Source organism: Roseovarius sp. A-2, from assembly GCF_002072155.1.
GTDB lineage: Bacteria > Pseudomonadota > Alphaproteobacteria > Rhodobacterales > Rhodobacteraceae > Roseovarius.
Window position 1 is genome coordinate 168,264 of sequence record NZ_BDIY01000002.1, and the last position, 55,951, is coordinate 224,214.

Here is a 55,951-nt window from a genome sequence, read left to right on the forward strand (position 1 = left end):
CGCCAAGAAAGACCGCTTCATCCCGGTAGCCGATGGGGGTGAAGCGGTCATCACCTATCAGGATTTTGTGCAGGCGGTAGATTTCGGTTTGATTAAGAGGCCGCTTACCAGCTTCTAATACCGCGCGTCCCCAGCGCTCCAGCCGATTAATCGGAGGGCGCTCGCCTTCAATCTCAAAACTGGCGCGGCTGTCTGCCAACAAAAGGAAATTGGCAGCGCGCGCGACAACCTGCGCTCCTGTTTTCCCAATTGTCTCTTGTGCAGTGCTTGAAAGATCACGAGCTATGAACTCTTCTAGCTTTTCTGTTCGACGTATGACCGGGCACAGCTCGCTATTGCCGAGCAGGTTGTCCCGTACGCGGTGACGTGTTGATAGCGTGCCTTTGGTGGTAAAATACTGTTTTGGTTCCAGGGCGTCGACGGCGGTGAGCTTTGGAGCATCGTCCAGATCAAGCCTGTTTCTGGTCAGGAACTCATAAAAAAACCAGATTCGCCGCGCGAGTGCGCCTGTAGGGGTTGCCGCTACAATCTCCGTGATGGCCGTTGCGGGCACGGCTTCAAAGACACGCTTTAGCACAAGTAGGTCAATGTCTTCATGGCGAAGCGCGAAGGTCAGGTGTCCTTCTAGCGTTGCATCTGGAAGGTAACGCTTGTCAAAAACCACCCAAGGTCCTTCGCGTCGGCGTGTGCCACGAACATGGCGTTCTGAAATACACGAAAGTCGCCTGACCGGAGCCGATACGCCGAGCCCATGCGTCAGTGCAGACCACCCAGCTAGCGACGCGGCCTCGGGGAGAGGCTCGTCTTTGATGAAACGCGGTGTGAGGTCTCTTAGCTCCATTGGTCGAAAACACCTTACTCTTGTCGATTACAGCCCCGAAACACATCGAGATGTCGAAAACTAAGGTACGCTAAAGCGCGTCGAAAATCAAATACTGATGTCGATAATCTGTACGTTTTAACGCACACCGTCGAAAATCATTATACGAGTCGTCCCGCTTTGCATGCGGTTTGAACTCCGGCACCAGCACGCATGGCTATTGCCTGCAACGTGCGCAAATCATGCAAATCGACATGCCCGTTCTCGCGCATGTTCAGCAAGTGGGTGGCGTGCTTAGCGACATTATCGCGTTGCGAACCTTTCAGAATCATCGCGGACCTCCTTTCGACAAACTGCCAAGCGCCTGCAGGAGGCCGCCATTAGACAGCAGCGCGAAGAACGCTTGCAGGAACTGCTCAAAGTTCGCCAGCAAATCGCCAATTACATGATGATGAAGCAAGGGGTTCACAGGCGCGGAGTTGGGTTTCCCACTCGTGCAGCGTATCGAAGAGAGAGTTCCAGGTTTCTCCCTTCAGCTGCACCATCGGGCAGTTTTTGCCGTGAAGTTCCACCAAGACATGGACGTATAGGGTCGATCATTCCGTGACCGACGGTCGCGGACGCTTCGCTTGCTCAAGCCTTGAGGAAATCGTCGATCAGATCATCGGCAACCGCTGCCTGGCGCTCGATTTGCGCTACATGGATGCGCTGGCCGAGGCGCTGGTGCGCCTTGGCGGGCGGGACTGGACGGCGACGATGACAATCTCGCTGTTCTGCTCGCCCGAACGGCTGGATGATCCGGGCCGCACCATCTGGGCCGAGTTCTGTGGCCGGATATCTTCGGAAACAAAAACGATCACCGCATCAGGCACTGCAATGCAAGACCTGCCAAGCCCGTTAGTCGAGCGTCGCGTCGAAGGTGATCACCACGCGGTCGCCGCCGCTGGCCGCCTCGGTCGCAATCTTGGCGTTCATAATATTCTGGCCGGAAAACTCAATCGCCGTTTCCTCGAGATCGGCCTGTTGCGGACGGATGTTATAGCCGTCGCTCTCAAGTGCGTCGGACCAGTCCGCGAAGAGGTCGTTCACATTGGCAGCGGTGCTGAAGGAAAACATCCGAATGCTCGACCCGATTGCCCGGTCCATCTGCACCTCGGCGTCATCGGGCAGCGTCAGCACCTCGGGCACCCAGGATTGCGGCATCTCGTCGGCATAGACGATTACCGTCGCGAAGAGCGACAGCACAAGGCCGAGAACCATATCCCTGACATGCCCGCCTAACCGACGAAACGACAGGCCGTCCATGACGGGGTGGGGCGGGGCCGCGGCGCAGACTGCGCCGATCTGGCTGGATGCAGTGATCATGGGATCAAACCTAACGTGCGTGCCGGGATGTTCAACGCGGTTTTGTGGGGTATCACCGCGTGCGTGCGGATATCCGCGAGCCTCCATTTCATAGGCAATGATCCGCATCGGCATATTTCTGCGCCCCCGATTTGCGTTGAGAGACATGGCACCTAGGTTGGCTGTCGCAAGCAACCATGACGGAGAAGATTGAAATGCCCAATGCCAAGATGTTCACCACGGCCCTCACGGCGCTGACCATCGCCGTTGCACCTGTCGCCACGCTGCCTGCCATGGCACAACAAAGCACCGCACAGGCCGAGATTTCGGACACAGAGCTCGATGCCTTTGTCGTCGCCTTCGAGGATGTCATCGCCATCGAACAGGAGTACGGCACCCGGCTGCAAGATGTCACGGATGAGGCGGAGAAACAGGCGCTCATCAATGAAGCGCAGGCCGAGATCACGCAGGCCGTCGAAGAGGCCCCCGATATCGAAGTCGACCGCTATGTCGAAATTCTGGAGATCGCCCAGGCCGATCCCGATCTTCAGGCCAAGTTGACCTCCAGGCTCCAAAACTAGCCTCGTCAAGGCTGGTGGCATGGCGCAGCCGCAGGACCTTCCCCCTGCGGCTGCGTTTATTCGGGTTCGATCAGGTCTTTGCCCTCGTCCTCGATACCGAACCGCGCGACCGGATGGTGCCTGACGCGGTAAGCAGCGCCGACGTCGGTCCGGTCACTCCCGGTCAGCCAGTCGTCGCGCTCTGCACTATCCAGGATCACCGGCATGCGGTCATGGACCGGCGTGACGGTGTCATTCGCTGCACGCGTAAGGATCGCGCAGGTGCGCAGATCGTTCCAGATCGACAGGAGCCCTGCAAACCAAAGCGTCTCCTCGTTGCCGGCGCTGGCGAAGAAATGCGGTTGCTTGGGGCTCTTGGCTCCGGTCCATTCATAATAGCCACCCGCCGGGATCAGGCAGCGGCCATAACGCCACGCGCCGCGAAAACTGGGCTTGGTCGCGGCCTCCTCGATCCGCGCGTTGATCGTGCTCGCGCGCCAGTCCTTTAAATCGCCCTTGTGCCAACTTGGGATCAGGCCCCATCGGGCGCAGGTCAGCTCCTGTCCCAGCAGAACATAGACCTCCTGCGTCGGCTTGATGTTGAACCGTCGCGGGAAGGGCGTGATCCTGAGATCGGCGAACTCGAATTCGGTGCCGCGCAGGTTGGGGTCAATGAAACGTCCACACATGGGTGGAAGGTGGCAACATCCCTGCTGATTCGACAAGTACGCACCACCCACCGGCTCAGATGCGCGACAGCCGCCAGGTGGGAAACAGACCGGCCTGCCGGAAATAGGCGCAGGTGTCCTCGCCGGAAAACAGCCCGTCCCGCTCGACCAGCACCGTCCGCCAGTCGAGGGCCGCAGCCCCCAGGATATCGGTGTGCAGCGTGTCGCCGCACATCACGATCCGCTCAGGCGCTATGCCGGGCAGCGACGCCTCGATCATGTCATAGACGGCGCGAAACGGCTTGCCGAAGAAACGGATGTCGGGAATGCCGCGATCGGCGAGGAGATGCCCGAAATAGCCCGGCTCCAGCGAAAAGCCGTGTTCGCGCGGGGCGACCAGATCCGCATTGGCGATGACCAGCGGTCTGGGCCGGGCGAGCAACGATGCCTCCAGTAGCGCCTGCCGCTCCAGCGACCAGACTTCGGTCGACAGGAACAGAAATCCCTCGACCTGATCATAGCTTGCGGGATCGTCGACGAGGCGGCGCGTCGGGGCGGGAATGTCCGACAGATCGTCCTGTGGTGCGGCGATGCAGCCCCACAGGCGCTGCTCCAGATGGGACAGCGTCGCGTCGCGACTGGTGATGATCTCGTGGTCGCGCACTCCCATTTCCAGCTTGCAAAACTTGGCGACGGCCCCGGCATGGGTGTAGCTGGCGGCATTGGACAGGATGCGGATCTGGTGGCCGTTTGCACGCAGCTCTCGCAGGCGCTGCGCAGCACCGGGAATGCCCGCCTCGCCGATATTCAGAACCCCGTAGGCGTCGAAGACAAAGGCATCGGCCTGCGCGGCGATGTCATGCAGCGAGGCGATCTGCGCCGTCGCATCCGGGGTGCTGGCCGGGGGCAGGCGATGGCGCACGGCCTCGTATCGGTCGAATATGGTTGCGACAGTATCCATCAGCCCGGCGAATCCCTACCCATGTCGAATTGCGGTTGCCGCAGGCCCGGATACTGCATCCGGGCTGGGGAGAACTTACAGTGCGGACAAAAAAATAAAAGTAAAAACAACAATACGACATTTCACGTCAGCGTCATAATTGTCGGTTAACACTGATTCAACGGTCGGAATATCCAATAAAAGCGGTAGATTCCTGGGTTGCCGGGTCTCTGCCGCAAGGATAAAGCACGACAAAACCACGTAAAAAAATGTTGCTTTGTTGCAATTCATGCTCAACACTCGGGCAAAATGATGGAACCGGACATGGCGTCGAAGAAAACCAGACGGCACGATCTCATTCAGCAAGTCGTGCAGGAGCAGGGCGGGGTGAGCGTCGGCGCGCTGGCCGAAATGTTCGGCGTCTCGATGCAGACCATCCGGCGCGATCTCGACATCCTGTGCGATGGCGAGAACCTGCACCGCTCGCATGGGCGGATCGAGCTTGCCGAGGGGCACCGCAACACGCCCTTCGATCAGCGGGCGGGCACCAACCTGGTGGGTAAGCGCGCGATTGCCAGTACGGCGGCGGGGCTCATTCCCGATGGTGCGACGCTCTTCATTTCGATCGGTTCGACGGCGCTCAGCGTGGCGCGGGCGCTGCATCGGCGCAAGGAATTGACCGTCGTCACCAACAACCTCAGCGTGGCGATGGCGCTGAGCGAGGAGATCTCCAACCGGATCATCCTGCCGGGCGGAGAGATCCGCCTGCCGGATCGCGATTTCGTCGGCGAGGAGGTGGTCGAGTTCTTCGGGCGCTACCGCGCGGAATACGCGATCTTCGGAACTGCCGGGATCGGGGGGGAGGGCGAGTTGCTGGAATTCCACCAAGCCGAGGTGCGCGCCACCTACCGGATGTGGCGCAATGCGCAAACCTCCATTCTGGTCATCGACCGAAGCAAGTTCGGGCGTCTCGCCCCCGCCGTGGGCGGCATGATCACGCAGATTGACCACGTGATCTGCGACCGTCCGCCCGCCGCGCCGTTTTCCCACCTGGTCGAGCAACTCGGTGAGCGGATCACCTTTGCAGAGGAGGCAGACTGATGTCGGAGGCGTTCGTCGAGGTGCAGACTGTCGCCAAGCGCTGGAACGGGCAGCTTGGCGTCGAGCAGGTCTCGCTGTCGATTCCGCGCGGGGCGTTCGTGGCGCTGCTCGGGCCGTCGGGATGCGGCAAGTCGACCACGCTGCGCCTGTTGTCGGGGCTGGAACTGCCCGACGAGGGGCGGATCATGATCGACGGGCGGGACGTGACCACCGCCGCGCCATCCGAACGCAACCTGTCGATGGTGTTCCAGTCCTACGCGCTCTTTCCGCATCTGAGCGTGGCCGAGAACGTGGTCTTTGGCCTGAAAGTGCGCAAGGTCAAGGCCGCCGAGCGGCGCGAGAAACTGCACCGCGCGCTCGAGATCACCGGGCTTTTGGGCTATGAGGCGCGCAAGCCGGGCGAGTTGTCGGGCGGGCAGCGGCAGCGCGTGGCGCTGGCGCGCGCCATCGTGGCGAACCAGCCGCTGTGCCTGATGGACGAGCCGCTTTCCAATCTCGACGCCAAGCTGCGCGCCTCGGTGCGCAAGGATATCAAGAAGTTGCAGGTCGATCTGGGGATCACGGTGATCTACGTGACCCATGACCAGACCGAGGCCATGAGCATGGCCGACATGGTGGTTCTGATGAAGGACGGGCGCATTCAGCAGACCGGCGCGCCAGAAGATCTATATTACCGCTCTGCCAATACATTCGTAGCCGAATTCGTGGGCGCGCCGCCGATGGCGTTGCTCGAAGGTGCGGCGATCCCCGGCTATGAGAGTGCCAGCACCATCGGCCTGCGCGCCGAAAGCCTGCACCTGGCCGAGCCCGGCAAGGGGCGGCTGACATGCCGGGTGTCGGAATGTGAGTTCCTCGGCTCAGAGACCTTTGTGGGGCTGACGCACCCGGCAGCGACCGGGCTGACCATCTCGATGCCGGGATTGCGCAATATCCCGGCAGGCGAGGAGCTTGAGATAGATTTTGCCGATGACGATCTGCATTTCTTCGACGCCGGGGGAAACAGGATGCGGCATCCGAATGGCGCGACAGTCTGACGTCGCGTTGGAAAGACCATGTTTCATTCAAGGGAGAGAACTATGAACACGATTAGAAAGATAAGTCTGGCAAGCGCCGTGGCGGCACTGACCGCCGCACCGGTGGCCGCGGAAACCGAACTGACGATGTATTACCCGATTGCAGTGGGCGGTGCGCTGACCGAGGTGGTCGATGGCATCGTCGCCAGGTTCGAGGAGGCCAACCCCGAAATCAAGGTCAACGCGATCTATTCGGGCAATTACGACGACACCCGCGTGCGCGCGCTGTCGGCTATCGCGTCGGGCGAGCCTGCGCAATTGGCGGTGATGTTCTCGATCGACGCCTATGACCTGATCGAGCAGCAGCGCATCGTCGCCTTCGAGGATATCGAGGGCGTGGACGAGGCCTGGCTCGACAGCTTTTATCCCGCGCTGATGGCCAATAGCCGGATTGAGGGCAAGACCTGGGGCATCCCGTTCCAGCGCTCGACCATCGTGGCCTATTACAACAAGGACATGTTCCGCGACGCGGGCCTCGACCCCGAAGCGCCCCCCGCCACCTGGGACGAGATGGTGAGCATGGGCAAGGCGCTGACCGGGGGCGACACCTACGGGTTGATGATCCCCTCGACCGGCTATCCCTACTGGATGTTCCAGGCGCTGGCGATCCAGAACGGCAAGGAGCTGATGTCCGACGACGGGCTCGAGACCTATTTCGACGACCCGGCGGTTGTCGAGACGCTGGACTTCTGGAAGTCGCTCTCGACCGAGCACGGCATTATGCCCGAGGGCACGGTCGAATGGGGCACGCTGCGCCAGGCGTTCCTGGAGGGGCAGACCGCGATGATGTGGCATTCCACCGGCAACCTCACGGCGGTCAAGAACAGCGCCGGGTTTGATTTCGGCGTGGCCGAACTGCCCGCGAACGAGCGGCCCGGCTCGCCCACCGGCGGCGGCAATTTCTATGTCTTCGAGGACACCACCGACGAGGAACGCGCCGCCGCGCTCAAGCTGATCGAGTTCATGACAGCCCCCGAGCAGGCCGCCGAATGGTCGATCTCCACCGGCTATATGGGCGTGTCACCCGCCGCCTATGAAACCGGGGCGTTGCAGGCCTACACGAAAGAGTTTCCGCCCGCGCTGGTGGCGCGCAACCAGCTTGAAAACGCCGTCGCCGAGTTCTCGACCTTCGAGACGGCGCGCGTGCGTGACGGGCTCAACAACGCCATTCAGGCGGCGCTGACCGGCAGCCAATCGCCCGCCGATGCGCTGGCCGAGGCACAGGCCGCCGCCGAGCGGCTGTTGAAGGACTACCGGTAATCCTCCACCGCTAGCCCGCTTTACCGGTGCCGGGCAATCGCCCGGCACCGGTTTATGACAGGAAAAGGCCAAAGATGGCGACCCATGTGAATATCGAGCGCCGCAGACAGGCAATTTACGGCTGGCTCCTGCTGTCGCCGGCGGCAATTCTGCTGACGGCCTTTGCCTTTTACCCCTCGATGGCGACGCTCTGGACCAGCCTGTTCAGCCGGGGCACGCGGCGCAAAGCCAGCGAATTCGTGGGCACCGGGAACTATGCCGACCTTTTCGCCGACCCGACCTTCTGGAAGGTGGCCACCAACAACCTGATCTACGCCGGCGCGACGATCCCGATTTCCATCGCCATCGCGCTGGGCATGGCGCTATGGGCGAATTCCAGGATCCCGGCGCGCGGCTTCGTGCGCACCGCCTATTTCACGCCCACCGTGCTGCCGATGATCGCCGCCGCGAACCTGTGGCTCTTCTTCTACACGCCGGGGCTGGGGGTGCTGGACCAGATCGGCGCGCTGTTTGGCTTGCCGTCGGTCAACTGGCTGGGCCAGCCCGAAACCGCGCTCTGGGCGGTGATCATCGTGACGATCTGGAAAGAGGCCGGGTTCTTCATGATTTTCTACCTCGCCGCCCTCCAGACCATTCCAGAAGACCTCAAGGAAGCCGCCGATATCGAGGGGGCGAGCCGCTTTACCTATACCCGCCGGATCGTGCTGCCGCTCCTGATGCCGACCACGCTCTTCATCATGGTCAACGCGCTGATCAACTCGGTCAAGCTGATCGACCACCTCTTCATTCTTACCAAGGGCGGGCCGAACGACGCCTCGAAACTGATCCTCTATTACGTCTGGGAGATGGCCTTTGCGTTCTTCGACGCACCGCAGGCGGCGGCGATGACGATCCTGATCCTACTGGTGCTGGGCATCGTGGCAGGCGTCAAGTTCACCATCCTCGACAAGCGGACCCATTACCAATGAGCGGCGTCACGCGACATATCGAGACGTCCGGCGCGCTGCTGCTGGCGGTGATCTGGATCTCGCCGCTGGTCTTCGCCTTCTGGGCGGCGTTTCACACGACCTCGGACGCGGTGAATTTCAACATCGTGGCCCCCTGGACGCTGGAGAATGTCCGCACCGCCTGGGCCGGTGCGCCGTGGCTCAAGTATTTTCTCAACACCTTCCTTCTGGTCACCGTCATCCTTATCGGCCAATTCATCGTCACGACGCTAGCGGGTTTTGCCTTTGCGCAGGTGCGCTTTCCTGGGCGGGATGTAGTGTTCATCCTCGTGCTGATGCAGCTTTTCATCCTGCCCGAGGTGCTGATTGTCGAGAATTACGTGATGGTCTCGCGGCTGGGCCTCTTTGACACGATCCTCGGGGTGGGCATGCCCTACATGGCCTCGGCCTTTGGCATTTTCTTGATGCGGCAGGCATTCAAGGGTGTGCCGATCGAGCTGCACGAGGCCGCGCGCGTCGAGGGCTGCGGCTGGTTCGGCATCCTGTGGCGGGTCTATGTGCCCCTCGCGCGGCCCACATATCTGGCTTATGGGCTGGTCTCGGTCTCGACCCACTGGAACAACTTCCTCTGGCCGCTGATCGTCACCAACTCTCCCGACACGCGGCCGCTTACTGTGGGGCTGTCGATCTTTGCCGCGCCTGAGAACGGCGTCGATATCAGCGTGATCTCGGCGGCGACGATCATGTCTGTGGCACCCCTGCTGATCGCCTTTCTGGTCTTTCAACGGCAATTCGTGCAGGCCTTCCTGCGCACTGGGATCAAGTGACCGTGGCGTGGCTGCTGCATATCTCTGACCTTCACGCGGTCGCACCGGGGCAGCTGGTCTCCGGGCGGCTCGATACCGGCCATCTGCTGCACGAGGTCATTACCACGCTGCGCGCGCGGATGCAGGCCATCGGCCCCATCGACGCGGTGCTTGTGACCGGCGATATCAGCGATGACGGCAGCGCCGAAAGCTACGCCATCGCCCGGCAGGAGCTGGAGCGGCTGGGCGTCCGGCTGCTCGTGATCCCGGGCAACCATGACCGCCGCGAGCCGTTTCGCGCGGCGTTCTCCGACCTGCCAGAGATTGCGCCGCGCGGATTGATCGACTGGGTGGCGGATATCGGCGACACACGTGTCGTCGGGCTTGACACATTGGTCGAGGGGCAGGGCGGGGGCGCGCTGCGCGATGAGAGCCTTTCACATTTGCGCGAGGCGCTGGCCGGGTCAGGCGACAGGCAGGTCATCGTGGCGCTGCACCATCCGCCATTGCGGACGGGTATTCGCTTCATGGATGCAATCGGCCTTGCAAATCCCGACGCGCTGCGGGACGGTCTGGATCGGCACGGCGTGCCGGTTCGGATCTTGGCAGGGCATGTGCATGGTGTATATCATGGCCTGCTCGGGCGGCATCCGGTCGTGACGGCACCTGCCTGTTGCAGCGCATTCGCGTTCGACCGGCGTGCGGATGCAGCGGCAGGCTTCATGACCGGGCCCACCGGATGCGCCCTGATCGACACGGCCCCTGGCGGGGTCTGGACCGAACTGCCCTTCGCGCATGGCGAGGGTCCGTTCACCTTCTGAAAACTCGCCGCTACGCGTCGGCACCTGCGAAACCCTTGGGAGCCTTATGGAAAGTACACCCGTTCTCTTTGTCGTCAACATGGCCGCTGCGGCGGCGCTGCTGATCTGGGCGGTCCGGCTGGTGCGCACCGGGTTTGAACGGGCGCTCGGCGCCAAGCTGCGGCTCTGGCTGCGCCGCTCGACCTCGAACCGCCTCGCGGCGGCGGGGTCGGGCGCAGCGACGGCGATATTGATGCAAAGCTCGACTGCCGTGGCGGTGCTGATGGCGGGGTTCGTGTCCACTGGCGCGATCGGCAGCGTGGCGGGGCTCGCGATCATGCTGGGCGCGGATCTCGGTTCGGCCATCGTCGCCCTCGTGCTGAATTCGAAACTGGCCATCGTAACCCCGCTTCTGCTTCTGGCGGGGGTGATGATCTTCCTGCGCAGCTCGGCCCGGCGCGTGCGGCAGGCGGGCCGGATCCTGATCGGGCTGTCGCTGATCTTCCTGTCGCTTGATCTCATCCGCCAGGCCAGCCAGCCGCTGACCAACCTCGCAGGCGCCGAGGCGGCGATGCGCTATCTCGCGGGGGATGCGATTTTTGCCTTCGTGCTGGCGGCGCTTTTTGCCTGGCTGGTGCATTCCAGCGTCGCCGCCGTGCTGCTCTTCGCCACTTTGGCCGCGCAGGGGCTTTTGCCGCTCGAGGCGACGGTGTCGATGGTGCTCGGGGCCAATCTCGGCGGCTCGGTGATCGCCGTGATCCTGACACTCAAGGCCGAAACCGCCGTGCGCCGCGTGGTCTGGTGCAATCTGCTGTTGCGCGGCGGCGGTGCGGCGGTGGTGCTGTCGCTGCTGGTCAACTACGGCCTGCCGACCCCGGGGCTTGACCTGGGTGCCGGACAACAGGCGCTCTATCTGCATCTTGCGTTCAATCTCGTGCTGCTTGTGATCGGCCTGCCGCTGGTCGGCCCGCTGATGCGCATCGCCGGGATGCTGGTGCCGGATGCCCCGCAGAGGCAGACCGACGGAGCCTCGCGCAGCGCGCTCGACCCGACTGTCCAGGATCAGCCCAGACGCGCCTTTGCGTGCGCGCAGCGCGAGCTTATTGAGATGGGCCACCGGATCGAGATCATGCTGCGAGAGGCGATCGGCCTGTTTGATCACTACGACGAGGAAACGGCGGGAAAGCAACGCGCCGAGTTGCGGAACTTGACGCAGATGTCGCTCGATATCAGGACCTACCTGTCGCGCGTGCACAGCAATGATCCGCAGGAGGACACCGGCAATCGCGCCTTCGAGCTGTCGGGCATCGCCGTCAATCTCGAGGCCGGAGCAGACGTGATCGCCCGCAAGATGGTGGACCTCGCACAGGTCAAGGACAGCGAGAACCTGCAATTCTCAAGCGATGGCTGGCGCGAATTGTCGGATTTCCACGACGTGGTGCTGCGCAATGTGCAGCACGGAATCTCGGTGCTGATGTCCGAGGATATCGGCCTCGCGCGCGAGCTGGTCGAGCAGAAGGAACGGGTCCGCGACCTGGAGCAGAGTCTGCAACGCACGCATCTCAAACGGCTGCGCAAAGGCAAGGCCGAGACATTCGCCACGAGCGCCATTCATCTCGACCTGCTCCGCGCGCTCAAGATGCTGAACACGTCCTTCGCGATGATCGCCTACCCCGTGCTGGAGGATCGCGGCGAATTGCTCGAAAGCCGCCTCGCGACATCCTGAGATGATCGCGTCGCACGGCGCGGTGCCTTGGCGTCAAGTATCGTGAAAACTGGTCGGGCTGAGAGGATTCGAACCTCCGACCCCCTGCTCCCGAAGCAGGTGCGCTACCAGGCTGCGCTACAGCCCGACCGTGCCCGTGCGATTATACCGCGTGACACGGCTTTGCAAGGGGGAACGCGACATCTTTGCAAGGTTGCCGGGCCGATAGGTCAGGGGCGGCTCTGACTGACCCGCGCGGCTCCATGTCACCTTGCCTTGTACCGTCCCGTTTGCATCCTGTCCGAGAACACAGGGGCCAGTGATGACGCAGGTGTTGACCGCCAAGGGCGGGGTCGGGTTGTTCCTGCCGGGCGTGGAAATCATGACCGCCGTTTCGCTGATCACCATCGGCGTGGTTGGCTTTAATACTGGCACCACGGTGATCGGGCTGCCGGCCGTGCCGGGACGGATGACCAGACCGTGCTGGTGCTCTTTCATACCGTCTTCAACCTGTTCGGCGTGGCGATCTTTCTGCCGCTCTCCGCGCGCACCGACGCGCTGCGCTGGCTTGGCCGGGTGGCCGATCACGCGGCGCGGCTCAGTGGTTACGCCGAGAAAGCGAAACGCATCGACTGAGCGGCAGGCGCCGCCCGCGCGGCGTTTTCGCTTTACACTCCGCCGGGCTCTGGCAATGAAAGGGCCATGAGATACGCCTTGCCCCTTGCCCGGCCCGGTCAGGTCATCGGCCTTCTGGGCGGGTCGTTCGATCCGCCCCATGCCGGCCACCTGCATATCAGCCGCGAGGCGCTACGCCGCTTTGCGCTGGACCGGCTGTGGTGGCTCGTGAGCCCCGGCAACCCGCTCAAGCCGCATGGGCCCGCACCCTTGGCCGAGCGCATGGCGGCGGCACGCGCGATGGTGAACCATCCGCGCATGGCGGTCACTGATGTCGAAGCGCAGGCCGGAACACGTTATACCGCGCAGACGCTGATTGCCCTGCGCCACGCCGTGCCGGGGGTGCGCTTCGTGTGGCTGATGGGGGCCGATAACCTGGCGCAGTTTCATCGCTGGCAGGATTGGCAGAGCATCATCGAGAGCGTGCCGGTGGGCGTGCTGGCCCGCCCCGGTCAGCGGATTTCGGCGCGCGTGTCGCCTGCTGCGCGGATCTATCGCCACGCCTGCCTGCCCGCCCGTGCAAGCCGCCTTCTGGGGCGGGCGACGGCCCCGGCCTGGTGTTTCGTCAACGTGCCGATGATGGATATCTCCTCGACCGCGCTGCGCGCCCGGCGCGGCAAACATGCAGGGCGGGAAACGTGATACAGCGTGCGCCGAATCGTGATTGCACCGCGCGGCCTGCTGCGTTTAACTCGGCGCCATGAAACACGCAGTCTCCAGACGTCTGTTCCTTGGCGCGGCGCTCTCGGGCGTGGCGGGGGCGGCCCTTGGCGGGGCGCCCGCCATCTCGCTGCGCCCGGTGGCGCGGCCCGGCGGCGGCGCGGCGCGGCTGGCCCCGAGCGCGGAGGCGCTGATCGCCGATGCGCAACTGTCGGGCCAGGTGGGCTATGCCGTGGCGGATGCCGCGAGCGGGCTGGTGCTGGAAGAGGGCGACAGCGCCACCGGCCTGCCGCCCGCCAGCGTCACCAAGGCGGTGACGGCGCTTTATGCGCTGGACGTGCTGGGCGCGGACTATCGGTTCGAAACCCGGCTCTTCGCCACCGGCGTGCTGGAGGGGGGCGCGCTCAAGGGCGATCTGATCCTTGCGGGGGGTGGCGATCCGACACTCGACACAGACGCGCTCGCCTCGCTTGCCGCCGGGCTGAAAAAGGCCGGTGTTCGCGAAATACGCGGTCAGTTTCGCGTCTGGGGCGGGGCGGTGCCCTTCAAGCGCACAATCGACGACGGCCAGCCAGAGCATGTCGGCTACAACCCCGCGATCTCGGGTCTGAACCTCAATTACAACCGGGTGCATTTCGAGTGGAAGCGCGCGGGCGGAAAATATACCGTCTCGATGGATGCGCGCAGCGCACGCTACCGCCCCGACGTGACCGTGGCGCGCATGCAGATCGCCGATCGCAGCATGCCGGTCTATACCTATCGCGATGCGGACGGACGCGACGACTGGACGGTAGCGCGCGGTGCGTTGGGCAATGGCGGTGCGCGCTGGCTACCGGTGCGCAAACCCGAGCTTTATGCGGCGGAGGTCTTTACAACCCTCGCGCGCTCGCACGGCATCGACCTTGGCAAGCCCGCGATGCAGGACGGCGCGCCGCAGGGCGGGGTGATCGTCACCCATCACAGCGCGCCGCTGCGTGATATCCTGCGCGAGATGCTGAAATATTCCACCAACCTCACCGCCGAGATGGTGGGGCTGACGGCCACGGCGCAGCTCAAGGGACGCGCCGTGCCGCTGGAGCGCTCGGCGCAGGCGATGAATGACTGGGCGGCGCAACGCCTAGGGATGACCGGGGCCGCGCTGCGCGATCATTCGGGGCTGAACGACCGCTCGCGGCTGTCGGCGGCGGCGATGGCCAGCGGGCTGGCGCGCGCGCATCACGCGGGGCTCTTGCGGCCGCTCCTGCGGGAGCACCGGATGCGTGACGCCGAGGGGCGTCCGACCCACAGTCACCCGGTCAAGGTCGTGGCCAAGACCGGCACGCTCTATTTCGTCAGCAGCCTCGCGGGCTATATGCGCACGCCGCAGGGGGCCGACCTGGCCTTTGCCATCTTCACCGCGAGCGACAGCCTGCGCAGCCGGATCGACCCCAAGCGCGACGAGCGCCCGCCCGGCGCGCGCGGCTGGAACCGGCGCTCCAAGCGGTTGCAACAGGCCCTGATCGAACGCTGGAGCGCGGTTTACGGCGGGTGACGCCGGGGTTTGCGACCTGACAAAGTTGGCCTGAAGCTGTCGTTGACCTCTAGAACCAATGCGCGGCTCATCTCGTTGATACGAAAGGCCGGCTCCAGGCCCATCAATTCACCGCCCACCGCGCGCCTTACCCTCCCTTCCCAAACACCGGCACCCGCCCGGCCATGTTGGCGGCGATCTGCTCCATCTGGTCGGGCTGGCCGATAAGCGCCGCCTGTTCGCGGCTCTCCTCCATCAGCACGGCGTCCTGTGCCGCGCCGCTCTCGGCCACGGCAATCAGCCGCTTGGCGGCGCGAATGGCGGACGGACTGCGCCCCGCGATCTCTTGCGCCAGATCATGCGCGGCACCCAGCGGGTCTTCGGACACCTCGGTCACAAGTCCCCACGCCTCGGCCTGCGCGGCGGGAATTGGCCTGGCGGTATAGGTCAGTCGCCGGATCACGTCGGACCGGGTGAGCCGCGGCAAGAGCGCCATGCCACCCATATCGGGGATGAGGCCCCATTTCATTTCCATGATCGCCAGTTGCGCCTCCGGTGCCGCAATCCGGATATCGGCCCCGAGCGCAAGCTGGAACCCCGCACCATAGACCGCACCCTGCAGCGCCTCGATCACCGGAACGGGCAGGCGGCGCCAGACCATCGCCACCTCCTGAAAGAGGTTGGTATCGCCATGGCTGCGCGGCATGATCAGCGCCTCGGGGTCGCCCCGGGCCAGTGTCGCAAAGCTCATCACATCGAGACCCGCACAAAACGAATGCCCCTCACCCGACAGGACAACGGCGCGGATATCAGCCTCAGCCAGCGCATGACCGGCGGCGACGATTGCCTCGGCCATCTCGGGATCGACGGCGTTGCGCTTGTCTGGGCGGGTCAGGGTGACATGGGCGATGTGATCGGTGATCTCGGTGCTGACACGGGGCATGGGTGGTCCTCCTTGGCCCCATGAAACACGCGCGATGCGGCGCAGGCCAGCGGAACGTCGCGGCAGACCCTTGCAGCGCCGCGCTGCATCCCGTTAACTGCCCCCATGACTGGACCCCGTTATACCCCCCTTGTCGACAGCCTGCCCGCCAACGTGCCCTTCGTCGGCCCCGAGGAACAGGAGCGCGCGCGCGGTGCGCCCTTCGCCGCGCGGCTGGGCGCGAACGAGAGCCTTTTTGGCCCCTCGCCCAAGGCGCTGGCCGCGATTCGCGCCGAGGCGGAGGAGGTCTGGAAATACGGCGATCCGACCAGCCATTCCTTGCGCGCGGCCCTCGCGGATCACATGGGTGTGGCGCTGGAGCATGTGCTGGTGGGCGAAGGGATCGACGGTCTGCTGGGCAATCTCGTGCGCCTGCTTGTCGCGCCCGGCGATGCGGTCGTCACCTCGGACGGGGCCTATCCCACCTTCAACTACCATGTCGCGGGCTTTGGCGGGGCGCTGCACAGGGTGCCTTACCGCGACGATCACGAGGATCTGGCGGCGCTGATCGCTCGCGCGCGCGAGGTCGATGCCAAGCTCATCTACTACGCCAATCCCGACAACCCGATGGGCACATGGGCGCATGGACGGGACGTGCTCGCCGCGCTCGACGACCTGCCGCCGGGCTGCCTGCTCTGTCTTGACGAGGCCTATGTCGAATTCGCCCCCGAGGGCACGGCGGCAGAGATCGCCGCAGACGATCCCCGCGTGATCCGCATGCGCACCTTTTCCAAGGCGCACGGCATGGCGGGCGCGCGCATCGGCTACGCGGTGGCGGCGGCCCCCCTGATCAAGAGCTTCGACAAGATCCGCAACCATTTCGGCATGAACCGGATGGCGCAGGCGGGGGCGCTTGCGGCGCTGCACGATACCGACTGGCTGGCGCATGTGCAGGCCGAGGTGGCCCGGTCGCGCGACGAAATTGCGCGCATCGCCCGCGACAACGGGCTGGCACCTATCCCCTCGGCCACCAATTTCGTCGCCGTTGATTGCGGGCGCGACGGCGATTTCGCGCGCGCCGTTCTGGCGGCGCTGGTGGCGCGGGGTGTGTTTGTGCGGATGCCTTTTGTCATCCCGCAGGATCGCTGCATCCGCATCAGCTGCGGACGCGCCGACGATCTGTCGGTGCTGGCCGAGGCGCTACCCGAGGCCCTGCGCGAGGCGCGCGGATAACGGCGCATCGTGGCTTGGGCGTGAAAATTTCACCTGACAGGGGCGATTCTTGCGATACACTTCGCCCATGCGACGCGGAAACCTGAAAGCGGCCCCGAATTACACCAATGCCGCCCTCGTGATGGGGGCGGTCAATCTGCTATGGGTCTTCATGGTGATCTGGGCGACGCTCGGGTTTTTGGCGGTGCTGGTGACCGGCTTTGTCCTCGACAAGCTGATACAGTGGTGTGCGCGCCGACGCGCAGGGGATACCGCGGGCGGCTGACAGCGCGCCGCCCGTGGCCGGGATATCCCGGTCTCAGAGGCTCGCGTCGAGCGCCGCGAGGATGGCATCGCCCATTTCGCTGGTCGAGACCGGCGTGACACCTTCCTCGCCCAGCAGATCGGCGGTGCGCAGACCGTCGGCGAGCACCTGTTCCACCGCCTTTTCCACGCGGGCCGCATCCTCGCCCATATCGAACGAATAACGCAGCGCCATGGCAAAGCTGAGGATGCAGGCGATCGGGTTGGCCTTGCCCTGGCCCGCGATATCGGGCGCGCTGCCGTGCACCGGCTCATATAGTGCCTTGGGCCGGCCATTGGCCATCGGCGCCCCGAGGCTGGCCGAGGGCAGCATGCCCAAGCTGCCGGTCAGCATCGCTGCGGCGTCCGACAGCATGTCGCCAAAGAGGTTGTCTGTCACAATCACGTCGAACTGCTTGGGCCAGCGGCAGAGCTGCATCGCCCCCGCATCGGCATACATGTGGCTGAGCTCGACATCGGAATACTCCGCCTGATGCACCTCGGTCACCACCTCGCGCCAGAGCACGCCCGATTCCATCACATTGGCCTTTTCCATCGAGCAGACGCGGTTCGACCGCTTGCGTGCTAGCTCGAAGGCCGAGCGGGCGACGCGGGCAATCTCGCTCTCGGTATAGCGCTGCGTGTTGATGCCGACACGCTCGTTGCCCTCGCGGATGATGCCGCGCGGCTCGCCGAAATAGATGCCCGAGGTCAGCTCGCGCACGATCATGATATCGAGCCCGGCGACCACGTCGCGCTTGAGCGAGGAAAAATCCGCCAGCGCGTCAAAGCATTGCGCGGGCCGCAGGTTGGCGAAGAGATCCATCTCCTTGCGCAGGCGCAACAACCCGCGCTCGGGCTTCACGCTGAAGTCGAGATTGTCGTATTTGGGCCCGCCCACGGCCCCGAGCAGCACGGCATCGACCTCCTGCGCGCGGGCCATCGTGTCATCGTGCAGCGGCGCGCCATGCGCGTCATAGGCGGCCCCCCCGACCAGATCCTCGCTCACGTCAAAGGCGACGCCGCGTTTGTCGCCGAACCAGCCGATGATTTTGGTCACCTCGGCCATGACTTCGGGGCCGATCCCGTCACCGGGAAGGATGAGAAGCGAGGGGTTGCTCATGGGGCTTGTGTCCTTGGTTGTGGCATCATGTCGTTCCCGATGGCGTATAGCCAAGCCATGCCGGGGTCAAGAAAGCCGGACCGCCAAATCGTCCGGTTCATTGCTCTTGAGCCGCGCGCCGGTCTGGCGCAGTCTGATGGTCATGCAAACCACGTTCACCATCACCACGCAGGGGCAGGGGCTTTACGAGATCACCGACCGGGTGGCGGATTGGGTCGCGGGCGACGGCCTCCTGACGCTGTTCATCCGCCACACATCGGCCAGCCTGCTCATTCAGGAAAACGCCGATCCCGAGGTGCAGACCGACCTGCACGCGTTTTTCACCCGCCTCGTGCCGCCGACCACCGATCCGTCGATGGCCTATCTGACCCATACCTATGAAGGCCCCGACGACATGCCCGGCCATATCAAGGCGGCACTCCTGCCGGTAAGTCTCAGCATCCCGGTCGAGGATGGCGGCCTAAGGCTCGGCACTTGGCAGGGCATATACCTCTTCGAGCACCGATCTGCTCCGCATGTCCGCGAGGTGGCGGCGCATCTCGGCTAGGCTTGCCCGTGTCCCAGCTCATTGTGTCGGCATCAGGAAAATTTCCTGCACCGAGGCGCGCTCGGGCGCGCTCAGCGCGTGCATCACCGCATGTGCCACATCCTCGGGCTTCAACTTGTCGGGCTTGGGGCTGTCAAAGAACGGCGTGTCGACCATGCCCGGCGCGACTACCGTGCAGCGCCCGCCCCACTCGCGCATCTCCTCGGCCATGTTCCCGGCAAGGCCGTGCACGAACCATTTCGAGGCGCCGTAGATCGAGCCCTTGATATGCCGCTTGCCCGCCGCCGAGCCGGTCAGGATCAGATGTCCCTTGCTCTCCCGCAGCGCGCGGTAGCTGGCCTTCATGGTCCACAAGAGTCCCATCACGTTGATTTCCATCATGCTGCGCCATTCCTCGGGGTCGCCCTCGGCCACGCCGGGGGTGTCGAGCCCGCGCCCGGCATTGGCAAAAACGGCATTGATCTGTCCGAACCGCCCTTGCGCCTCGCGCACCGCGTGCTCCAGATCGGCCATCTGTGTCACGTCACCGGGCAGGGCGAGGGCGCGCGCCTCTCCCAGTTCCGCGACCAGCGCCTCCAGCTCGTCGCGGCGGCGCGCGAACAGCGCCACGTTCCAGCCTGCATCGGCGGCGGCGCGTGCGGTCTCGGCCCCGATCCCGCTCGACGCCCCGGTGATAAACAGCGTCTTGGCCGTCATGTGATCTCCTTTCCATTCGGGTTCCCCCTCATCTAGGGCCTCTACCGGCCTGTTTCAAAGCCACTTCAGCCGCCTATCTAGCGGTGCGATTTCCCCCCTACCCAAAACCTTGCGGCTGTCCTATAGTGACTGTGGATAACTGGGCCTCAGACCCATGATCCAAGAGGCAGAGACAAAGAAGGGGGACGGCCCATGCGCTGCCCGTTTTGCGGAAACATCGACACACAGGTCAAGGATTCACGCCCGGCAGAGGATCACGTCTCGATCCGGCGCAGGCGGTTCTGCCCGGCCTGCGCCGGGCGGTTCACCACCTACGAGCGGGTCCAGCTGCGTGACCTCGTGGTCGTGAAATCGAACGGACGGCGCGAGGATTTCGACCGCGACAAGCTGGAACGCTCGATCCGCATCGCGCTTCAGAAACGCCCGATCGAGCCCGAGCGCGTGGAGCAGATGATCTCCGGCATCGTGCGTCGATTGGAGAGCATGGGCGAAACCGACATTCCCTCCAAGACAGTGGGCGAGATCGTGATGGAAAGCCTCGCCCGCATCGACACCGTGGCCTATGTGCGCTTTGCCAGTGTCTACAAGAACTTCCAGGAAGCCGATGATTTCGACCGCTTCGTAAGCGAGTTGCGCCCCGACGAGGCGGCGGCAACCCCAGACCCCGACGCGTGACGGGACGGGACGACCGTTTCATGCGCCTGGCTCTGTCGCTCGGGCGGCGGGGCATGGGGCAATGTGCGCCCAATCCGGCGGTCGGCTGCGTCATCGTGCAGGGCGACCGCATCGTTGGCCGCGGCTGGACCGCACCGGGCGGGCGGCCGCATGCCGAAACGCAGGCGCTTGAACAGGCAGGCGCGGCGGCACAAGGGGCCACCGCCTATGTCACGCTGGAGCCCTGCGCGCATCACGGCAAAACCCCGCCCTGCGCCGAGGCGCTGATCGCGGCCGGCGTGGCGCGCGTCGTGGCCTCGTTCGACGACAATGACACGCGGGTGGCGGGGCGCGGTTTCGCCATGCTGCGTGCCGCCGGAATAGACGTCACGACCGGCGTCATGGCCGAAGAGGCCGCGCGCGATCTTTCAGGCTCGCTGATGCGCAACGCGACCGGGCGCCCCCTCGTGACGCTGAAACTCGCCTCCAGCCTCGACGGGCGCATCGCCACCGCCACCGGTCACAGCCAGTGGATCACCGGGACGCAGGCGCGCCGCATGGTCCACGCGATGCGCGCGCGCCATGACGCGGTGATGGTGGGTGCAGGCACCGCGCGCGCCGATGATCCCACGCTCACCGTGCGCGACATGGGCGCGCGCAGGCAACCGGTGCGCGTGGTGGTCTCACGCAGGCTCGACCTGCCGCTGATGTCCAATCTCGCGCGCACGGCGGGCGACGTGCCGCTCTGGCTTTGCCACGGCACCGAGGTCGACCAGGCCATCGCCGAGGCGTGGCGCGGCGTGGGCGCGCGGCTCTTGCCCTGCGACGTTGTGGCAGGCCAGGTCGATCCCGGCGCGGTCCTGCGGGCACTCGGGCAGGCGGGACTCACCCGGGTGTTCTGCGAAGGCGGCGGCGCGCTCGCCGCCTCGCTTCTGGGGGCAGGGCTGGTCGATGAATTCGTCGGTTTCACTGCCGGGCTCGCCATCGGAGCCGAGGGGCTGCCGGGCATTGGCGCGCTGGGCCTCGCGCGGCTCGAAGAGGCGGGCCGCTTCACCTTGGTCGAAACGCGCCAGGTGGGCGGCGACGTGATGCATCGCTGGCGTCGCATCTGAGTATTTTTGCCATAAAGAAACTCATGTCTTCTTTATGGTCCAAATACTCTCGCCGAAGGCGTTACGACACTTGCCCCCTCACGCCGGTTGGCGCGGTCGCGCCCGTGCCGCCATGACGTCACGCCCCAATGTGAGCGTATAGGCCTCCAGTTCCGACAGCGCGGCCTGTGCCACGTCGGCCTCGTGACGCTCCAGCGCGTCGGCGATGCGGGTGTGAAAGCCGACGATCGCCTCGCGCGACCGCGCAGTGAAGGTGATCATGTTCATCAGCGGCTGCATCGCCTCGACCGCACCGGCAAGCTGGTAGGACAGCACTGGATTGTCCGCGCTGTCCACCAAGGCCCGGTGAAACGTGACATCCGAGGCGCAGAAGCTCTCATCCGTCAGCCCCGGCTGCCCCTGCCGGTGAATCTCCGCCCGCATCGTGGCCAATGTGTCGGGCGTGCGGCGCGCGGCGGCCAGCGGCGTGCAGGCACGCTCCAGCGCATAGCGCGCCTCGCAGGCCACATCAAAGCTGACCCTGTTCATGCTCAGCAGCAGCGTCGAGGTGGTGATGTGCTGACCATACGCCTCGGGGTAATTCAGCCGGTTGACAAAGGCCCCGCCGAACGCGCCCCGCGCCGTGCGAATGAGCGATTGCGCCGCCAGCCGCTTCAATGCCTCGCGCACCGTCGGGCGCGACACCGCGAAGTGATCGGCCAGTTCCGCCTCGGACGGCAGGCGCTCGTCGACGATCAGCCGCCCGGCCATGATCTCCTCGCGGATGGCCTCGGCGATCTGGGCCGAAAGGTCGGCCTTGTTGTCAGGATCAATTTTCATTTGTCTTACATTTAAATGTCTGACAATTTAAACGCAAGAGATGAGTCGTGAGGGAGAGCGCGATGATCGCGACACAGGTCAGACGGATGGGCGGCGGGCACTGGCTGGTGCTGTTTGGCCTCATTCTGGGGGCCTGGGGGCTGCTCTATGCCATGGCCTTGCCGCAGGATTTGCGGGACGGCGCGGTGATCTACGGGGCTGATTTCCTGCAAAGCCTGTGCATCGTCACGCCGGATGCTGCCGGATTTGGCCGCATCGTGCTGATGTGGGCGTTGATGTCGGCAGCGATGATGGCCCCCACCGCGTTGCCCGCATTCGCCACCTACGAGGAGTTGAGCCATACTGGAGAAACGCGGTTTGGCGCGCTTTTGGCGGGCTATCTGGCGGTCTGGCTGGGCTTTTCGGTGCTGGCGGCGGGCGCGCAGATGGCGCTCTTTCGGGCGGGGCTGCTGACCGCCTTCGGTGATAGCCGGTCAGGGCTTTTGTCGGCGGCGCTGCTGGCGCTGGCTGGACTATATCAGTTCAGCCCCGCCAAGGACGCATGCCTTTTGAGGTGCCGCCGCCCGCTGGCCTTCTTCATGCAATATTGGGACGAGGGCGCGTGGCGCAACGGCACCCGCCTTGGGCTGGTCTGCCTTGGCTGCTGCTGGGCGCTGATGCTGCTGGCTTTCGTAGGCGGGGTGATGAACCTTGCCTTCATGGGGTTGGCCACGGTGATCATGGTTCTGGAAAAACTGCCCGACCTGGGCCGGTATCTCACCCGCCCCTTGGGCGTCGTGCTGCTGGCGGCATCGGTCTGGGTCTTGGTCGCGACAATTTGAGAGAGGAGGCCACGATATGGCATTGGACAACGCAAGCGTGGGCACGGTGCCCTGGACGATCAAGGGGGAACTGATCCTCAACTGCAACTGCACGGTGTTCTGTCCCTGCGTGGTGTCCTTGGGCAAGCACGCGCCCACTGAGGGGTACTGCCAGGCATGGTCGGGCGTGCGCATCGACGAGGGGGCCTATGGCAACGAGGACCTCAGCGGGCTCAACGTGGGCCTGATGCTGGAAATCCCCGGCCTGATGGCACGCGGCAACTGGAAGGCCGCCGCCTATATCGACGAGCGCGCCAGCGACGACGCCTATGAGGGGCTGGTCAACATATTCTCGGGCAAGGCGCGTGGCACGACAGGCCTCTTCGGGGTGCTGGTCAGCGAATTTCTGGGCGCTGAGCGCGCGCCGGTCATCTTCGAGACCGAAGGCAAGGCCCGCCGCCTGATGGTCGGCAAGAAAATCCAGGGCGAGGTGGTGCCGGTCGAGGGCCACAAGGGCGAGGATATCGTCGTCACCAACACTGAATACTGGATGGGCCCCGACATCACCGTCGCCACCGCCACCAAGGGCCGCGTGCGCGCCTTTGGCCGGGTCTGGGATTTCGACGGGCGCAGCGCGGAAATCTGCCAGATTGACTGGAAAGGCCCGCGCTGATGATGCTGACGGCGGATTATGTCGCGCTCATGGCGCGCTATAATGCGTGGCAGAATGCGCAGATCACCCGCGCCATCGACGGGGTGAGCCTCAAGGTCTTGACCGAGGATCACGGGGCGCATTTCTCGTCGGTCCTCGGCACGCTCAACCACATCCTCTGGGCCGACCGCATGTGGCTGCACCGGTTTGGCGTGGAGGAGAGCCGCCCCGAGGGCGGGATCAAAGAGAGCACCACGCTGACCCCCACCGGCGCGGCGTGGAGCGCCGAGCGGTTCACCACCGATGGCCGGATCAAGGCCTGGGCAAACCGCGTGCACAGCATTGACCTCACCGGCGACCTGACGTTCTACTCGGGCGCGCTCGGGGCCGAGATAACCACACCCATGGCCACCTGCGTCGCCCATTTCTTCAACCACCAGACCCATCACCGGGGGCAGGTCCACGCGATGCTGACCCGCGCGCACCTGCCCGCCCCGGTCACCGATATCGTCTTCATGCCCGAGGAGGCACAATGAACGCACCCTTGCTGTCCCTGTCGCGCCGGTTGCGCCGCACGCCCTTTTCAGACGGGGTCGAGGCGGCGGGGGTCAAGGCCTATACGGTCTACAACCATATGCTGCTGCCGACGGTCTTTCGCTCCGTCGAGGAGGATTACCGCCACCTCAAGCAGGCGGTGCAGGTCTGGGACGTGGCCTGCGAACGGCAGGTCGAATTGCGCGGCCCCGACGCGGGCCGTCTGATGCAGATGCTGACGCCGCGCGACCTGCGCGGCATGACGCCGGGGCAGTGCTATTACGTGCCCATCGTGGATGAGACCGGCGGTATGCTCAACGATCCGGTGGCAGTGAAATTGGCCGAGGATCGCTGGTGGATCTCGATCGCCGACTCGGACCTGCTCTACTGGGTGCGGGCCACCGCGCATGGCTGGCGGCTGGATGTGCTGGTCGATGAGCCGGATGTCTCGCCGCTGGCCATTCAGGGCCCGCGCGCCGATGATCTGATGGCGGCGGTCTTTGGCGACGCGGTGCGCGACATCCGCTTTTTCCGCTTCGGCGTGTTCGACTTTCAGGGCCGCGACATGGTGATCGCGCGCTCGGGCTATTCCAAGCAGGGGGGCTTTGAGATTTATGTCGAGGGCTCTGACCTCGCCATGCCGCTCTGGCACGCGCTGATGGAGGCTGGAAAGGGCATGGACGTGCATGCCGGTTGCCCCAACCTGATCGAGCGGATCGAGGGCGGCCTCTTGAGCTACGGCAACGACATGACCGACGACAACACGCCGCATGAATGCGGGCTGGGCCGGTTCTGCAACACCCATACGGCGATCGGGTGCATCGGGCGCGACGCGCTGCTGAGGGTGGCCAAGGAAGGCCCGGTGCAGCAGATCTGCGCCATCGTCATCGAGGGTGGCGCCGTGCCGCCCTGTGTTGAGTGGTGGCCGGTCCTGTCGGAAAAGGGCCGCCGCGTCGGCCGGGTCAGTTCTGCCGCATGGTCGCCGGATTTTGACGCCAACGTGGCCATCGGCATGGTCCGCATGACCCATTGGGACGCTGGCACGGAATTGCGGATCAGCGCGCCCGACGGCGAGCGGCGCGGGGTGGTGCAAGAGGGGTTCTGGGCCTGAGCGGTCCTTGAGCGTGGGGCGAGGGGCCAGCCCCTCGCGCTCCCCGGGATATTTCTGGCAAGATGAAGCAGGGGGCTGGTCCTGCGATTGAGAAGGAGAGCGATATGTTCAACGCATTGGTTGTCGAGAAGGACGAGGAGAGCGGCAAGACCTCCGCCGCGGTCAAGCAGATCACGGTCGATGACCTGCCCCACGGCGAGGTGCTGGTCGCGGTCGACTATTCCACGGTGAATTACAAGGATGGGCTGTGCATCGGGCCGGGCGGCGGGCTGGTGCGGAACTACCCGCATGTGCCGGGCATTGATTTCGCCGGGACCGTCGAGGACAGCAGCGACGACCGCTACAGCCCCGGTGATAAGGTGGTGCTCACCGGCTGGCGCGTCGGCGAGGCGCATTGGGGCGGCTATGCGCAAAAGGCGCGGGTCAAGGCCGACTGGCTGGTGCCGCTGCCCGAGGGGCTGGATACGCGTCAGGCGATGGCCGTGGGCACCGCAGGCTTTACCGCGATGCTGGCGGTGATGGCGCTGGAGGATCACGGGCTGGCACCCGGCCACGGCCCGGTGCTGGTGACTGGGGCGGCGGGCGGTGTCGGCTCGGTCGCGACCGCGATTCTTGCGCATCTGGGTCATGAGGTGGCCGCCGTCACCGGCCGCCCCGAGCAAGAAGAGTATCTGCGCGGCCTTGGTGCCACGCAGATCGTCGCGCGCGAGGATCTGACCGACGTGACGCGCAAGCCGCTCGAGGCCGAGCAATGGGCGGGCTGCGTCGATGCGGTGGCGGGCGCGATGCTGGGCCGGGTGCTCAAGCAGATGAAATACGGCACGTCCGTGGCCGCCATCGGCCTTGCCGGGGGCGCGGGTATCGAGGGCGCGCTGATCACCCCCTTCATCCTGCGCGGCGTGAACCTCTTGGGCATCGACAGCGTGATGCAACCCTACGAGAACCGCCTCCGTGCCTGGGAGCGGATCGCGCGCGATCTGCCGATGGACAAGCTCGAGGCGATGGTGCAGCCCGCCTGCCTCGGCGATCTACCCGACCTCGGCCGCAACATCCTCAAGGGTCAGGTCAAGGGCCGCGTCGTGGTCGACGTCAACACCTGAGCCTTGCCAAGTTGCGCGCCCCCCGCTAGCCATGGCAATAGCGGGGGGCGGCGACATGGACTGCGATCAGGGGATCACCATCCGATATGCGCGTGAGGGCGATTTTGCGGTGCTCTGGCCGATCCTGCGCGGCGTCATCAAGGCAGGCGAAACCTACACGATAGAGCCGGGCCTCACCCGCGAGGCGGTGCGCGAGATGTGGATGCAGACCCCGCGCGCCACCTATGTGGCCGGGATCGCGGGCGAGATCCTGGGCACTTATTACATCAAGACCAATCAGCCCGGTGGCGGCGCGCATGTCTGCAACGCGGGCTTCATGGTGAGCGAGGCGGCACGCGGGCAGGGCCTGGCCCGGGCGATGTGCCTGCACGCGCAGACGCAGGCCCGCGCCATGGGCTATCTCGCGATGCAGTTCAATTTCGTGGTCGAGACCAATACCGGGGCCATCAGGCTCTGGGAAGATATGGGCTTCGAGACCGTGGGCCGCCTGCCGCGCGCCTTTCGGCATCCCGCAGCAGGGCTGGTCGATGCGCGGATCATGTACAAATGGCTCGGGGACTGAGTCTGCTTGCGCATTGATCGCTGGCGCGAAACCCGGACCTGTGGCAGAGTGCCGCGCATGACGCGCGTTTCATTCGGTCTTTTTTCAAGATTGATTTTGGTTATCGCCCTCGGCGCGGCGATGGCGGCGGTGGGCTTTGCCCATCGCGATCTGACCGGGGATACAGGCCGCAGTGTCAATCCCGAATACCTCGCCTATCTCGCGGCGGGCGGCAGCGCCGATGACCTCTGCGCGCAAGGTGCCCATGGCGGCGGCATCGATCACGACAGCGCCACCACCCGATGCGAGGCGTGCCGCCTCGTGGCCTCGGTCCTGCTGCCGGGGCAGGCGGCTCTGCCCGAGCCATGGAGCGCGCCGCGTGCGGCGCGCGTCACGCGCGCCCCGGAATGGCATCTGGCACTGGCCTGCGCCCATGCCCGGCCCAATCCGCGCGCCCCGCCGCGCGCCTGATTTCCCTGAAATTCGTCTCTTTTACCGCTTTCCCCCGGCATCGGGGGCCTCTGATGGAGCCTTTCCATGACGTCGATCGACCCGACCCAATCCCCCGCGCAGGCGCGCAGCGGGGTGAACCCGTTCTATTTCGCCGCCTGGCGCTGGCATTTCTACGCCGGTCTTTTCGTGATCCCGTTCTTCTGCGTCCTCGCCGTCACCGGCATGCTGATGCTGTGGATTTCCTGGGTTGACGGCCGCGACGGCGAGCACACGCCGGTGATCCCGCAAGAGGCCGCACTGGCCGTCTCCGAGCAGGCCCAGGCGGCCACCGCCGCCATCCCCGGCGGCACGCTCAAGCAATATGTGGCCCCGCGCAGCAGTGATCTCGCCGCGATCTTCCGCGTCGATCTGGACGGCGAGGCCAACATGGTCGTCGTCGATCCTTACAGGGCCGAGGTGCTGGAGATCTTCCCGCGCCGCACCGGCTGGTACGATTTCGCCGATGGCATCCACAGCAACCTGATGCTGGGCGTGACTGGCGACCGGATGCTGGAAATCGCGGCCTCGCTCGGCATGGTGCTCATTGCCACCGGCCTTTACATGTGGTGGCCGCGCGAGGCGGGATGGCGCGCCGCACTGATTCCCACCTTTGGCCGAGGTCGCGCGCTCTGGCGCTCCCTGCACGGCGTCCTTGGTTTCTGGATATCCATCGTGCTGGCATTCTTCCTCGTCTCCGGCCTCGCCTGGGCGGGCATCTGGGGCGAGAAGATGGTCCAGGCCTGGAGCCAGTTCCCGGCCGCGAAATGGGATAACGTGCCGCTCTCGGACGATATTCACGCCAGCATGAACCATGACCGCAAGGAGGTGCCCTGGGCGCTGGAACAGACACCGATGCCCGCCTCGGGTAGCCATGCAGGCCATGCCGGCGTCGATGCCGAGGGCGGAACGGCGGTGGATATCGACACGCTCGACGCGCTCGCGCGCGAGATCGGGTTCGACGCGCGCTACCAGCTCAACCTGCCGAACGGCGAGGTCGGCGTCTGGACCATCAACCGCGATTCCATGAACACCGACGATACCGACCCCACCAGCGACCGCACCGTGCATGTCGACCAGTATACCGGCAATATCCTCGCCGATGTGCGCTATGTCGACTATTCGCTCGCGGGCAAGGCGATGGCGGTGGGCATCGCGCTGCACATGGGCACGCTGGGGCTGTGGAGCGTGCTGGCCAACACCGTCTTTTGCCTTACGGTGCTGTTTCTCTGCGTGTCCTCGGTGGTGATGTGGTGGAAGCGCCGCCCGGTAGGGGCGGGTGGGCGTCTGGCCGCACCGCCGCTGCCGCGCGACATGCCGATGTGGCAGGGCGCGGTGCTGGTCGGGCTGGCGGTCTCGCTGGCCTTCCCGCTGGCCGGGCTCACGCTGATCACGGTGCTGGCGCTCGACGTGACCGTGCTGCAACGCCTGCCCGCGCTGCGCCGTCTGGTCAGTTGATCCCAGCCCCCGTTGCGGGGGCCTTCAAATTGAGCATTGCAAAACCCCGTCCCGAAAAGGGCGGGGTTTCATCGTTCTGGCGGGATTGGGTGGGACTGTCCGGGAAATATGGGAAATCATGGGCCGGAACTGCGCCGCCTTGATGACTCTGCGCGAAAAACGAATCAATTCGACGTGAATCACGGCCTTCCGCACCACCAAAAGCCCGTTGATTTGCCGCGTTTGGGCCTGGGATCACGGGATCAGGGCGCGAATTATGAAAAATCTTTGGAAATCATGGGAATTCAAAGAAATTAAGGTGAGTGCACATATATGGTGTCATGATTGCTTTATATGACTATATGAGCCACATATAAGTTTGACTTTGGCACAGGATGTTGTTTTTCAGAGGCCGGCAAAGCAACATCCTGTGCCTGTCAGTGCAAAAAAACATTGCTATGGGAGGATTTCCCATAGTATCAATAAACCACGATGAGGACGGGAACAAAGAGGGGCAGCAAGACCCCGAAAAACTCTCAAGTCAGGTTTCATACAGGCACCCGCTTTCATCGAACAAAGAGATCCGGCGCGCGGGCGAGCAGACATCCCCCCAGGTGGCGCGCGCAGTCGGACACCCCGCTCAAGCGGGACGAGGGCGGTGGGTTGATCAGTGGCAGCAGATCAACCCGCCGTTTCGTGTTTGAGGGGGCAGGTTTTCAACCGGGGGCGTAACAAGGGGACCAACGGGACAGTGGGCCGGATATTCAGGGGCGAGAGCCTCCACAAGGTGGATGGAAAGGGCAGGGTATCGATCCCGGCCCTCTATCGCCGTGTGATCGAGGCCTCAGACCCGAACTGGACCGACGGCCTCAACCCCGAACTGATCATCGTCTATGGCGACCACCGCCGCAGTTTCCTCGAATGCTACACCGTTGAGGCGATGCAGGAGGTGGACGACAAGATAGCCGCCTTGCCGCGCGGCTCGCAGGCACGCAAGCATCTCCAACGGCTCTTTCACGGTCAGAGCTATCCCACTTCGGTGGACGAAACCGGGCGGCTGGTGCTGCCCGCCAAGCTGCGCCGCAAGATCGAGCTTGAGGGAGAGGCGTTCTTCATCGCCGCAGGTGACACCTTCCAGATCTGGAAGCCCGAAACCTACGAGTCCGAGGAGCTTTCCAAGACCGAGGAATGGCTCGACGAGTTCCCCGAGGATTTCGACCCGCTGATCCTGCTCGACAACCCGGACGGAGCGTAAACCATGGCCGCTGCCGCCGCCACATCCCCCGACGCCCCGCATATCCCGGTTCTGCTGCGCCCGCTTCTGGCGGCGGTGGCCCCGGTCACCGGCACCTGGCTTGATGGCACGCTCGGCGCGGGCGGCTATGCGCGCGGGCTGCTCGACGCCGGGGCGGCGCAGGTCATCGGTGTCGACCGCGATCCGCTGGCGCTCGATCTCGCAGGCGACTGGGGCGCGGAGTATGGCGACCGGCTGCGCCTCGTGCAGGGCAATTTCGCGCAGATGGACGATTACGCCACCGATCTCGATGGCGTCGTGCTCGATCTCGGCGTGTCGTCCATGCAGCTTGACGAGGCCGCGCGCGGTTTTTCCTTCATGCGCGATGGCCCGCTCGACATGCGGATGAGCCAATCCGGCCCCACCGCCGCCGATCTGGTCAACGAGACGCCGGAGGCCGAGCTTGCCAATATCATTTTTCTCTACGGCGAGGAGCGCGCCAGCCGCCGCATCGCCAAATCCATCGTGCGATCCCGCGAGGACGCCCCCATCGACACCACGCTGCAACTCGCCGGGATCGTCGAGCGCTGCCTGCCGCGCCCCAAACCGGGCCAGACCCACCCCGCGACCCGCACCTTTCAGGCGATCCGCATCGCGGTCAACGATGAATACGGCGCCCTGATCGAGGGGTTGGAGGCCGCAGAGCGCGCCCTGAAACCCGGCGGGCAACTGGCGGTCGTAACCTTTCATTCCATCGAGGATCGGATGGTCAAACGCTTTTTGCAGATCCGCGCAGGCGCCACCGGCGGCGGCAGTCGCCACGCCCCCAGGGCCGAACAGCCCGACCCGCAATTCACCCTCAAATCGCGCAAGGCCATCGTGGCGGATGCGCAGGAACTGGATGAAAACCCGCGCGCACGCAGCGCCAAGCTGCGCGTCGCAACGCGCACCGAGGCCCCGGCAGGCCACGTTGATCGCAGTACCATCGGAATGCCGATGCTCAAGGGGGGCAGATGATGCGCAGCCTGCTTTATGTCCTGACGGCGCTTGCCGTGATCGGCCTCGCCTTCTGGGCCTACCGCGAGAATTACCGCACGCAGGAGGCGCAGGCCGAGGCGCAGCGTCTCCAGCAGGCCATCGGCGACGCCCGCGCCCGGCTGCGCGTGCTCAACGCCGAATGGGCCTATCTCAACCGCCCCGACCGGCTGATGGATCTGGTCGAACTGAACTATGACAGGCTCGGCCTTCTGCCGCTCCAGCCCTATCAGTTCGGGCGGATTGATCAGGTCGCCTTTCCCGCGCCGCCCGCATTGCCGATCACCAACCCCGTCGAAGTCTCGAACCCGGAGCAACAGCCATGATCCGCACGCCCCTGCGTCCGCTCGCCCGTATCCTGGAGGCCCGCAGCCGTGGCGAGAACCCCGACGCCATCGAGCGCGAGAACATCCGTCTGCGCCACGAGGAAATGCGCGACCGCGCCCGCCGCCGTGCCGAAGGGCGGCTTCTGGTGCTGGCGGTGTTCTTCTTCTGCGCCTTCAGCGTCGTGGGCGGACGTATGGCGGTGCTGGCACAGTCCGAACCGGGCGAACCGCGCACCAGCGTTGCGGGCACCTCGATTCTCGCACAGCGCGCCGATATCGTTGATCGCAAGGGCCGGATTCTGGCCACCAATTTCGACACCCACAGCCTTTATGCCCAGCCCGAAGACATGATCGACCCCGTCCATGCCGCCGACAAGCTGGTGGAAATTTTTCCCGATCTCGACCATGCGCGCCTGATTCGTGATTTCACCGGCACGCGCAAGTTCCTCTGGATCAAGAAGAAAATCAGCCCCGAGCAACAGCAGGCCGTGCATGATATCGGCGAGCCGGGCTTGCTCTTTGGCCCGCGCGAGATGCGGCTCTATCCCAACGGCCCGCTTGCCGCGCATGTGCTGGGCGGTGCCAGCTTCGGGCGCGAGGGTGTGCATGCCGCCGAGGTCGTGGGCGTCGCAGGCATCGAGAAATATTTCGACCAGCGCCTGCGCGATCCCGCCCGTGCGCATGAGCCGCTCACGCTGTCGCTCGATCTCAGCGTGCAGGCGGCGATGGAGCGGGTCTTGCATGGCGGCATGAAGATCATGAATGCCAAGGGGGCTGCGGGCATCCTGATGGAGGTCGATACCGGCGAGGTCGTGGCCGTCGCCTCCTTGCCCGATTTCGACCCCAATGATCGCCCCTCGCTGCCCACCTCCGGTAACCCCGATGATAGCCCGCTGTTCAACCGCGCGGTGCAAGGCGTGTATGAACTGGGCTCGGTGTTCAAGGTCTTTGCCGTCGCACAGGCGCTGGAACTGGGCCTCGTCACACCCGACACGATGATCAACACCAAAAGCCCGATGCAATGGGGCAAGTTCCGCATCCGCGATTTCCGCAACTATGGCCCGGAGTTGAGCGTCACCAAGGTGATCGTCAAATCCTCCAATGTCGGCACCGCCCGCATCGCGATGGACATCGGTGCCGCGCGTCAGCGCGATTTTCTGGGTAAACTTGGTTTCATGCAGGCCTCGCCGCTGGAAATCACCGAGGCCTCGGGCAGCAAGCCCCTGTTGCCCGCCAACTGGTCGGAACTGTCGACCATGACAATCTCCTACGGCCATGGCCTTTCGACCAGCCCGATGCATCTGGCCGCCGCCTATGCGACCATCGCCAATGGCGGCCGACGCGTGACACCGACGCTGGTGCATGGCGCGGCACCCACCCCCGGCGAGCGCGTCATCTCCGAAGCGACCGCAGACGCCATGCGCCAGATGATGCGCAAGGTCGTCAGCGAGGGCACCGCCAGCCTCGGCGAGGTGGCAGGCTATGCCGTGGGCGGCAAGACCGGTACCGCCGACAAGCCCAAGGCGCGCGGCGGCGGCTATTACGACGACAAGGTGATTGGCACCTTTGCCAGCATCTTCCCGGCGCATGATCCGAAATACGTGCTCATTGTCACGCTGGACGAGCCGGTCGAGACCTCGGGCGAAGAGCCGCGTCGCACCGCGGGTTGGACCGCCGTGCCGGTTGCCGCCGAAATCATCCGTCGTGTCGCCCCGCTCATGGGGCTGCGACCCGAGATTGAACCCGCAGACCTTGCTGCTATAAGGCAGGCATCCAACTGAACCGGGCAAGCGGGGCGCGAGACGTGGCGGGGCAGATCAGATCATTGGCAGAGCTTGGCCTGACCGCCATGGCGGGCCGCAATGCGCAGGTCACCGGCCTCGCCGTTGACAGCCGCGCGGTGCGCAAGGGCATGCTCTTCGCTGCGCTGCCGGGGGTGCGTGCGCATGGGGCCGAGTATATCGCCAAGGCCCTCGCGCAGGGGGCAGGCGCGATCCTGACCGACGCCAAGGGCGCGCGCCTCGCGCACGAGGCTTTGGCCGCAAGCGATGCCGCCCTCGTCATCGCCGAAGACCCGCGCCAGACGCTGGCCTTTGCCGCTGCCCTCTGGTTTGGCGCGCAGCCCGAGGTGATGGTTGCCGTCACCGGCACCAACGGCAAGACCTCCGTGGCCAGTTTCACCCGCCAGATCTGGGAACTGATGGGGCTCGACGCGGTCAATCTCGGCACCACCGGCGTCGAGGGCGCGCTCAGCCTGCCAATGACCCACACCACGCCGGAGCCGATCACCCTGCACCGGCTGCTCGCCGACTGTGCCGAGGCCGGTGTCGATCACGCAGCGATGGAGGCCTCCTCGCATGGGCTGGCGCAGAAGCGGCTCGACGGGGTGCGCCTGGCGGCGGCGGGCTTTACCAACATCACGCAGGACCACCTGGATTATCACCCTGATTTCGATGCCTATTTCGACGCCAAGGCGGGGCTCTTCTCCCGCGTCCTCTCCGAGGATGGGGTGGCTGTCATCAATATCGACGATCCGCGCGGCACCGGCATGGCCGAGATCGCCACTGAGCGCGGGCAGGACCTGATCACCGTCGGGCGCAGGCCCGGTGCCGATCTGCATCTGGTCGCACAGCGCTTCGACGCGACGGGGCAGGTGCTCCGCTTTGACTGGGAGGACAGCACCCATCAGGTGCGGCTCGACCTGATCGGCGGGTTTCAGGCGGAGAACGTGCTGCTCGCGGCGGGCCTCGTGATCGGCACGGGCGAAGACCCCGAGCGCGTCTTTGCCACCCTGCCCGAAATGCGCACCGTGCGCGGGCGCATGCAGCTTGCCGCCACCCGCGAAAACGGCGCGGCGGTTTTCGTCGATTACGCCCATACCCCCGATGCCGTGGCCACTGCCCTCAAGGCGATGCGCCCGCATGTCATGGGCAGGCTCTGTGCCATCGTTGGCGCGGGCGGCGACCGTGACAGGGGCAAGCGACCCCTGATGGGGCAGGCGGCGACCGAATTCGCCGACCGCGTGATCGTGACCGATGACAACCCCCGCTCCGAGGATCCGGCCAGCATCCGGCAGGCGGTGCTGCTGGGTTGTCCCGGCGCGCAAGAGGTCGGCGACCGCGCCGAGGCGATCCTGCGCGCGGTCGACGCACTCGGCCCCGGCGATGCGCTGCTGATCTGCGGCAAGGGCCACGAGACCGGCCAGATCGTCGGCGACGACGTGCTGCCGTTTGACGATGCCGAACAGGCCAGTCTCGCGGTCTCGGTGCTCGACAGGGGCCGGGTATGACGCTCTGGACCGCCTCCGACGCGGCACGGGCGACCGGCGGGCGCACGACCGGGGATTGGCGCGCGACCGGCGTCTCCATCGACACCCGCACCTTGCAGCCGGGCGATCTTTTCGTTGCACTCAGGGATGTGCGCGACGGTCATGATTTCGTCGCACAGGCTCTGGAACAGGGCGCGGCGGCGGCTCTGGTCACCCATATCCCCGTGGGCGTGGCCGGGGATGCCCCGCTCCTCATCGTGAGGGACGTGCAGGCCGCGCTCGAGGCGCTTGGCCGCGCCGGACGCGCCCGCATGCAGGGCCGCGTCATCGCCGTCACCGGCTCGGTCGGCAAGACCTCGACCAAGGAAATGCTGCGCGACGTTCTGGGGGGGCAGGGCAAGACCCATGCCGCCGAGGCCAGCTACAACAACCACTGGGGTGTACCGCTGACGCTGGCCCGCATGCCTGCGGACACCGACTTTGCCGTGATCGAGATCGGCATGAACCACCCCGGCGAGATCGCACCGCTCGCCCGCATGGCCCGCCCGCACGTGGCGCTGATCACCACCATTGCCCCCGCGCATCTCGAGGCGTTCGAAAATATCGACGGCATCGCCCACGAAAAGGCCGGCATCTTCGAGGGGTTGGAGCCGGATGGCGTGGCCATCCTCAACGCCGATGTCGCCACCGCCCCGATCCTGCGCGACGCGGCGCAGCGGCATGCCGGGCGCGTCATCTCCTTCGGCTGGTCGCGCACCGCGCATCACCGCCTGCTGTCGGTCGATCTGCACGAGGCCTCGACCGTCGCCCGCGCCCGTGCCTGGCGCACGCCGCTCCTTTACAAGATTGCGGTCCCGGGGCGGCATTTCGCGCTCGCTGCTCTTGCGGTGCTGGCGGTGGTGCGGGTGCTGCGGCTCGATCGCGCGCTGGCGATGACACGGCTTGCACGCTGGTCGCCCCCCGCCGGGCGCGGCACCCGCGAGCGGCTGGTGCTCGACACCGGCGCCGACGGGATGAGCATCGACCTCATCGACGACGCCTTCAACGCCAACCCTGCCTCGATGGAGGCCGCGCTCGATGTGTTGGCGGCCAGCCACCCGCGCGACGATGTCGGCCGCGTCGCCCGTGGCCGCCGGATCGCCGTGCTCGGCGACATGCTGGAACTGGGCGAGACCGAAGCCGCGCTGCACGCCGCCCTCGCCGCCCTGCCTGCGATGCAGGCGGTCCACGAGGTGCATTGCGTCGGCCCCCGCATGCGCGCCCTCTACGAGGCGCTGCCACGCGACAAGCGTGGCCGCCGCGTCGACCGCGCCGAGGATCTGGCGGCAGAGGCGCACCGGCTGGTCGATGCCGGGGATGTGGTTCTGGTCAAGGGCTCCAAGGGGAGCCGGGTAAGCCTGGTCGCCGCCGCCCTGCGGCGGGCGGGGCGCAAGATGGAAGAGGATGTGGCGTAATGCTCTATTGGCTGACGATCTGGTCGGATGGGGGCGATTTCTTCAACCTTTTCCGCTACATCACTTTCCGCGCGGGCGGGGCCTTCATGACCGCGCTGATCTTCGGCTTCCTCTTCGGGCCGCCGCTGATCCTGTCGCTGCGCCGCCGTCAGGGCAAGGGCCAGCCGATTCGCAGCGACGGGCCCGAGACGCATCTGGCCAAGGCCGGCACCCCCACCATGGGCGGGCTCTTGATTGTGGGCGCGCTGCTCACCTCGACGCTTCTTTGGGCGCGGCTCGATAATCCGTATGTGTGGTTGGTGCTCTTTGTCACGCTCGCCTTCGGCCTGATCGGCTTTGCCGACGATTACGCCAAGGTCTCCAAGGGCAACGTCAAGGGCGTGCCGGGCCGCGTGCGGCTGGCTTTGGGCTTTCTCATCGCGCTGCTGGCGGCGGGCTGGGCCAGCTGGCACCACCCGGCGGAACTGCAACTGCAACTGGCGCTTCCAGTATTCAAGGACGTTCTGGTCAATCTCGGGTTCCTTTTCATCCCGTTTGCCATGTTCGTTATCGTCGGCGCGGCCAATGCGGTCAATCTCACTGACGGGCTGGATGGTCTCGCGATCATGCCGGTGATGATCGCCTCGGGCGCGCTCGGGGTCATCGCCTACACGGTGGGGCGGACCGATTTCACCGAGTATCTCGGCCTGCATTACGTGCCCGGCACCGGCGAGATCCTGATCTTCGTGGCGGGCCTCGTGGGCGGCGGCCTCGGCTTTTTGTGGTACAACGCGCCGCCCGCCGCGGTCTTCATGGGCGACACCGGTTCATTGGCCCTCGGTGGCGCGCTCGGCGCGATTGCCGTGGCCACCAAGCACGAGCTTGTGCTGGGCATCGTCGGCGGCCTCTTCGTGGCCGAGGCGCTCTCGGTGATCGTGCAGGTGATCTATTTCAAACGCACCGGCAAGCGGGTGTTCCTGATGGCCCCGATCCACCACCACTACGAGAAAAAGGGCTGGGCCGAACCGCAGATAGTGATCCGCTTCTGGATCATCGCGCTGATCCTGGCGATGATTGGCCTCGCGACGCTGAAACTGCGCTAGGGGCCCCGTCATTCTCGGGCCTGACCCGAGGATCTCCCCGCCAACAGATCCTCCGGTCAAGCCGGAGGATGCACGCCTGCACTCATCCCGCCGCGCGCCCCGCGCAACCTCTCGTTAACCCGCTTGCGCGCGCCGCCGCGCCGGGGCACTCTCGCGCGGCGTAAACGGCAGGAAGGAAACGGCGCGATGATCAGGGTGCAGGGCATGGCCGGGCTGCGCGTGGCGGTGCTGGGACTGGGGCGTTCGGGCCTCTCGGCGGCGCGTGCGCTGATTGCAGGCGGGGCCGAGGTGTTGGTCTGGGACGACAACCCGCCCGCCCGCGACGCCGCTCTCGTCGCAGGCCTCACCGTCACCGATCTTCGCCGCGCGGGGGCCTTCGACGACGTGGCGCGCCTGATCGTCAGCCCCGGCATCCCGCATCTCTACCCGTCCCCCAACAAGGTGATCGTAGTCGCGCAAGAGGCGGGCGTGCCTGTGGATAACGATATCGGGCTCTTCTTCCGCTCGCTCGCCACGCCGGACTGGAACAGTTTCGACCAGACGCCCAAGGTCATTGCCGTGACCGGAAGCAATGGAAAATCAACCACATCCGCCCTCATTCACCATGTTCTGTCCGAGGCGGGCAAGCCCGTGCAGCTGGCCGGCAATATCGGGCGCGGCGTGCTTGATATCGACCCGCCGGGCGATGGCGGCGTGGTGGTGCTGGAGCTTTCCAGCTACCAGACCGACCTTGCCCGTGCGCTGACACCGGACGTGGCGGTGTTCACCAACCTCTCGCCCGATCACCTTGACCGGCATGCCGGTCTGGGCGGCTATTTCGCGGCCAAGCGGCGGCTGTTTTCAGAGGGCGGGCCGGACCGCGCGGTGATCGGTGTCGATGAGGACGAGGGGCGCTATCTGGCGGGGCAGCTGAGCGAGGGGCCAGGCGACGACCGGGTGATCCGGATCTCGGTCGCACGCAAGCTCACCGGGGTCGGCTGGATGGTCTTCGCGCGAAAGGGCTATCTCAGCGAATACCGCAAGGGCAAGCAGGTCGCCTCGATAGACCTGCGCACGGTGCCCGGCCTGCCGGGCCGTCACAACCACCAGAACGCCTGCGCCGCCTATGCCGCCTGCCGTACCCTAGGGCTGGCCCCCCGTGTGATCGAAGCCGCCTTCCACAGCTTCGCAGGCCTGCCGCATCGCAGCCAGACCGTCGCCGAAAAGAACGGCGTGCGCATCGTCAACGACAGCAAGGCCACCAATGTCGACGCCGCCCTGCAGGCGCTTCTGGCCTTCGACAACATCCGCTGGATCTGCGGCGGGCTGGAGAAGGAAGGCGGGCTGTCCGGGCTGGCGCCCGGCCTGCAGAACGTGCGCAAAGCCTATGTGATCGGGCGCGAGGCGGCGCAATTCGCGCTCGGGCTGGAAGGCGTGGAGGTGGAGATCTGCACCACCATGGCCCGCGCCGTGGACTGCGCTATGACCGAGGCGGAACCGGGCGAGGTGGTGCTGCTTGCCCCTGCCGCTGCCAGCTTCGATCAATACGACAATTTCGAACAGCGTGGTGAAGATTTCATATCGGAGGTCCGCGCCCGGCTGTGACCGTAAATCATGAGTATTTTTGCCAGAAAGAAGCAGGAATCGAGGGCTTCTTTATGGTCCAAATACTCGTTCCCGACCCTTCAGCGCCGCGCTGCGATGGCCTGTCCTGCGGCCCAGCCCGACGACCACGCCCATTGGAAATTGTAGCCGCCGAGCCAGCCGGTCACGTCGACCGCCTCGCCGATGGCATAAAGGCCCGGCAGGTGCTGCGATTCCATGGTTTTCGAGGACAGCCCGCCAGTGTCGATCCCGCCAAGCGTGACTTCGGCGGTGCGGTAGCCCTCGGTGCCGGTGGGTTTCAGTGTCCAGCCGCGTAATGTATCCGTGATCTCGGCCAGCCTTGCGTCGGACTGATCCGCCAGATTTCCTGAAAGACCGAGTACCGGGGCAAGATGGCCGACCAGCTTGGCGGGCAGGTGGTGGCCGAGTTCCGTGGTCAGGTTGCGGCGGCCCTGGCTCTGGCGTTGCGCGCGCAGCGCCTCATAGAGCCGCGCCCCGGGGTCGAGATCGAGGGTGATCGCCGCGCCCTCGCGCCAGAAGGACGAGATTTGCAGGATCGCCGGGCCCGACAGGCCCCGATGGGTAAAAAGCGCGGCCTCTTCGAACGCGGTGCCGTTGCAGGCGGCGCGCACCGGCAGGGCGGTGCCCGCGAGGGGCGCGAAGGGCGCCTCGGAAAAGGTGAAGGGCACCAGCGCCGGGCGGGTCTCGGTCAGGGCGTGGCCAAAGCGTTGCGCGATGTCACAGGCCATCCCGGTGGCCCCCATCTTGGGGATCGACTTGCCCCCCGTGGCAAGCACGAGGTTGCGTGGACTGAGTGTCACGCGCGTGCCCTCACGCTCCAGTACCGCGTGAAAGCGGTTACCGTCATGGGAAAGGTCCACCAGCCGCGTCGAAAGCCACAGATCGGCCCCTGCGCCATGCACCTCCTCGACCAGCATGGTGACGATCTGGGTGGCCTTTTCGTCGCAGAACAGCTGGCCAAGCGTCTTTTCATGCCAGGCGATGCCGTGACGCGTCACGAGATCGATGAAATCCCATTGCGTATAGCGCGACAGGGCCGACTTGCAGAAATGCCGATTGGTCGACAGGAAATTCTCGGGCCCTGCATGCAGGTTGGTGAAGTTGCAGCGCCCTCCGCCGGAGATGCGGATTTTCTCGCCGGGCGCGCGGGCATGGTCGATCACCAGCGTGCCTGGCCCGGCCTGCGCCGCGCACATCAGCCCGGCCGCGCCCGCGCCGAGGATGAGGGTGTCGAAGGCCTGTGTCATCGCCGCGCCTGAAACGCGAAAACCCGCCGAAAGGCAAGGGGGATAGTTCTGGCGTCAGTCCGGAAAAATCGCTAGAGTGCAAGTCAGACCCCGAAAAGGGGCGCAATATGCATGAGGCGGCAGGCAGATGACGGAAATGGTCTATGGGGCAGTGCCCCAAAGGGACGCTGAGCCCATCTTTCCCAAATGGTGGCGCACGATCGACAAGTGGTCGTTTTCCTGTGTGCTGATACTCTTTGGCATCGGGATATTGCTGGCCCTTGCAGCCTCGCCGCCGCTGGCCGAAAAGAACGGGCTGACGCCGTTCCATTACGTGCAGCGGCAGGCGTTCTTCGGGGTGCTGGCGCTCATGGCGATGGTGCTGACCTCGATGATGCGACCAGACCTCGTGCGGCGGCTGGCGGTCATGGGGTTTCTCGCGGCCTTCGTGGCGCTGATCCTTTTGCCGGTCTTCGGCACCGATTTCGGCAAGGGGGCGATGCGCTGGTACAGCCTCGGCTTTGCCAGCGTGCAGCCGTCGGAGTTTCTCAAACCCGCCTTTGTGGTGGTGGCCGCGTGGATGATGTCCGCAAGCCAGCAGATCAACGGGCCTCCGGGCCTGAGCTGGTCATTTCTGCTGGCCACGGTGATCCTCGCCTTTCTCGCCATGCAGCCCGATTTCGGGCAGGCGGCGCTGGTCCTGTTCGGCTGGGGCGTGATGTATTTCGTGGCCGGTGCGCCGATTACGCTGCTTCTGGTGATGGCCGGGGGCGTGGTACTCGTGGGCAGTTTCGCCTATTCCAATTCCGAGCATTTCGCGCGCCGGATCGACGGTTTTCTCAGCCCTGAGTTGGACCCCACGACGCAGCTTGGCTTTGCCACCAACGCGATCCGCGAGGGCGGCTTCTTCGGCGTCGGCGTGGGCGAGGGGCAGGTGAAGTGGAGCCTGCCGGACGCGCATACGGATTTCATCATCGCAGTGGCCGCCGAGGAATACGGGCTGGTGCTGGTGCTGTGCATCATCGCGCTTTATACAGGCATTGTCGTGCGTTCGCTGATGCGCTTGATGCGTGAGCGTGACCCGTTCATCCGGCTGGCGGGCACCGGGCTTATCGCCATTTTCGGCGCGCAGGCGATGATCAACATGGGCGTCGCCGTGCGGCTCCTGCCTGCCAAGGGCATGACCCTGCCGTTCGTCAGCTACGGCGGCTCATCGGTGGTGGCGGGGGGCATCGCCGTGGGCATGCTGCTGGCCTTCACCCGCAGCCGTCCGCAGGGGCAGATCGGCGATCTGCTGCGCGGACGCAGGTAAGCACGGGATACGGGCATGAGCGACAGGGCACCCCTTCTGATCATCGCAGCAGGCGGCACCGGCGGGCACATGTTCCCCGCGCAGGCGCTGGCCGAGGTGATGCTGCGACGCGGCTGGCGGGTGCGGCTGAGCACGGATGCACGCGGTGCGCGCTACGTCGGCGGCTTTCCCCATTCGGTCGAGATCGAGCAGGTTGCAAGTGCCACCTTTGCGCGCGGTACACTCTTCAACAAGCTGCTGGCCCCGCTGCACATCCTGGGCGGCGTTCTGGGGGCCACGCTGCGGATGCGGCGGGACAAGCCGGCCGCGGTGGTGGGGTTCGGGGGCTATCCGTCCATTCCCGCCCTGGCGGCGGCCTATCTGCTGCGCCGTCCGCGCATGGTGCATGAGCAGAACGGCGTTCTCGGCCGCGTCAACCGGATTTTTTCGAAACGCGTCGACGTGGTGGCCTGTGGCACATGGCCCACCGATCTGCCCGAGGGGGTCGAGGGCGTGCATGTCGGCAACCCGGTGCGCACCGCTGTGCTGGAGCGTGCGGGCGCGCCATACATTCCGCCGGGCGATTACCCGATGTCGCTGCTGGTGATCGGCGGGTCACAGGGCGCGCGCATCCTCAGCGATGTGGTTCCGGTGGCCGTGGCGGACCTTCCCGAGACGATCCTGCGCAATCTCCGGGTCAGCCATCAGGCCCGCGAAGAGGACATGGAGCGCGTGGCCGGGTTCTATGCGCAGGCCGGGATCGACGCCGATGTGCAGTCGTTCTTTCGCGACGTGCCGCGCCGGATGAGCGAGGCGCAGATGGTGATCAGCCGCGCGGGCGCGTCGAGCATCGCCGATATCTCGGTCATCGGACGGCCCGCGATCCTCATCCCCTACGCCGCCGCCGCGGCCGATCATCAGAGCGCCAACGCGCGTGGATTGGTCGAGGCGGGCGGCGCGATCCGCATCCCTGAACGCAAGCTGGACGCGCCCACCCTGACCGCGCAGATCGCCGCCGTGCTTGGCGACGCGCAGGGCGCGGTGATGATGGCGCATGCCGCACTCTCGCAGGGCTTGCCGGATGCGCCGCAACGATTGGCCGACATGGTCGAGGAACTGGCACGCAAAGGGCAAGACAGATGAACGCAGCCACCAAGCTTCCGACCGATGTCGGCGCGATCCATTTCGTCGGCATCGGGGGCATTGGCATGTCGGGCATCGCCGAGGTGCTGATCAATCACGGCTACGAGGTGCAGGGCAGCGACCTCAAGTCTACCCCGATCACCGAGCGCCTCAAGGGAATGGGCGCGAAGATTTTCATCGGCCAGGGGGCCGACAATCTCGACGGGGCTGAGGTGGTGGTGATCTCCTCGGCGATTAAGCCGGGCAATGCCGAACTGGACGAGGCGCGTCGTCAGGGCCTGCCAGTGGTGCGCCGGGCCGAGATGCTGGCCGAGTTGATGCGCCTCAAATCCAACATCGCGGTGGCGGGCACGCATGGCAAGACCACGACGACGACGCTGGTGGCCGAACTGCTGGTCAAGGGTGGGATCGACCCCACGGTGATCAATGGCGGCGTCATCCATGCCTATGGCTCGAACGCGCGGATGGGGCAGGGCGAATGGATGGTGGTCGAGGCCGATGAGAGCGACGGCACCTTCAACCGCCTGCCCGCGACCATCGCCATCGTCACCAATATCGACCCCGAGCATATGGAGCATTGGGGCGATTTCGATGCGCTGCGACAGGGCTTTCACGATTTCCTTAGCAATATCCCGTTTTATGGCCTCGCGGTGTGCTGCACGGATCACCCCGAGGTGCAGGCGCTGGTCGGCCGAATCACTGACCGCCGTGTCGTGACCTATGGCTTTAACGCGCAGGCCGATGTGCGCGCGGTGAACTTGCGCTACGACAAGGGTGTGGCACATTTCGATGTGGCGCTGCAGGCCGAAGGGCGGATGATCGAAGGGTGCACCCTGCCCATGCCGGGCGATCACAACGTCTCGAACGCGCTGAGTGCGGTCGCGGTGGCGCGTCATCTGGGCATGAAGTGCGACGAAATCCGCACGGCACTCGCGAGCTTTGGCGGCGTCAACCGCCGCTTCACGCGTGTGGGCGAGGTGAATGGCGTGACCGTGATCGACGATTACGGCCACCACCCGGTCGAGATCGCCGCCGTGCTGCGCGCGGCCCGGCAGGCGACCGAGGGTAAGGTCATCGCCGTGCATCAGCCGCATCGCTACTCGCGCCTGTCTTCGCTCTTCGAGGATTTCTGCGGCTGTTTCAACGAGGCCGACGTGGTTGGCATCGCCGAGGTCTACGCGGCGGGCGAAGACCCGATCCCCGGGGCCTCGCGCGATGATCTGGTGGCGGGGCTCATCCGGCACGGGCACCGGCACGCGGTGGCGCTGGACAGCGAGGACGATCTGGAACAACTGGTGCGCGACGTTGCCCGGCCCGGTGACATGGTGGTCTGTCTGGGCGCAGGCACGATCAGCGCATGGGCCAATGCCCTGCCCGGACGCTTGCGGGGATAGCGCGCATGGCAGAGACCCTCAAACGCCGGATCGGTCTGGGCCTCCTGACCGCCTATGGCGTGGGGGTCATGGTCGGTGCGGGGATCTACGTGCTGGTCGGCGCGGTGGCGGCCGAGGCAGGCATCTGGGCCCCGCTTGCCTTCATCATGGCAGGCGTGATCGCGGCACCCACGGCGCTCAGCTATGCGGAATTTTCGACTCGCCTGCCCGAGGCGGCGGGCGAGGCGATCTTCGTCGCCAAGGGCCTGAACCTGCCCTGGCTCGGCACACTGGTGGGGCTGGTTATCGTCGCGGCAGGGGCGATTTCGGCGGCGGCGGTGCTGCGCGGCGGGGTGGGCTATCTGGGCGCTGTGACGGGGCTGCCGTTCACGCCGTCGGTGGTGGTCCTCGGGCTGGGGCTGATGGCGGTGGCGATTGCGGGCGTGCTTGAGAGTCTCGCCCTTGCGGCGCTCTTCACCGTGATCGAAGTGGCAGGGCTGGCGATGGTGGTCTTCGCAGGCTTCACCGCCATGCCCGCCCCCGACTGGCAGATGAGCGGCGATCTGGTCTGGTCCGGCGTCATGGCGGGCGCGGTGCTGGCTTTCTTCGCCTTCATCGGTTTTGAGGACATCGTCAACATGGCCGAGGAGGTGCGCGAACCGGAGCGCATCCTGCCGCGTGCGATTCTCTTGTCACTGGTGATCACCAGCGCGCTCTACGCACTGGTCAGCGTCGCGGCGGTGCGCGCGGTGCCGCTCGCCACGCTGGCGGGCAGCGAACAACCGCTTGCGCTCGTCTGGCAGGCGGGGCGCGGTGGCAGCGCGGCGTTTCTTTCACTCATCGCCGTGGCGGCGGCACTCAACGGCGTGCTGGCGCAGATGGTGATGGCGAGCCGGGTGCTCTTCGGTCTCGGACGGCGCAGCGCAGCGCTATCGGGATTCCACCACGCCCATCCCCGTTTCGGCACACCGCTGCGCGCGACGTGGCTGGTCGGCGTTGCGGTGATCGCGGGGGCGCTCCTGTTGCCGGTGGCCGATCTGGCCGGGCTCACCTCGGCCCTGCTTCTGAGTGTCTTCGTGCTGGTCAACGCGGCGCTGATCGCGATGAAGCGCACGGCCCCGGAGGCCGCGTTCCGGGTGCCCATGGCGGTGCCGGTATTCGGTCTTCTGGCGGCCCTCACCGCGCTGGTGGCAAGCCTCGCCGGGGCGCTCTCATGACGCTGTCGCTGGCCCTGGCCTGTCTCTGGGCGCTGGCGGCCAATGTGCTGGCCATGCTGCCCTCGCGCGACAATCACTGGCGGCGAGCCTATGTTTTGATCGCCCTTGGCGTGCCGCTGCTTGGGTATGTGACCTGGCAGAACGGGCCGTGGATTGGCTTGCTGGTGCTGGTCGCGGGGATGAGCGTGCTGCGCTGGCCGGTCATCTATCTGGGCCGCTGGCTGCGGCGGCGGTTGGGCTGACCGCCGCCCGTTCAGCCTCGTCTGAGGGCGGCCTTGCAAGCAATCACCATTGATGCTTTCTATTGATTTTTCGTTTTACAAAAGAGATGCCCAATCATGCTGGACAAGCTGGAGATGTTCATTGCGGTGGCGAAGGAGGGTCATTTCGGGCGTGCGGCGGTTCGGATCGGGATCACGCAGCCGTCCCTTTCGGCGGGGATCAAGCAGCTTGAGGAACAGTTGGGCGTGCAGCTGATCTTTCGCGGCTCGCGCTATGGTGGGCTGACGCCCGAGGGGCAGGCGGCGCTGGTCTGGGCGCGCAGGATTGTGGGTGACGCGCGGCAATTGCGCGAGGAAATGCGCGCCAAGCGGCATGGCCTCTCGGGACAGTTGCGGATCGCGGCGATCCCGACGGCGCTGACCTGGGCGGCGCGGCTCTGCCATCGGTTCAACGCAAAACATCCCAAGGTGCGTTTTACCATCCTGTCGCGCACCTCGGTTGAGATCCTCTCGATGATCGACAATCTCGATGTGGATGCGGGGATTTCCTATCTCGACAACGAGCCGATGGGCCGGGTGAGCACTGAGCCGCTTTATGCCGAACGCTACATGCTGGTCTGCGCCAAGGGTGCGCGGTTTGCCGGGCGCGACGCGGTGGGCTGGGCGGAACTGGCGGGCGAGCGGCTGTGTCTGCTGACCCCCGACATGCAGAACCGACGGATCATCAACCGCAATTTCGCCGCCGTCGATGTGACGCCCGAGGCATGGATCGAGTCGAACTCGACCGTGGTCCTGATGGCCACGGTGGAGACGGGTGGCTGGATGACGGTATTGCCCGAGGATGCGGCGCGGTTTCATGCCTCGGGCAAGGCGGTGCAGCTGATTCCGCTCGTGGGGCCGGAGCCTGCGCATTCGGTTGGGTTGGTGGCTCCCTGGCGGGAGCCGCATACGCCGGTGCTGGAGAGCCTTTTGCGTGAGGCGCGGCGGCTGAGGGGTGAATCTTGATAGACGTTGTCTATCAAGTGACCGGATAACGATATTGATTCAAGATGGTGAGCCCTGATTGACTGGTGTCAGCTAATGCGAGAGGCCAGCCATGACCCACGACCTCCACGACGACATCGCCGCCATCCTGAACGCGCATCTGCATCTCGAAGGACCGCTCTTGCCGATCCTGCACGCGATGCAGGACGCCTTTGGCCATATCCCGGATGCGGCGCATCGCCCGATTGCCGAGGCACTCAATATCAGCCGGGCGGAACTGCATGGCGTGATCAGCTTTTACCACGATTTCCGCGCCAATCCCGCCGGGCGGCATGTGCTGAAGATCTGCCGGGCCGAGGCCTGTCAGGCGGTCGGCGGGGCGGCGCTGGCAGAGGCGACCCTGGCCAGGCTGGGCCTCGATTGGCATGGCACAACCGCGAATGGCGCGGTCACGGTCGAGCCGGTCTATTGCCTTGGCCTTTGCGCCTGCGCGCCTGCGATGATGCTGGACAGGCGCGTGGTCGGGCGGGTCGACAGCACCCGGATGGATAGCCTTCTGGCGGAGGCGGGCGCATGAAGATTTACGTTCCGATGGACAGTGCCGCCAAGGCCTTGGGTGCCGAAGAGGTGGTCACCGCGATCCGCGCCGCGGCCCCCGACGCGCAGATCATCCGCACCGGCACGCGGGGCATGATCTGGCTGGAGCCGCTGGTGGAAGTCGAGATCGACGGGGTGCGCCACGGCTATGGCCCGGCGACGGCGGGCGATGTGGCGGGCATTCTCGATGGCCGCAGCGCCAAGGCGCTCGGTCCGGTCGACGCGCTCGACTGGATGAGACGCCAGACGCGGCTGACCTTTGCCCGCGTCGGCGTGATCGACCCGCTGAGCCTTGCCGATTACGAGGCACATGGCGGTCTGACGGGGCTGCGTCGCGCAATTGGCATGTCGGCCCCGGAGATCGTCGAGGAGGTCACCACATCCGGGCTGCGCGGGCGCGGCGGTGCGGGCTTTCCCACCGGCATCAAGTGGAAAACCGTGCAGGCGGCCGAGGCCCCGCAGAAATACATCGTCTGCAACGCCGACGAGGGCGACAGCGGCACATTCGCCGACCGGATGATTATGGAGGGCGATCCTTTCACCCTGATCGAGGGCATGACGATTGCCGGTCTCGGGGTGGGGGCCACGCGCGGCTATGTCTATCTGCGCTCGGAATATCCCGATGCCATCGCGGTGATGCGCCGCGCGGTCGAGATCGCGCGCGCCGAGGGGGTATTGGGGGCAGATGTGCTGGGTTCGGGCCGCGCCTTCGACATGGAAATCCGCGTCGGTGCCGGGGCCTATGTCTGCGGCGAGGAAACCTCGCTGTTGAATTCCCTCGAAGGCAAGCGCGGCGTCGTGCGCGCCAAGCCGCCGCTGCCGGCGCTGGAGGGGTTCCTTGGCTGTCCCACGGTTGTGAACAACGTGATCAGCCTTGCCACCGTGCCGGTGATCTTTGAGCGGGGCGCGCAGGCCTATGCCGATTTCGGGCTGGGGCGCTCGCGTGGCACTGTGACCTTGCAAATCGCGGGAAATGTGGCGCGCGGCGGTCTGTTCGAAACTGCGTTCGGCATCACTCTGGGTGAAGTAATCAATGACCTTGGCGGCGGCACCGCCTCGGGCCGCCCGGTCAAGGCGGTGCAGGTGGGCGGGCCGCTCGGGGCCTATATCCCGGTCGACAATTTCGATGCCGCCCTGGGCTACGAGGAGTTGGACGCCAAGGGCGGCCTGTTGGGCCATGCCGGGCTGGTGGTCTTCGATGACAGCGCTGACATGCTGGGCATGGCGCGTTTCGCGATGGAATTCTGCGCCGTGGAAAGCTGTGGCAAATGCACCCCCTGCCGGATCGGGGCGGTGCGCGGGGTCGAGACCATCGACCGGATCGCCGGCGGGGACGGATCGGCGATCCCGCTATTGACCGATCTGTGCGAGACCATGAAGGACGGCTCGCTCTGCGCGCTTGGCGGTTTCACGCCCTTGCCGGTGATGTCCGCACTTACGCATTTCCCCGACGATTTCGCGAGCCGCAAAGCGGCGGAATGAGGTGTTTCGCGACCCGTGCGGGCCGCGACCGGAGCGGGGGGCCAACCCCCCGCACCCCCCGGAGTATTTCGGGAACGATGAAGGGCTGAGGAGACTGACATGAAAGATTTCATTATTCCCGACGACCGCGACATGGGCACGCCAGTCAGGCAGGGTGCGCCGGTGACGCTGGAGATCGACGGCTTGTCCGTGACAGTGCCCGAGGGCAGCTCGGTGCTGCGGGCGGCGGCCGAGGCGGGTGTTCAAATTCCAAAGCTCTGCGCCTCCGACAATCTCGAGGCGTTCGGCTCGTGCCGCCTTTGTGTGGTGGAGATCGAGGGGCGGCGCGGCACGCCTGCCTCCTGCACCACGCCTGTCACCCCCGGCATGGTGGTTCATACCGGATCATCGAAGGTGCGCAAGATCCGGCGCGGCGTGATGGAGCTTTACATTTCCGACCACCCGCTCGATTGCCTGACCTGTTCGGCCAACGGCGATTGCGAATTGCAGGACATGGCCGGGGCGGTTGGCCTGCGCGATGTGCGCTATGAGGCACCCGAGGCGGGCGGCATGGCCAATCATTTCGAGGCACGCAATACCAGCGGAGAGGCCAATCCCGAATGGCTGCCCAAGGATGACAGCAACCCCTATTTTTCTTACGATCCCGGCAAATGCATCGTCTGCAATCGTTGTGTGCGTGCCTGCGAGGAGGTGCAGGGGACCTTTGCGCTGACGATTCAAGGCCGTGGTTTTGACAGCCGGGTCGCCGCTGGTGGACCTGCGGACGATTTCCTCGCCTCTGATTGCGTGAGCTGTGGTGCTTGCGTGCAGGCCTGCCCGACGGCTACGTTACAGGAAAAATCCATCATTGAGATGGGTACGCCCGACCGGTCGGTGGTGACCACTTGCGCCTATTGCGGTGTGGGCTGCTCGTTCAAGGCCGAGATGAATGGCGACACCCTGGTGCGCATGGTGCCCTGGAAGCATGGCAAGGCCAATCGCGGGCATAGCTGCGTCAAGGGCCGGTTCGCCTATGGCTACGCCCATCACAAGGACCGCATCCTCAAGCCGATGATCCGCGACCGTATCGACGAGCCGTGGCGCGAGGTCGAGTGGGACGAGGCGCTCAGCTTTGCGGCCAATCGGATGCGCGGGCTTCAGGAGAGATATGGCAAGAAAGCCATCGGCGTGATCACCTCAAGCCGCTGCACCAACGAGGAAACCTATCTGGTGCAGAAACTGGCGCGCGCGGTATTCGGCAACAACAACACCGACACCTGTGCCCGTGTTTGTCATTCGCCCACCGGGTACGGGCTGGGGCAGACTTTTGGCACCTCGGCGGGCACGCAGGATTTCGATAGCGTCGAGCAGACCGATGTGGTTGTGGTGATCGGCGCGAACCCCACCGATGGCCATCCGGTCTTTGCCTCGCGACTGAAAAAGCGGCTGCGGGCGGGGGCGAAACTGATCGTGATCGACCCGCGCCGGATTGATCTGGTGAAATCGCCGCATGTCGGGGCGGCGCATCATTTGGCCCTGCGCCCCGGCACGAATGTGGCGGTGGTCAGCGCGCTGGCACATGTGATCGTCACCGAAGGGCTGATGGACGAGGAGTTTATCCGCGCGCGCTGCGATTGGGACGAGTTCCAGCATTATGCCGAATTCATCAGCAACCCGCGCCATTCGCCCGAGGCCACCGCGATGCTCACCGGCGTTGATCCGGGCGCGTTGCGCGCCGCCGCGCATCTCTTTGCCACCGGCGGCAACGGCGCGATTTACTATGGGCTGGGCGTGACCGAACATTCCCAAGGTTCGACCACCGTCATGGGCATCGCCAATCTTGCCATGCTCACAGGCAATATCGGGCGGCCCGGCGTGGGGGTGAATCCGTTGCGCGGTCAGAACAACGTGCAGGGGGCCTGCGACATGGGCTCTTTCCCGCATGAACTGCCCGGCTATCGCCACGTCAAGGGGCCGGAGGTGCGCAAGATGTTCGAGGAGGTCTGGGGCGTCGAGATCGACGCCGAACCGGGCCTGCGCATCCCCAACATGCTGGATGCGGCGGTCGATGGCACGTTCAAGGGGCTGTACTGCCAGGGCGAAGACATTCTGCAATCGGACCCTGACACCAAGCATGTGGCAGCGGGGCTGGCGGCGATGGACTGCGTCATAGTGCATGACCTCTTTCTCAACGAGACCGCGAATTACGCGCATGTCTTCCTGCCCGGCTCGACCTTCCTGGAAAAGGACGGGACATTCACCAATGCCGAACGCCGCATCAACCGCGTGCGCAAGGTGATCCCGCCGCTCAACGGCTATGCCGACTGGGAGATCACTCAGATGCTCGCCAATGCCATGGGCGCGGGCTGGAGCTACAGCCACCCCGCCCGGATCATGGAGGAGATCGCGGCAACCACGCCGTCTTTCGCCGGGGTGGATTACGCGCTTCTGGAAGAAAAAGGCAGCGTGCAATGGCCCTGTAACGAGGCCCACCCCGAGGGCATGCCGCTGATGCATGTGGATGGGTTCATGCGCGGCAAGGGGCGGTTCATCGTCACCGAATATGTGGCCACCGATGAAAGGACCGGCCCGCGTTTCCCGCTCTTGCTGACCACCGGGCGCATCCTGAGCCAGTACAACGTCGGCGCGCAGACAAGGCGGACCGACAATGTGGTCTGGCACGAAGAGGATCTGCTGGAGATCCATCCTCATGATGCCGAGATGCGTGGGCTGAAAGACGGCGATTGGGTGCGGCTGGCCAGCCGCGCGGGTGAAACCACCCTGCGTGCCAAGCTGACCGACCGGGTCAGCCCCGGCGTGGTCTATACCACCTTTCACCACCCCGACACGCAGGCCAATGTGATCACCACCGACTATTCCGACTGGGCCACAAACTGCCCGGAATACAAGGTGACGGCGGTGCAGATCAGCCTGTCGAACGGGCCAACGGATTGGCAGGAGGACTATGCCGCGCAGGCCGCGCAGGCGCGGCGCATCCTGCCGGCGGCGGAGTGACGGCGATGGGCTTTTCTCCCACCCGGAGCCGTCCGGGCCTCTCTGTGCAGGGCGAGGGGGTGCATCGCGTCACCCGCGCCTTGCCCGAAGAGGTGCCGGTGGCCTTTGTCTTTGACGGCACGACGCAGGCGGTGATGATGGCGACGCCGGATGAAATCGCCGATTTCGCCCATGGTTTTGCCGTGACCGAGGGGATCGTCACCGCCCCGGAGCAGATCGAGGAATTCGAGATCGCTGCGCATGATCAGGGCATCGAGGCGCGGTTCTGGTTGCGCGAGGACCGGCAGGACGCGCTCGCGGCGCGCCGCAGGTTCATGGCCGGGCCGGTGGGCTGCGGTCTCTGCGGTATCGACAGCCTGGAACAGGCGGTACGGTCGGTGCCATCTATAACCCACGCCGCGCCGGTCTTTGCCGCGCGAGAGATCGCCCGCGCCACCGAGGCGCTCGGCATGTGCCAGCCGCTGCATGATCTGACCCGCGCCACCCATGCCGCCGGGTTCATCCGGCCCGGCGGGGGTGTGGTGATGGCACGCGAGGATGTGGGGCGGCACAATGCGCTCGACAAGCTCATTGGCGCGCTCTGGCGGGGCGGCATCAACCCCGCAAGCGGGGCCATCGTGATGACCAGCCGCCTTTCTGTCGAACTGGTGCAGAAATGCGCCGTTGCGGGCTGCGGCATGTTGATCGCGGTCTCTGCCCCCACCGCCCATGCGCTGCGGCTGGCCGAAGGGGCGGGGATCACCCTTGTCGCCTTTGCCCGTGGCGGTGGGTTCGATCTCTATTCCCATCCCAACCGCATCGACACCGAGGTCACCCATGTCGCCTGAGAAAATGGTCCATATGGCCAACCAGATCGCTACCTTTTTCAAGACTCAGCCCGGTACCGATCAGGCCGCCCGCGTTGCCGCTCATCTGACCGACTATTGGGAGCCGCGCATGCTTGATCAGTTGCATGCCTATGTCGCCGACGGGGGCCAGGGGCTTGACGGTCTGGTGATCGCGGCTGAGGCGGAGATCGCGAAACGCAGCGAGCGCGCCTGACGGCACGCCGCCGGACGGCACTTTTGCCCCGGCCTTGTCGTATCCTGTGACGTGCGGCCATCGCACGGTACCGTGAATCTTCCCGTCAACATCCCTCATCATGCAAAAAAATCGCATCAGATCACTCGATAGCGGGTGCATCGCGTGTTAATCTGGAATACCAGACACCAGAGGCAGGGGAGCCTCGTGGCAAAAAAAGACCGGGTGGCCACGCCCGAAAGGGAGAGAGAGAGATGATTTCAGGACGGGTCAATCCGGGCTTTCGGCTCGAGGATCAGGGAATTTCAGGGCTGAGCCGCGTGCATTACAACCTGACCGAGGCAGCGCTGGTCGATGCCGCCGTGCGGCGTGGCGAGGGAGAGCTGGGGCAGGGTGGTACGATTTTGGTCAGCACCGGCGAATTCACCGGTCGGTCGCCGAAAGACAAGTTCACCGTGCGTACCCCCACCACCGAAGACACGATCTGGTGGGAGAACAATGCCGCAATGGACCCCGAACCGTTCGAGCGGCTGCACAGGGATATGCTCGACTATCTCGTCGGGCGCGAGGTGTTCGTGCAGGATCTGGTCGCCGGGGCCGATCCCGAGCACAGCATCAACGTCCGGCTGGTGAACGAACTGGCCTGGCACAACCTCTTCATCCGCCACATGCTGCGCCGCCCCGAACGTGCGGCGCTCGACCATTTCATGGCGGATTACACGGTGATCAACTGCCCGGGCTTCAAGGCCAATCCCGCGCGCCATGGCTGCCGCTCGGAGACGGTGATCGCGGTCAATATCGACGCGCGGCTCATTCTCATCGCCAACACCGAATATGCCGGTGAGAACAAGAAATCCATCTTTGGCCTGATGAATTACCTCCTGCCTGAAAAGGGCGTGATGCCTATGCATGGCTCGGCCAACCATGCCACCGACGACCCCGAGGATGCGGCGGTGTTCTTTGGTCTCTCGGGCACCGGCAAGACGACGCTTTCGGCCGATCCCAACCGAACGCTTCTCGGCGATGACGAGCACGGCTGGTCGGATCGCGGCATCTTCAACTTCGAGGGCGGCTGCTATGCCAAGACCATCCACCTGAGTCCGGAGGCGGAGCCGGAGATCTACGCCACCTGTTCGATGTTCGGAACGGTGATCGAGAACATGGTCTATGATGCGGACACGCGGGCGTTGGATTACGAGGATGCCAGCCTGACCGAGAACATGCGCTGCGCCTATCCGTTGGACTATATCCCCAATGCTTCGAAGACCGGGCAGGCGGGGCACCCGCGCAACGTGGTGATGCTGACCTGCGATGCCTTCGGCGTGCTGCCCCCGATCGCGCGGCTGACACCGGCGCAGGCGATGTATCATTTCCTGTCGGGCTTCACCGCCAAGATGGCCGGAACCGAGCGCGGATTGACCGAGCCGCAGCCGGTGTTTTCGACCTGTTTCGGCGCGCCGTTCATGCCGCGCCGCCCCGAGGTTTACGGCAAACTCTTGCGCGACAAGATCGAGCGCCATGGCGCATCGTGCTGGCTGGTGAATTCAGGCTGGACGGCAGGTGCCTATGGCACTGGCTCGCGCATGCCGATCATTGCGACGCGGGCGCTTTTGACGGCGGCGCTCGATGGCTCGCTCGAAGATGTGGAATTCCGTAAGGACCCCAATTTCGGCTTTGACGTGCCGGTGGCAGTGCCGGGTGTCGCCGATGTCCTGCTCGACCCGCGCCGCACCTGGGACGATCCCGAGGCCTATGATGTGCAGGCGGCGCGGCTGGTGGCGATGTTCGCGGAGAATTTCGAGCAGTATCTCGCGTATGTAGACGACGATCTCAAGTCCGTTGCCTTGAGTTGAGGCACGGCAGGGCAGTGGCGGATTTGCGGCGTATTGTCGTCGTGTCCGCCACCTCCTGTTGTCACCCCAATCCCTGCAACGCTGCGACGGAGGCAGGATTGGCGCGCCATCCTCCGGCATGCCCGGAGGATCTGTCGGTCAGCGGATCCTCGGCTCAGGGCCGAGGGTGACGGTGCGCAGGCTCAGTTCGACAGTTCGGACGCCGCGTCATAGGCTGCGGTGAAGCCCTTGAGCGACGCGTCGATTCGCACGTTCTGGTCCGGGGCTTGCGCCGGGACGATTTCAAGCGTCGCGGTCACGCCGCGCTTGAGCGCGTCAATATCCGCCTGGGTCAGCCCGATCCGCGCGAAACAGCCCGCCATGGTGCAGAACGAATAGCTGTAGCTTTTGGCCTTGCCGCCATCCACCGACAACTTGACCTCCTCGCTCAAAAGCGTGCCGAGCGGCACGGCGATGGTGGCCCCGGCCGCGACATTGCCGGCATTGGCCAGCTTGTAGAGACTGAACTCGGCGACGGGATTGCCCTGGGATTCCTTGAGCAACTGGTACATCTGGCACAGCTCCTGTTCGTCCTCGGTCTGGCCGCGGAAACACTTGATCTGCCAATCCTCATGGGTCTCCCGGATATAGGAGCCGTCTTCCGCCACCTCGCGCCCGGTATCGAGCCCCTGGGTAACCGCACTGCCTGCGCCCGGTTCGCCCTGGCCGGTTGTTTCCGTCCCAGTTTCGGCCCCGGTTTCGGCCCCGGTTTCGGCAGGTGTCTCGGTTGTCTCGGTGTCCTGCGCGCCAACAGCGGTGCCAAGTGCGAGAAGGGCGACGAAGGACAGGCGTGAAATCAGTCTGGACATGGGTTCCCCGTGACATAAGCGTTCAATTTGCAAGCGATTTACCATGTCCCGTGCGCCATGTCAGGTGCAAATGGCGCGGCTGACACCGTGTGTGCGCGGCTTTTTGCCCGGTCACAAACCGATCACGTGACATGCGCTTGGGCACTACAAAAAGAAAGAGGCCTTGCGGCCTCCTTCATGTTTCTCCCCGTCGGACTGGCCGACTTAGTTATTAGGACGAACGCTAGGCCAGAAACTTCCATGCGTCAACAGGCTATGTTGCGGCCCTGAAAAAAGGCCGCACCTGAGGGCGCGGCCAGTCTGACAAGGAGGAAACGCCCGAAACCAAAAGGACACACGGCCCAGGCAGAATTTGAGACTGGCACAGAAAGGTTAACTTTGTATGGTCAAGCTGTGACGATTTCTGGACGAGGGTGGCAAGCCGTGACCAATTCCATTTTCATCGGCGGCGGCGGGCCGGACTATTTCGAGCCGCAGGGACTTTTGCTCAAATACGCCAACCGGCACGGGCTTGTGGCCGGGGCGACGGGCACGGGCAAGACCGTGACGTTGCAGATCCTCGCCGAAGGGTTCTCGGATGCGGGCGTGCCGGTGATCCTGTCGGATATCAAGGGCGACGTGTCGGGCATGGCGGTGGCGGGCAGCCCCGAGCACAAGCTGCATGGTGCCTTCACGGAACGCGCGGAAAAGATCGGGTTCGAGGCGTTCCGCTATGACAGTTTCCCGGTGGTGTTCTGGGATCTCTTCGGTGAGCAGGGCCACCCGGTGCGCACCACG

The 55,951-nt window shown here is 65.1% G+C and carries 57 protein-coding genes and 1 tRNA gene (2 of these 58 only partly in view); 45 read left to right on the plus strand and 13 right to left on the minus strand.

The genetic code is table 11. From position 1 onward, the window contains the following. From BHD06_RS04150 to BHD06_RS23615, 3 genes are all read right to left on the minus strand, one after another. On the minus strand, positions 1-664 hold the beginning of the coding sequence (locus tag BHD06_RS04150; protein ID WP_254892308.1) for a Fic family protein. Its footprint begins 716 nt before the window's first position; 664 of the gene's 1,380 nt are visible here — the first part of the coding sequence; its start codon is at positions 662-664; the stop codon falls past the left edge of the window. Between the two features lie 317 nt (positions 665-981). Further along, positions 982-1,152, minus strand: a complete 171-nt coding sequence (locus tag BHD06_RS23610; protein WP_176214275.1) for a hypothetical protein — start codon at positions 1,150-1,152, stop codon at positions 982-984. Positions 1,153-1,717: 565 nt separating this feature from the next. Beyond that, positions 1,718-2,185 (minus strand): hypothetical protein, encoded by a 468-nt coding sequence (locus tag BHD06_RS23615; RefSeq protein ID WP_176214276.1) that lies wholly within the window; start codon positions 2,183-2,185, stop codon positions 1,718-1,720. Between the two features lie 176 nt (positions 2,186-2,361). On the opposite strand from BHD06_RS23615, the gene BHD06_RS04160 reads away from it, so the two are divergent. Beyond that, entirely contained in the window at positions 2,362-2,745 is a 384-nt protein-coding gene (locus BHD06_RS04160) for a DUF4168 domain-containing protein (RefSeq protein ID WP_080455732.1), read from the plus strand. Between the two features lie 56 nt (positions 2,746-2,801). On the opposite strand, the gene BHD06_RS04165 is transcribed toward BHD06_RS04160, so the two are convergent. Both BHD06_RS04165 and BHD06_RS04170 read right to left on the minus strand, forming a co-directional pair. Continuing rightward, entirely contained in the window at positions 2,802-3,413 is a 612-nt protein-coding gene (locus BHD06_RS04165; protein ID WP_080455733.1) for an SOS response-associated peptidase, read from the minus strand. A 55-nt stretch (positions 3,414-3,468) separates the two neighbouring features. Further along, complete coding sequence (locus BHD06_RS04170) at positions 3,469-4,353, minus strand: HAD-IIA family hydrolase (RefSeq protein WP_080455734.1); 885 nt, start codon at positions 4,351-4,353, stop codon at positions 3,469-3,471. 303 nt (positions 4,354-4,656) lie between these two features. On the opposite strand from BHD06_RS04170, the gene BHD06_RS04175 reads away from it, so the two are divergent. The 7 genes from BHD06_RS04175 (at position 4,657) to BHD06_RS04205 (ending at position 12,045) form a co-directional block, all read left to right on the plus strand. Further along, on the plus strand, positions 4,657-5,433 hold the full coding sequence (locus BHD06_RS04175) for a DeoR/GlpR family DNA-binding transcription regulator (protein WP_080455953.1): 777 nt from the start codon (positions 4,657-4,659) through the stop codon (positions 5,431-5,433). Further along, complete coding sequence (locus BHD06_RS04180; protein ID WP_217805646.1) at positions 5,430-6,467, plus strand: ABC transporter ATP-binding protein; 1,038 nt, start codon at positions 5,430-5,432, stop codon at positions 6,465-6,467. The genes BHD06_RS04175 and BHD06_RS04180 overlap by 4 nt, the downstream gene beginning before the upstream one ends. Before the next feature lie 42 nt (positions 6,468-6,509). Continuing rightward, positions 6,510-7,766, plus strand: a complete 1,257-nt coding sequence (locus BHD06_RS04185; RefSeq protein WP_080455736.1) for an ABC transporter substrate-binding protein — start codon at positions 6,510-6,512, stop codon at positions 7,764-7,766. Between the two features lie 74 nt (positions 7,767-7,840). Beyond that, on the plus strand, positions 7,841-8,734 hold the full coding sequence (locus BHD06_RS04190; RefSeq protein ID WP_080455737.1) for a carbohydrate ABC transporter permease: 894 nt from the start codon (positions 7,841-7,843) through the stop codon (positions 8,732-8,734). Continuing rightward, complete coding sequence (locus BHD06_RS04195) at positions 8,731-9,540, plus strand: carbohydrate ABC transporter permease (protein ID WP_080455738.1); 810 nt, start codon at positions 8,731-8,733, stop codon at positions 9,538-9,540. The genes BHD06_RS04190 and BHD06_RS04195 overlap by 4 nt, the downstream gene beginning before the upstream one ends. Before the next feature lie 2 nt (positions 9,541-9,542). Beyond that, positions 9,543-10,340, plus strand: a complete 798-nt coding sequence (locus BHD06_RS04200; protein ID WP_080455739.1) for a phosphodiesterase — start codon at positions 9,543-9,545, stop codon at positions 10,338-10,340. Positions 10,341-10,386: 46 nt separating this feature from the next. Next, positions 10,387-12,045: a Na/Pi cotransporter family protein gene (locus tag BHD06_RS04205; protein WP_080455740.1), complete on the plus strand. Its 1,659-nt coding sequence runs from the start codon at positions 10,387-10,389 to the stop codon at positions 12,043-12,045. A 50-nt stretch (positions 12,046-12,095) separates the two neighbouring features. On the opposite strand, the gene BHD06_RS04210 is transcribed toward BHD06_RS04205, so the two are convergent. Next, positions 12,096-12,172, minus strand: a tRNA-Pro gene (locus BHD06_RS04210). Next, on the minus strand, positions 12,163-12,522 hold the full coding sequence (locus BHD06_RS04215) for a hypothetical protein (RefSeq protein ID WP_080455741.1): 360 nt from the start codon (positions 12,520-12,522) through the stop codon (positions 12,163-12,165). Before BHD06_RS04215 ends, BHD06_RS04210 begins: the two co-directional genes overlap by 10 nt. Between BHD06_RS04215 and BHD06_RS23620 the strand changes: the two genes are divergently transcribed. From BHD06_RS23620 to dacB, 3 genes are all read left to right on the plus strand, one after another. After that, positions 12,505-12,660 (plus strand): hypothetical protein, encoded by a 156-nt coding sequence (locus BHD06_RS23620; protein WP_176214277.1) that lies wholly within the window; start codon positions 12,505-12,507, stop codon positions 12,658-12,660. The genes BHD06_RS04215 and BHD06_RS23620 overlap by 18 nt on opposite strands. A 66-nt stretch (positions 12,661-12,726) precedes the next feature. Then, positions 12,727-13,341 (plus strand): nicotinate-nucleotide adenylyltransferase, encoded by a 615-nt coding sequence (locus BHD06_RS04220; protein WP_080455742.1) that lies wholly within the window; start codon positions 12,727-12,729, stop codon positions 13,339-13,341. A gap of 58 nt (positions 13,342-13,399) precedes the next feature. Continuing rightward, positions 13,400-14,890, plus strand: a complete 1,491-nt coding sequence (dacB, locus tag BHD06_RS04225) for a D-alanyl-D-alanine carboxypeptidase/D-alanyl-D-alanine-endopeptidase (RefSeq protein WP_080455743.1) — start codon at positions 13,400-13,402, stop codon at positions 14,888-14,890. 127 nt (positions 14,891-15,017) lie between these two features. On the opposite strand, the gene BHD06_RS04230 is transcribed toward dacB, so the two are convergent. Beyond that, positions 15,018-15,812, minus strand: coding sequence for a crotonase/enoyl-CoA hydratase family protein (locus BHD06_RS04230; protein ID WP_080455744.1), 795 nt, complete (start codon positions 15,810-15,812; stop codon positions 15,018-15,020). A gap of 105 nt (positions 15,813-15,917) precedes the next feature. On the opposite strand from BHD06_RS04230, the gene BHD06_RS04235 reads away from it, so the two are divergent. Both BHD06_RS04235 and BHD06_RS04240 read left to right on the plus strand, forming a co-directional pair. Beyond that, positions 15,918-17,024 (plus strand): pyridoxal phosphate-dependent aminotransferase, encoded by a 1,107-nt coding sequence (locus BHD06_RS04235; RefSeq protein WP_080455745.1) that lies wholly within the window; start codon positions 15,918-15,920, stop codon positions 17,022-17,024. A gap of 67 nt (positions 17,025-17,091) precedes the next feature. Then, a complete protein-coding gene (locus BHD06_RS04240) occupies positions 17,092-17,289 on the plus strand; it encodes a hypothetical protein (protein WP_080455746.1) in 198 nt (65 codons plus the stop codon). 33 nt (positions 17,290-17,322) lie between these two features. Here the strand turns inward: BHD06_RS04240 and leuB are convergent, their stop codons facing one another. After that, positions 17,323-18,429: a 3-isopropylmalate dehydrogenase gene (gene leuB / locus BHD06_RS04245; RefSeq protein WP_080455747.1), complete on the minus strand. Its 1,107-nt coding sequence runs from the start codon at positions 18,427-18,429 to the stop codon at positions 17,323-17,325. A 142-nt stretch (positions 18,430-18,571) separates the two neighbouring features. On the opposite strand from leuB, the gene BHD06_RS04250 reads away from it, so the two are divergent. Then, on the plus strand, positions 18,572-18,976 hold the full coding sequence (locus tag BHD06_RS04250; protein WP_080455954.1) for a secondary thiamine-phosphate synthase enzyme YjbQ: 405 nt from the start codon (positions 18,572-18,574) through the stop codon (positions 18,974-18,976). 18 nt (positions 18,977-18,994) lie between these two features. On the opposite strand, the gene BHD06_RS04255 is transcribed toward BHD06_RS04250, so the two are convergent. After that, a complete protein-coding gene (locus BHD06_RS04255; RefSeq protein WP_080455748.1) occupies positions 18,995-19,672 on the minus strand; it encodes an SDR family oxidoreductase in 678 nt (225 codons plus the stop codon). Positions 19,673-19,864: 192 nt separating this feature from the next. Between BHD06_RS04255 and nrdR the strand changes: the two genes are divergently transcribed. Together nrdR and ribD are read left to right on the plus strand one after the other, a co-directional pair. Further along, complete coding sequence (nrdR, locus tag BHD06_RS04260) at positions 19,865-20,347, plus strand: transcriptional regulator NrdR (protein WP_080455749.1); 483 nt, start codon at positions 19,865-19,867, stop codon at positions 20,345-20,347. 20 nt (positions 20,348-20,367) lie between these two features. Beyond that, on the plus strand, positions 20,368-21,438 hold the full coding sequence (gene ribD / locus BHD06_RS04265; RefSeq protein WP_080455750.1) for a bifunctional diaminohydroxyphosphoribosylaminopyrimidine deaminase/5-amino-6-(5-phosphoribosylamino)uracil reductase RibD: 1,071 nt from the start codon (positions 20,368-20,370) through the stop codon (positions 21,436-21,438). A gap of 78 nt (positions 21,439-21,516) precedes the next feature. Here ribD and BHD06_RS04270 read toward each other — a convergent pair whose 3' ends face one another. Then, a complete protein-coding gene (locus tag BHD06_RS04270; RefSeq protein ID WP_080455751.1) occupies positions 21,517-22,257 on the minus strand; it encodes a FadR/GntR family transcriptional regulator in 741 nt (246 codons plus the stop codon). Between the two features lie 86 nt (positions 22,258-22,343). Between BHD06_RS04270 and BHD06_RS04275 the strand changes: the two genes are divergently transcribed. The 16 genes from BHD06_RS04275 (at position 22,344) to murD (ending at position 38,904) form a co-directional block, all read left to right on the plus strand. Next, positions 22,344-23,078: a DUF2182 domain-containing protein gene (locus BHD06_RS04275; protein ID WP_080455955.1), complete on the plus strand. Its 735-nt coding sequence runs from the start codon at positions 22,344-22,346 to the stop codon at positions 23,076-23,078. Between the two features lie 16 nt (positions 23,079-23,094). Next, a complete protein-coding gene (locus tag BHD06_RS04280) occupies positions 23,095-23,730 on the plus strand; it encodes a DUF1326 domain-containing protein (RefSeq protein ID WP_080455752.1) in 636 nt (211 codons plus the stop codon). After that, positions 23,730-24,245 (plus strand): DinB family protein, encoded by a 516-nt coding sequence (locus BHD06_RS04285; RefSeq protein ID WP_080455753.1) that lies wholly within the window; start codon positions 23,730-23,732, stop codon positions 24,243-24,245. Before BHD06_RS04280 ends, BHD06_RS04285 begins: the two co-directional genes overlap by 1 nt. After that, positions 24,242-25,354, plus strand: coding sequence for a dimethylsulfoniopropionate demethylase (locus BHD06_RS04290; RefSeq protein ID WP_080455754.1), 1,113 nt, complete (start codon positions 24,242-24,244; stop codon positions 25,352-25,354). The genes BHD06_RS04285 and BHD06_RS04290 overlap by 4 nt, the downstream gene beginning before the upstream one ends. 104 nt (positions 25,355-25,458) lie before the next feature. Continuing rightward, complete coding sequence (gene acuI, locus BHD06_RS04295; protein ID WP_080455755.1) at positions 25,459-26,454, plus strand: acryloyl-CoA reductase; 996 nt, start codon at positions 25,459-25,461, stop codon at positions 26,452-26,454. 55 nt (positions 26,455-26,509) lie between these two features. Further along, on the plus strand, positions 26,510-27,016 hold the full coding sequence (locus tag BHD06_RS04300) for a GNAT family N-acetyltransferase (RefSeq protein ID WP_080455756.1): 507 nt from the start codon (positions 26,510-26,512) through the stop codon (positions 27,014-27,016). A gap of 96 nt (positions 27,017-27,112) precedes the next feature. Then, entirely contained in the window at positions 27,113-27,466 is a 354-nt protein-coding gene (locus BHD06_RS04305; protein ID WP_254892309.1) for a hypothetical protein, read from the plus strand. Between the two features lie 66 nt (positions 27,467-27,532). Beyond that, on the plus strand, positions 27,533-28,942 hold the full coding sequence (locus tag BHD06_RS04310) for a PepSY domain-containing protein (protein WP_080455758.1): 1,410 nt from the start codon (positions 27,533-27,535) through the stop codon (positions 28,940-28,942). A gap of 730 nt (positions 28,943-29,672) precedes the next feature. Next, positions 29,673-30,176: a division/cell wall cluster transcriptional repressor MraZ gene (gene mraZ / locus BHD06_RS04315; RefSeq protein ID WP_139784628.1), complete on the plus strand. Its 504-nt coding sequence runs from the start codon at positions 29,673-29,675 to the stop codon at positions 30,174-30,176. A gap of 3 nt (positions 30,177-30,179) precedes the next feature. After that, complete coding sequence (gene rsmH / locus BHD06_RS04320) at positions 30,180-31,172, plus strand: 16S rRNA (cytosine(1402)-N(4))-methyltransferase RsmH (RefSeq protein ID WP_080455760.1); 993 nt, start codon at positions 30,180-30,182, stop codon at positions 31,170-31,172. Further along, positions 31,172-31,516 (plus strand): cell division protein FtsL, encoded by a 345-nt coding sequence (locus tag BHD06_RS04325; RefSeq protein WP_176214284.1) that lies wholly within the window; start codon positions 31,172-31,174, stop codon positions 31,514-31,516. The genes rsmH and BHD06_RS04325 overlap by 1 nt, the downstream gene beginning before the upstream one ends. Next, complete coding sequence (locus BHD06_RS04330; protein WP_080455762.1) at positions 31,513-33,297, plus strand: penicillin-binding protein 2; 1,785 nt, start codon at positions 31,513-31,515, stop codon at positions 33,295-33,297. The genes BHD06_RS04325 and BHD06_RS04330 overlap by 4 nt, the downstream gene beginning before the upstream one ends. 23 nt (positions 33,298-33,320) lie before the next feature. Further along, entirely contained in the window at positions 33,321-34,805 is a 1,485-nt protein-coding gene (locus tag BHD06_RS04335) for a UDP-N-acetylmuramoyl-L-alanyl-D-glutamate--2,6-diaminopimelate ligase (protein ID WP_080455763.1), read from the plus strand. Beyond that, entirely contained in the window at positions 34,802-36,238 is a 1,437-nt protein-coding gene (murF, locus tag BHD06_RS04340) for a UDP-N-acetylmuramoyl-tripeptide--D-alanyl-D-alanine ligase (protein ID WP_080455764.1), read from the plus strand. The genes BHD06_RS04335 and murF overlap by 4 nt, the downstream gene beginning before the upstream one ends. Further along, the gene (gene mraY, locus BHD06_RS04345; protein WP_080455765.1) at positions 36,238-37,320 is read left to right on the plus strand and encodes a phospho-N-acetylmuramoyl-pentapeptide-transferase; all 1,083 of its coding nucleotides are present in this window, start codon (positions 36,238-36,240) and stop codon (positions 37,318-37,320) included. The genes murF and mraY overlap by 1 nt, the downstream gene beginning before the upstream one ends. Before the next feature lie 186 nt (positions 37,321-37,506). Beyond that, positions 37,507-38,904, plus strand: a complete 1,398-nt coding sequence (murD, locus tag BHD06_RS04350) for a UDP-N-acetylmuramoyl-L-alanine--D-glutamate ligase (protein WP_080455766.1) — start codon at positions 37,507-37,509, stop codon at positions 38,902-38,904. An 80-nt stretch (positions 38,905-38,984) separates the two neighbouring features. Here murD and BHD06_RS04355 read toward each other — a convergent pair whose 3' ends face one another. Beyond that, a complete protein-coding gene (locus tag BHD06_RS04355) occupies positions 38,985-40,172 on the minus strand; it encodes an NAD(P)/FAD-dependent oxidoreductase (protein ID WP_080455767.1) in 1,188 nt (395 codons plus the stop codon). 127 nt (positions 40,173-40,299) lie between these two features. Here BHD06_RS04355 and ftsW point away from each other — a divergent pair, with 127 nt between their 5' ends. The 12 genes from ftsW to BHD06_RS04415 all read left to right on the plus strand — a co-directional run bounded on the left by ftsW (position 40,300) and on the right by BHD06_RS04415 (position 54,326). Continuing rightward, positions 40,300-41,463 carry a putative lipid II flippase FtsW gene (gene ftsW / locus BHD06_RS04360; RefSeq protein WP_080455768.1) on the plus strand — a complete coding sequence of 388 codons (1,164 nt, stop codon included), beginning with the start codon at positions 40,300-40,302 and terminating at the stop codon, positions 41,461-41,463. 15 nt (positions 41,464-41,478) lie between these two features. Beyond that, a complete protein-coding gene (locus BHD06_RS04365) occupies positions 41,479-42,585 on the plus strand; it encodes a UDP-N-acetylglucosamine--N-acetylmuramyl-(pentapeptide) pyrophosphoryl-undecaprenol N-acetylglucosamine transferase (protein ID WP_080455769.1) in 1,107 nt (368 codons plus the stop codon). Then, positions 42,582-43,979, plus strand: a complete 1,398-nt coding sequence (gene murC / locus BHD06_RS04370) for a UDP-N-acetylmuramate--L-alanine ligase (protein WP_080455770.1) — start codon at positions 42,582-42,584, stop codon at positions 43,977-43,979. The genes BHD06_RS04365 and murC overlap by 4 nt, the downstream gene beginning before the upstream one ends. A 5-nt stretch (positions 43,980-43,984) precedes the next feature. Next, positions 43,985-45,175, plus strand: coding sequence for an APC family permease (locus BHD06_RS04375; RefSeq protein ID WP_080455771.1), 1,191 nt, complete (start codon positions 43,985-43,987; stop codon positions 45,173-45,175). Further along, positions 45,172-45,417 carry a DUF2484 family protein gene (locus BHD06_RS04380; RefSeq protein WP_080455772.1) on the plus strand — a complete coding sequence of 82 codons (246 nt, stop codon included), beginning with the start codon at positions 45,172-45,174 and terminating at the stop codon, positions 45,415-45,417. The genes BHD06_RS04375 and BHD06_RS04380 overlap by 4 nt, the downstream gene beginning before the upstream one ends. A 96-nt stretch (positions 45,418-45,513) precedes the next feature. Then, a complete protein-coding gene (locus BHD06_RS04385; protein WP_080455773.1) occupies positions 45,514-46,401 on the plus strand; it encodes a LysR family transcriptional regulator in 888 nt (295 codons plus the stop codon). 91 nt (positions 46,402-46,492) lie between these two features. Continuing rightward, a complete protein-coding gene (locus tag BHD06_RS04390; RefSeq protein WP_080455774.1) occupies positions 46,493-46,957 on the plus strand; it encodes a formate dehydrogenase subunit gamma in 465 nt (154 codons plus the stop codon). Beyond that, a complete protein-coding gene (locus BHD06_RS04395; protein WP_080455775.1) occupies positions 46,954-48,459 on the plus strand; it encodes an NADH-quinone oxidoreductase subunit NuoF in 1,506 nt (501 codons plus the stop codon). The genes BHD06_RS04390 and BHD06_RS04395 overlap by 4 nt, the downstream gene beginning before the upstream one ends. Before the next feature lie 99 nt (positions 48,460-48,558). Beyond that, positions 48,559-51,453 (plus strand): formate dehydrogenase subunit alpha, encoded by a 2,895-nt coding sequence (gene fdhF / locus BHD06_RS04400; RefSeq protein ID WP_080455776.1) that lies wholly within the window; start codon positions 48,559-48,561, stop codon positions 51,451-51,453. 5 nt (positions 51,454-51,458) lie between these two features. After that, a complete protein-coding gene (fdhD, locus tag BHD06_RS04405; protein ID WP_080455777.1) occupies positions 51,459-52,280 on the plus strand; it encodes a formate dehydrogenase accessory sulfurtransferase FdhD in 822 nt (273 codons plus the stop codon). Further along, positions 52,270-52,494, plus strand: coding sequence for a formate dehydrogenase subunit delta (locus tag BHD06_RS04410; RefSeq protein WP_080455778.1), 225 nt, complete (start codon positions 52,270-52,272; stop codon positions 52,492-52,494). The genes fdhD and BHD06_RS04410 overlap by 11 nt, the downstream gene beginning before the upstream one ends. 233 nt (positions 52,495-52,727) lie before the next feature. After that, positions 52,728-54,326, plus strand: coding sequence for a phosphoenolpyruvate carboxykinase (locus BHD06_RS04415; protein ID WP_080455779.1), 1,599 nt, complete (start codon positions 52,728-52,730; stop codon positions 54,324-54,326). 182 nt (positions 54,327-54,508) lie between these two features. Here the strand turns inward: BHD06_RS04415 and BHD06_RS04420 are convergent, their stop codons facing one another. Then, complete coding sequence (locus BHD06_RS04420) at positions 54,509-55,174, minus strand: invasion associated locus B family protein (protein ID WP_139784629.1); 666 nt, start codon at positions 55,172-55,174, stop codon at positions 54,509-54,511. Positions 55,175-55,597: 423 nt separating this feature from the next. Between BHD06_RS04420 and BHD06_RS04425 the strand changes: the two genes are divergently transcribed. After that, a protein-coding gene (locus tag BHD06_RS04425) for a helicase HerA-like domain-containing protein (protein ID WP_080455781.1) crosses the window boundary here: on the plus strand, positions 55,598-55,951 show its 5' end (the start). It continues 1,185 nt past the right edge of the window; 354 of the gene's 1,539 nt are visible here — the first part of the coding sequence; the start codon lies at positions 55,598-55,600; its stop codon lies beyond the right edge, outside the window.

Bases quoted from the DNA above. Each gene is read 5' to 3' on its own strand.
- BHD06_RS23610 (WP_176214275.1), bottom strand. From the start codon at position 1,152: ATGATTCTGAAAGGTTCGCAACGCGATAATGTCGCTAAGCACGCCACC.
- BHD06_RS23615 (WP_176214276.1), bottom strand. From the start codon at position 2,185: ATGATCACTGCATCCAGCCAGATCGGCGCAGTCTGCGCCGCGGCCCCG.
- BHD06_RS04160 (WP_080455732.1), top strand. From the start codon at position 2,362: ATGACGGAGAAGATTGAAATGCCCAATGCCAAGATGTTCACCACGGCC.
- BHD06_RS04165 (WP_080455733.1), bottom strand. From the start codon at position 3,413: ATGTGTGGACGTTTCATTGACCCCAACCTGCGCGGCACCGAATTCGAG.
- BHD06_RS04170 (WP_080455734.1), bottom strand. From the start codon at position 4,353: ATGGATACTGTCGCAACCATATTCGACCGATACGAGGCCGTGCGCCAT.
- BHD06_RS04175 (WP_080455953.1), top strand. From the start codon at position 4,657: ATGGCGTCGAAGAAAACCAGACGGCACGATCTCATTCAGCAAGTCGTG.
- BHD06_RS04185 (WP_080455736.1), top strand. From the start codon at position 6,510: ATGAACACGATTAGAAAGATAAGTCTGGCAAGCGCCGTGGCGGCACTG.
- BHD06_RS04190 (WP_080455737.1), top strand. From the start codon at position 7,841: ATGGCGACCCATGTGAATATCGAGCGCCGCAGACAGGCAATTTACGGC.
- BHD06_RS04195 (WP_080455738.1), top strand. From the start codon at position 8,731: ATGAGCGGCGTCACGCGACATATCGAGACGTCCGGCGCGCTGCTGCTG.
- BHD06_RS04205 (WP_080455740.1), top strand. From the start codon at position 10,387: ATGGAAAGTACACCCGTTCTCTTTGTCGTCAACATGGCCGCTGCGGCG.
- BHD06_RS04215 (WP_080455741.1), bottom strand. From the start codon at position 12,522: ATGAAAGAGCACCAGCACGGTCTGGTCATCCGTCCCGGCACGGCCGGC.
- BHD06_RS04220 (WP_080455742.1), top strand. From the start codon at position 12,727: ATGAGATACGCCTTGCCCCTTGCCCGGCCCGGTCAGGTCATCGGCCTT.
- dacB (WP_080455743.1), top strand. From the start codon at position 13,400: ATGAAACACGCAGTCTCCAGACGTCTGTTCCTTGGCGCGGCGCTCTCG.
- BHD06_RS04230 (WP_080455744.1), bottom strand. From the start codon at position 15,812: ATGCCCCGTGTCAGCACCGAGATCACCGATCACATCGCCCATGTCACC.
- BHD06_RS04235 (WP_080455745.1), top strand. From the start codon at position 15,918: ATGACTGGACCCCGTTATACCCCCCTTGTCGACAGCCTGCCCGCCAAC.
- BHD06_RS04240 (WP_080455746.1), top strand. From the start codon at position 17,092: ATGCGACGCGGAAACCTGAAAGCGGCCCCGAATTACACCAATGCCGCC.
- leuB (WP_080455747.1), bottom strand. From the start codon at position 18,429: ATGAGCAACCCCTCGCTTCTCATCCTTCCCGGTGACGGGATCGGCCCC.
- BHD06_RS04250 (WP_080455954.1), top strand. From the start codon at position 18,572: ATGCAAACCACGTTCACCATCACCACGCAGGGGCAGGGGCTTTACGAG.
- BHD06_RS04255 (WP_080455748.1), bottom strand. From the start codon at position 19,672: ATGACGGCCAAGACGCTGTTTATCACCGGGGCGTCGAGCGGGATCGGG.
- nrdR (WP_080455749.1), top strand. From the start codon at position 19,865: ATGCGCTGCCCGTTTTGCGGAAACATCGACACACAGGTCAAGGATTCA.
- ribD (WP_080455750.1), top strand. From the start codon at position 20,368: ATGCGCCTGGCTCTGTCGCTCGGGCGGCGGGGCATGGGGCAATGTGCG.
- BHD06_RS04270 (WP_080455751.1), bottom strand. From the start codon at position 22,257: ATGAAAATTGATCCTGACAACAAGGCCGACCTTTCGGCCCAGATCGCC.
- BHD06_RS04275 (WP_080455955.1), top strand. From the start codon at position 22,344: ATGGGCGGCGGGCACTGGCTGGTGCTGTTTGGCCTCATTCTGGGGGCC.
- BHD06_RS04280 (WP_080455752.1), top strand. From the start codon at position 23,095: ATGGCATTGGACAACGCAAGCGTGGGCACGGTGCCCTGGACGATCAAG.
- BHD06_RS04285 (WP_080455753.1), top strand. From the start codon at position 23,730: ATGATGCTGACGGCGGATTATGTCGCGCTCATGGCGCGCTATAATGCG.
- BHD06_RS04290 (WP_080455754.1), top strand. From the start codon at position 24,242: ATGAACGCACCCTTGCTGTCCCTGTCGCGCCGGTTGCGCCGCACGCCC.
- acuI (WP_080455755.1), top strand. From the start codon at position 25,459: ATGTTCAACGCATTGGTTGTCGAGAAGGACGAGGAGAGCGGCAAGACC.
- BHD06_RS04300 (WP_080455756.1), top strand. From the start codon at position 26,510: ATGGACTGCGATCAGGGGATCACCATCCGATATGCGCGTGAGGGCGAT.
- BHD06_RS04310 (WP_080455758.1), top strand. From the start codon at position 27,533: ATGACGTCGATCGACCCGACCCAATCCCCCGCGCAGGCGCGCAGCGGG.
- rsmH (WP_080455760.1), top strand. From the start codon at position 30,180: ATGGCCGCTGCCGCCGCCACATCCCCCGACGCCCCGCATATCCCGGTT.
- BHD06_RS04325 (WP_176214284.1), top strand. From the start codon at position 31,172: ATGCGCAGCCTGCTTTATGTCCTGACGGCGCTTGCCGTGATCGGCCTC.
- BHD06_RS04330 (WP_080455762.1), top strand. From the start codon at position 31,513: ATGATCCGCACGCCCCTGCGTCCGCTCGCCCGTATCCTGGAGGCCCGC.
- murF (WP_080455764.1), top strand. From the start codon at position 34,802: ATGACGCTCTGGACCGCCTCCGACGCGGCACGGGCGACCGGCGGGCGC.
- mraY (WP_080455765.1), top strand. From the start codon at position 36,238: ATGCTCTATTGGCTGACGATCTGGTCGGATGGGGGCGATTTCTTCAAC.
- murD (WP_080455766.1), top strand. From the start codon at position 37,507: ATGATCAGGGTGCAGGGCATGGCCGGGCTGCGCGTGGCGGTGCTGGGA.
- BHD06_RS04355 (WP_080455767.1), bottom strand. From the start codon at position 40,172: ATGACACAGGCCTTCGACACCCTCATCCTCGGCGCGGGCGCGGCCGGG.
- ftsW (WP_080455768.1), top strand. From the start codon at position 40,300: ATGACGGAAATGGTCTATGGGGCAGTGCCCCAAAGGGACGCTGAGCCC.
- BHD06_RS04365 (WP_080455769.1), top strand. From the start codon at position 41,479: ATGAGCGACAGGGCACCCCTTCTGATCATCGCAGCAGGCGGCACCGGC.
- murC (WP_080455770.1), top strand. From the start codon at position 42,582: ATGAACGCAGCCACCAAGCTTCCGACCGATGTCGGCGCGATCCATTTC.
- BHD06_RS04375 (WP_080455771.1), top strand. From the start codon at position 43,985: ATGGCAGAGACCCTCAAACGCCGGATCGGTCTGGGCCTCCTGACCGCC.
- BHD06_RS04380 (WP_080455772.1), top strand. From the start codon at position 45,172: ATGACGCTGTCGCTGGCCCTGGCCTGTCTCTGGGCGCTGGCGGCCAAT.
- BHD06_RS04385 (WP_080455773.1), top strand. From the start codon at position 45,514: ATGCTGGACAAGCTGGAGATGTTCATTGCGGTGGCGAAGGAGGGTCAT.
- BHD06_RS04390 (WP_080455774.1), top strand. From the start codon at position 46,493: ATGACCCACGACCTCCACGACGACATCGCCGCCATCCTGAACGCGCAT.
- BHD06_RS04395 (WP_080455775.1), top strand. From the start codon at position 46,954: ATGAAGATTTACGTTCCGATGGACAGTGCCGCCAAGGCCTTGGGTGCC.
- fdhF (WP_080455776.1), top strand. From the start codon at position 48,559: ATGAAAGATTTCATTATTCCCGACGACCGCGACATGGGCACGCCAGTC.
- fdhD (WP_080455777.1), top strand. From the start codon at position 51,459: ATGGGCTTTTCTCCCACCCGGAGCCGTCCGGGCCTCTCTGTGCAGGGC.
- BHD06_RS04410 (WP_080455778.1), top strand. From the start codon at position 52,270: ATGTCGCCTGAGAAAATGGTCCATATGGCCAACCAGATCGCTACCTTT.
- BHD06_RS04415 (WP_080455779.1), top strand. From the start codon at position 52,728: ATGATTTCAGGACGGGTCAATCCGGGCTTTCGGCTCGAGGATCAGGGA.
- BHD06_RS04420 (WP_139784629.1), bottom strand. From the start codon at position 55,174: ATGTCCAGACTGATTTCACGCCTGTCCTTCGTCGCCCTTCTCGCACTT.